The sequence below is a fragment of the Neobacillus sp. FW104-15D2 genome (genome assembly GCF_058790155.1).
This window is the reverse complement of sequence record NZ_JBYTCJ010000002.1, coordinates 288,358-339,347: the sequence shown is the minus strand read 5'-3', so window position 1 is coordinate 339,347 and position 50,990 is coordinate 288,358. Positions and strand designations below refer to the sequence as shown.

General features: G+C 39.7%; 52 protein-coding genes, 1 riboswitch and 1 other annotated feature (1 of these 54 running past the window's edge). Of the genes, 32 read left to right on the top strand and 20 right to left on the bottom strand.

Annotated features, from left to right (window positions below; translation table 11 throughout):
* On the top strand, positions 1-230 hold a 230-nt coding region (locus AC3WR0_RS03360), incomplete at its 5' end, for a hypothetical protein (RefSeq protein WP_492550972.1).
* Positions 231-526: 296 nt separating this feature from the next.
* Here the strand turns inward: AC3WR0_RS03360 and AC3WR0_RS03355 are convergent.
* Positions 527-1,465: a 1,4-dihydroxy-2-naphthoate polyprenyltransferase gene (locus tag AC3WR0_RS03355; protein WP_492550971.1), complete on the bottom strand. Its 939-nt coding sequence runs from the start codon at positions 1,463-1,465 to the stop codon at positions 527-529.
* A 410-nt stretch (positions 1,466-1,875) separates the two neighbouring features.
* On the opposite strand from AC3WR0_RS03355, the gene AC3WR0_RS03350 reads away from it, so the two are divergent.
* The 6 genes from AC3WR0_RS03350 (at position 1,876) to menC (ending at position 9,603) form a co-directional block, all read left to right on the top strand.
* Positions 1,876-3,282, top strand: coding sequence for an isochorismate synthase (locus AC3WR0_RS03350; RefSeq protein ID WP_492550970.1), 1,407 nt, complete (start codon positions 1,876-1,878; stop codon positions 3,280-3,282).
* Positions 3,279-5,033: a 2-succinyl-5-enolpyruvyl-6-hydroxy-3-cyclohexene-1-carboxylic-acid synthase gene (menD, locus tag AC3WR0_RS03345; RefSeq protein ID WP_492550969.1), complete on the top strand. Its 1,755-nt coding sequence runs from the start codon at positions 3,279-3,281 to the stop codon at positions 5,031-5,033. The genes AC3WR0_RS03350 and menD overlap by 4 nt, the downstream gene beginning before the upstream one ends.
* Positions 5,030-5,866: a 2-succinyl-6-hydroxy-2,4-cyclohexadiene-1-carboxylate synthase gene (gene menH, locus AC3WR0_RS03340; RefSeq protein WP_492550968.1), complete on the top strand. Its 837-nt coding sequence runs from the start codon at positions 5,030-5,032 to the stop codon at positions 5,864-5,866. The genes menD and menH overlap by 4 nt, the downstream gene beginning before the upstream one ends.
* Positions 5,856-6,674, top strand: coding sequence for a 1,4-dihydroxy-2-naphthoyl-CoA synthase (gene menB / locus AC3WR0_RS03335; RefSeq protein ID WP_492550967.1), 819 nt, complete (start codon positions 5,856-5,858; stop codon positions 6,672-6,674). The genes menH and menB overlap by 11 nt, the downstream gene beginning before the upstream one ends.
* Positions 6,675-7,000: 326 nt before the next feature.
* Positions 7,001-8,497: an o-succinylbenzoate--CoA ligase gene (locus AC3WR0_RS03330; protein WP_492550966.1), complete on the top strand. Its 1,497-nt coding sequence runs from the start codon at positions 7,001-7,003 to the stop codon at positions 8,495-8,497.
* Positions 8,497-9,603: an o-succinylbenzoate synthase gene (gene menC / locus AC3WR0_RS03325; protein WP_492550965.1), complete on the top strand. Its 1,107-nt coding sequence runs from the start codon at positions 8,497-8,499 to the stop codon at positions 9,601-9,603. The genes AC3WR0_RS03330 and menC overlap by 1 nt, the downstream gene beginning before the upstream one ends.
* Positions 9,604-9,785: 182 nt before the next feature.
* On the opposite strand, the gene AC3WR0_RS03320 is transcribed toward menC, so the two are convergent.
* The 4 genes from AC3WR0_RS03320 to AC3WR0_RS03305 all read right to left on the bottom strand — a co-directional run bounded on the left by AC3WR0_RS03320 (position 9,786) and on the right by AC3WR0_RS03305 (position 13,480).
* Positions 9,786-9,941: a DUF1540 domain-containing protein gene (locus tag AC3WR0_RS03320; protein WP_081680108.1), complete on the bottom strand. Its 156-nt coding sequence runs from the start codon at positions 9,939-9,941 to the stop codon at positions 9,786-9,788.
* 74 nt (positions 9,942-10,015) lie between these two features.
* Entirely contained in the window at positions 10,016-11,059 is a 1,044-nt protein-coding gene (locus tag AC3WR0_RS03315; RefSeq protein WP_492550964.1) for a cytochrome d ubiquinol oxidase subunit II, read from the bottom strand.
* A 12-nt stretch (positions 11,060-11,071) separates the two neighbouring features.
* Positions 11,072-12,433 (bottom strand): cytochrome ubiquinol oxidase subunit I, encoded by a 1,362-nt coding sequence (locus AC3WR0_RS03310; RefSeq protein WP_492550963.1) that lies wholly within the window; start codon positions 12,431-12,433, stop codon positions 11,072-11,074.
* A gap of 117 nt (positions 12,434-12,550) precedes the next feature.
* Positions 12,551-13,480 (bottom strand): metal ABC transporter solute-binding protein, Zn/Mn family, encoded by a 930-nt coding sequence (locus AC3WR0_RS03305; protein ID WP_492550962.1) that lies wholly within the window; start codon positions 13,478-13,480, stop codon positions 12,551-12,553.
* Between the two features lie 157 nt (positions 13,481-13,637).
* Between AC3WR0_RS03305 and AC3WR0_RS03300 the strand changes: the two genes are divergently transcribed.
* Complete coding sequence (locus tag AC3WR0_RS03300) at positions 13,638-14,210, top strand: beta-class carbonic anhydrase (protein WP_492550961.1); 573 nt, start codon at positions 13,638-13,640, stop codon at positions 14,208-14,210.
* An 8-nt stretch (positions 14,211-14,218) separates the two neighbouring features.
* On the opposite strand, the gene yidD is transcribed toward AC3WR0_RS03300, so the two are convergent.
* Complete coding sequence (gene yidD / locus AC3WR0_RS03295; protein ID WP_492550960.1) at positions 14,219-14,452, bottom strand: membrane protein insertion efficiency factor YidD; 234 nt, start codon at positions 14,450-14,452, stop codon at positions 14,219-14,221.
* A 154-nt stretch (positions 14,453-14,606) separates the two neighbouring features.
* Between yidD and AC3WR0_RS03290 the strand changes: the two genes are divergently transcribed.
* A complete protein-coding gene (locus AC3WR0_RS03290; RefSeq protein ID WP_492550959.1) occupies positions 14,607-15,080 on the top strand; it encodes an S-ribosylhomocysteine lyase in 474 nt (157 codons plus the stop codon).
* Between the two features lie 77 nt (positions 15,081-15,157).
* Here AC3WR0_RS03290 and ytzI read toward each other — a convergent pair whose 3' ends face one another.
* Positions 15,158-15,322: a YtzI protein gene (gene ytzI / locus AC3WR0_RS03285; RefSeq protein WP_081680107.1), complete on the bottom strand. Its 165-nt coding sequence runs from the start codon at positions 15,320-15,322 to the stop codon at positions 15,158-15,160.
* 97 nt (positions 15,323-15,419) lie between these two features.
* On the opposite strand from ytzI, the gene AC3WR0_RS03280 reads away from it, so the two are divergent.
* A complete protein-coding gene (locus AC3WR0_RS03280) occupies positions 15,420-15,860 on the top strand; it encodes a Dps family protein (protein WP_492550958.1) in 441 nt (146 codons plus the stop codon).
* 179 nt (positions 15,861-16,039) lie between these two features.
* Here AC3WR0_RS03280 and AC3WR0_RS03275 read toward each other — a convergent pair whose 3' ends face one another.
* Positions 16,040-16,297, bottom strand: a complete 258-nt coding sequence (locus AC3WR0_RS03275) for a DUF6154 family protein (RefSeq protein ID WP_027322124.1) — start codon at positions 16,295-16,297, stop codon at positions 16,040-16,042.
* Positions 16,298-16,493: 196 nt separating this feature from the next.
* Here AC3WR0_RS03275 and AC3WR0_RS03270 point away from each other — a divergent pair, with 196 nt between their 5' ends.
* Both AC3WR0_RS03270 and ytkD read left to right on the top strand, forming a co-directional pair.
* A complete protein-coding gene (locus tag AC3WR0_RS03270; protein WP_492550957.1) occupies positions 16,494-16,817 on the top strand; it encodes a hydrolase in 324 nt (107 codons plus the stop codon).
* A gap of 293 nt (positions 16,818-17,110) precedes the next feature.
* The gene (gene ytkD / locus AC3WR0_RS03265; protein WP_492550956.1) at positions 17,111-17,584 is read left to right on the top strand and encodes an RNA deprotection pyrophosphohydrolase; all 474 of its coding nucleotides are present in this window, start codon (positions 17,111-17,113) and stop codon (positions 17,582-17,584) included.
* 38 nt (positions 17,585-17,622) lie between these two features.
* Here the strand turns inward: ytkD and AC3WR0_RS03260 are convergent, their stop codons facing one another.
* Genes AC3WR0_RS03260 through AC3WR0_RS03250 form a run of 3 tightly spaced genes read right to left on the bottom strand, consistent with a single transcriptional unit; the run spans position 17,623 to position 20,217 of the window.
* A complete protein-coding gene (locus tag AC3WR0_RS03260; protein ID WP_492550955.1) occupies positions 17,623-18,429 on the bottom strand; it encodes an ABC transporter permease in 807 nt (268 codons plus the stop codon).
* Positions 18,422-19,186, bottom strand: a complete 765-nt coding sequence (locus AC3WR0_RS03255) for an ABC transporter ATP-binding protein (protein ID WP_492550954.1) — start codon at positions 19,184-19,186, stop codon at positions 18,422-18,424. Before AC3WR0_RS03255 ends, AC3WR0_RS03260 begins: the two co-directional genes overlap by 8 nt.
* Before the next feature lie 20 nt (positions 19,187-19,206).
* A complete protein-coding gene (locus AC3WR0_RS03250; protein ID WP_492550953.1) occupies positions 19,207-20,217 on the bottom strand; it encodes an ABC transporter substrate-binding protein in 1,011 nt (336 codons plus the stop codon).
* 132 nt (positions 20,218-20,349) lie between these two features.
* On the opposite strand from AC3WR0_RS03250, the gene AC3WR0_RS03245 reads away from it, so the two are divergent.
* Complete coding sequence (locus AC3WR0_RS03245; protein ID WP_492550952.1) at positions 20,350-21,141, top strand: alpha/beta hydrolase family protein; 792 nt, start codon at positions 20,350-20,352, stop codon at positions 21,139-21,141.
* A gap of 60 nt (positions 21,142-21,201) precedes the next feature.
* Positions 21,202-21,444 (top strand): DUF2584 domain-containing protein, encoded by a 243-nt coding sequence (locus AC3WR0_RS03240; RefSeq protein WP_492550951.1) that lies wholly within the window; start codon positions 21,202-21,204, stop codon positions 21,442-21,444.
* Positions 21,445-21,753: 309 nt separating this feature from the next.
* Here the strand turns inward: AC3WR0_RS03240 and pckA are convergent, their stop codons facing one another.
* Positions 21,754-23,337, bottom strand: coding sequence for a phosphoenolpyruvate carboxykinase (ATP) (gene pckA / locus AC3WR0_RS03235; protein WP_492550950.1), 1,584 nt, complete (start codon positions 23,335-23,337; stop codon positions 21,754-21,756).
* A gap of 272 nt (positions 23,338-23,609) precedes the next feature.
* Between pckA and AC3WR0_RS03230 the strand changes: the two genes are divergently transcribed.
* The 3 genes from AC3WR0_RS03230 (at position 23,610) to asnB (ending at position 27,920) form a co-directional block, all read left to right on the top strand.
* Positions 23,610-23,984, top strand: coding sequence for a thiol-disulfide oxidoreductase DCC family protein (locus AC3WR0_RS03230; protein ID WP_492550949.1), 375 nt, complete (start codon positions 23,610-23,612; stop codon positions 23,982-23,984).
* A gap of 80 nt (positions 23,985-24,064) precedes the next feature.
* Positions 24,065-24,201: riboswitch (SAM riboswitch) on the top strand.
* 208 nt (positions 24,202-24,409) lie between these two features.
* A complete protein-coding gene (gene metK / locus AC3WR0_RS03225) occupies positions 24,410-25,612 on the top strand; it encodes a methionine adenosyltransferase (RefSeq protein WP_492550948.1) in 1,203 nt (400 codons plus the stop codon).
* A gap of 412 nt (positions 25,613-26,024) precedes the next feature.
* Positions 26,025-27,920, top strand: a complete 1,896-nt coding sequence (gene asnB, locus AC3WR0_RS03220) for an asparagine synthase (glutamine-hydrolyzing) (protein ID WP_492550947.1) — start codon at positions 26,025-26,027, stop codon at positions 27,918-27,920.
* On the opposite strand, the gene AC3WR0_RS03215 is transcribed toward asnB, so the two are convergent.
* Positions 27,917-28,795, bottom strand: a complete 879-nt coding sequence (locus tag AC3WR0_RS03215; protein WP_492550946.1) for a C39 family peptidase — start codon at positions 28,793-28,795, stop codon at positions 27,917-27,919. The genes asnB and AC3WR0_RS03215 overlap by 4 nt on opposite strands.
* Positions 28,796-28,891: 96 nt before the next feature.
* Positions 28,892-29,401 (bottom strand): gamma carbonic anhydrase, encoded by a 510-nt coding sequence (locus tag AC3WR0_RS03210; RefSeq protein WP_492550945.1) that lies wholly within the window; start codon positions 29,399-29,401, stop codon positions 28,892-28,894.
* A 174-nt stretch (positions 29,402-29,575) separates the two neighbouring features.
* Between AC3WR0_RS03210 and AC3WR0_RS03205 the strand changes: the two genes are divergently transcribed.
* Both AC3WR0_RS03205 and AC3WR0_RS03200 read left to right on the top strand, forming a co-directional pair.
* A complete protein-coding gene (locus tag AC3WR0_RS03205) occupies positions 29,576-30,382 on the top strand; it encodes an alpha/beta hydrolase (RefSeq protein ID WP_492550944.1) in 807 nt (268 codons plus the stop codon).
* Between the two features lie 100 nt (positions 30,383-30,482).
* Positions 30,483-31,565, top strand: a complete 1,083-nt coding sequence (locus tag AC3WR0_RS03200) for a tetraprenyl-beta-curcumene synthase family protein (RefSeq protein ID WP_492550943.1) — start codon at positions 30,483-30,485, stop codon at positions 31,563-31,565.
* Between the two features lie 24 nt (positions 31,566-31,589).
* On the opposite strand, the gene mnmM is transcribed toward AC3WR0_RS03200, so the two are convergent.
* Both mnmM and mnmL read right to left on the bottom strand, forming a co-directional pair.
* Positions 31,590-32,165, bottom strand: a complete 576-nt coding sequence (gene mnmM, locus AC3WR0_RS03195; protein ID WP_492550942.1) for a tRNA 5-(aminomethyl)-2-thiouridylate-methyltransferase MnmM — start codon at positions 32,163-32,165, stop codon at positions 31,590-31,592.
* A 3-nt stretch (positions 32,166-32,168) separates the two neighbouring features.
* Positions 32,169-33,128, bottom strand: coding sequence for a tRNA modification radical SAM protein MnmL/YtqA (gene mnmL, locus AC3WR0_RS03190; protein WP_492550941.1), 960 nt, complete (start codon positions 33,126-33,128; stop codon positions 32,169-32,171).
* Positions 33,129-33,387: 259 nt separating this feature from the next.
* Between mnmL and AC3WR0_RS03185 the strand changes: the two genes are divergently transcribed.
* The 5 genes from AC3WR0_RS03185 (at position 33,388) to AC3WR0_RS03165 (ending at position 38,958) form a co-directional block, all read left to right on the top strand.
* Complete coding sequence (locus tag AC3WR0_RS03185; protein ID WP_027322104.1) at positions 33,388-33,645, top strand: YtzC family protein; 258 nt, start codon at positions 33,388-33,390, stop codon at positions 33,643-33,645.
* An 18-nt stretch (positions 33,646-33,663) separates the two neighbouring features.
* Complete coding sequence (locus tag AC3WR0_RS03180) at positions 33,664-33,843, top strand: hypothetical protein (protein WP_027322103.1); 180 nt, start codon at positions 33,664-33,666, stop codon at positions 33,841-33,843.
* A 473-nt stretch (positions 33,844-34,316) separates the two neighbouring features.
* Entirely contained in the window at positions 34,317-35,507 is a 1,191-nt protein-coding gene (locus tag AC3WR0_RS03175) for an MDR family MFS transporter (protein ID WP_492550940.1), read from the top strand.
* Positions 35,508-35,839: 332 nt separating this feature from the next.
* Positions 35,840-36,053: a binding site (T-box leader), on the top strand.
* 90 nt (positions 36,054-36,143) lie between these two features.
* Positions 36,144-38,564 (top strand): leucine--tRNA ligase, encoded by a 2,421-nt coding sequence (gene leuS / locus AC3WR0_RS03170; protein WP_492550939.1) that lies wholly within the window; start codon positions 36,144-36,146, stop codon positions 38,562-38,564.
* A gap of 94 nt (positions 38,565-38,658) precedes the next feature.
* The gene (locus AC3WR0_RS03165; RefSeq protein WP_492550938.1) at positions 38,659-38,958 is read left to right on the top strand and encodes a rhodanese-like domain-containing protein; all 300 of its coding nucleotides are present in this window, start codon (positions 38,659-38,661) and stop codon (positions 38,956-38,958) included.
* Between the two features lie 43 nt (positions 38,959-39,001).
* Here the strand turns inward: AC3WR0_RS03165 and AC3WR0_RS03160 are convergent, their stop codons facing one another.
* On the bottom strand, positions 39,002-39,979 hold the full coding sequence (locus AC3WR0_RS03160) for a cation diffusion facilitator family transporter (RefSeq protein ID WP_492550937.1): 978 nt from the start codon (positions 39,977-39,979) through the stop codon (positions 39,002-39,004).
* 181 nt (positions 39,980-40,160) lie between these two features.
* On the opposite strand from AC3WR0_RS03160, the gene AC3WR0_RS03155 reads away from it, so the two are divergent.
* On the top strand, positions 40,161-40,346 hold the full coding sequence (locus AC3WR0_RS03155; protein ID WP_027322098.1) for a sporulation protein Cse60: 186 nt from the start codon (positions 40,161-40,163) through the stop codon (positions 40,344-40,346).
* A gap of 32 nt (positions 40,347-40,378) precedes the next feature.
* On the opposite strand, the gene AC3WR0_RS03150 is transcribed toward AC3WR0_RS03155, so the two are convergent.
* Positions 40,379-41,647, bottom strand: a complete 1,269-nt coding sequence (locus AC3WR0_RS03150) for a BaiN/RdsA family NAD(P)/FAD-dependent oxidoreductase (RefSeq protein WP_492550936.1) — start codon at positions 41,645-41,647, stop codon at positions 40,379-40,381.
* 259 nt (positions 41,648-41,906) lie between these two features.
* Between AC3WR0_RS03150 and AC3WR0_RS03145 the strand changes: the two genes are divergently transcribed.
* Both AC3WR0_RS03145 and AC3WR0_RS03140 read left to right on the top strand, forming a co-directional pair.
* Complete coding sequence (locus AC3WR0_RS03145) at positions 41,907-43,523, top strand: putative polysaccharide biosynthesis protein (protein WP_492550935.1); 1,617 nt, start codon at positions 41,907-41,909, stop codon at positions 43,521-43,523.
* Between the two features lie 23 nt (positions 43,524-43,546).
* Positions 43,547-44,266, top strand: a complete 720-nt coding sequence (locus AC3WR0_RS03140; protein ID WP_492550934.1) for a pseudouridine synthase — start codon at positions 43,547-43,549, stop codon at positions 44,264-44,266.
* A gap of 381 nt (positions 44,267-44,647) precedes the next feature.
* Here AC3WR0_RS03140 and AC3WR0_RS03135 read toward each other — a convergent pair whose 3' ends face one another.
* On the bottom strand, positions 44,648-44,869 hold the full coding sequence (locus AC3WR0_RS03135; protein WP_081680106.1) for a DeoR family transcriptional regulator: 222 nt from the start codon (positions 44,867-44,869) through the stop codon (positions 44,648-44,650).
* Between the two features lie 528 nt (positions 44,870-45,397).
* On the opposite strand from AC3WR0_RS03135, the gene pepV reads away from it, so the two are divergent.
* Positions 45,398-46,819 carry a dipeptidase PepV gene (pepV, locus tag AC3WR0_RS03130; protein ID WP_492550933.1) on the top strand — a complete coding sequence of 474 codons (1,422 nt, stop codon included), beginning with the start codon at positions 45,398-45,400 and terminating at the stop codon, positions 46,817-46,819.
* Positions 46,820-46,892: 73 nt separating this feature from the next.
* Positions 46,893-47,759: a D-amino-acid transaminase gene (dat, locus tag AC3WR0_RS03125; RefSeq protein ID WP_492550932.1), complete on the top strand. Its 867-nt coding sequence runs from the start codon at positions 46,893-46,895 to the stop codon at positions 47,757-47,759.
* A gap of 81 nt (positions 47,760-47,840) precedes the next feature.
* Here the strand turns inward: dat and cysK are convergent, their stop codons facing one another.
* Positions 47,841-48,773, bottom strand: a complete 933-nt coding sequence (cysK, locus tag AC3WR0_RS03120; protein ID WP_492550931.1) for a cysteine synthase A — start codon at positions 48,771-48,773, stop codon at positions 47,841-47,843.
* A 205-nt stretch (positions 48,774-48,978) separates the two neighbouring features.
* Here cysK and thpR point away from each other — a divergent pair, with 205 nt between their 5' ends.
* From thpR to AC3WR0_RS03105, 3 genes are all read left to right on the top strand, one after another.
* Positions 48,979-49,548 carry an RNA 2',3'-cyclic phosphodiesterase gene (gene thpR, locus AC3WR0_RS03115; protein WP_492550930.1) on the top strand — a complete coding sequence of 190 codons (570 nt, stop codon included), beginning with the start codon at positions 48,979-48,981 and terminating at the stop codon, positions 49,546-49,548.
* A gap of 30 nt (positions 49,549-49,578) precedes the next feature.
* On the top strand, positions 49,579-50,550 hold the full coding sequence (locus AC3WR0_RS03110; RefSeq protein WP_492550929.1) for an NERD domain-containing protein: 972 nt from the start codon (positions 49,579-49,581) through the stop codon (positions 50,548-50,550).
* Positions 50,551-50,612: 62 nt separating this feature from the next.
* Positions 50,613-50,990 carry the 5' end (the start) of a diacylglycerol/lipid kinase family protein gene (locus AC3WR0_RS03105; RefSeq protein ID WP_492550928.1) on the top strand. The gene runs 603 nt beyond the window's last position, so the window shows 378 of its 981 coding nt (coding positions 1-378); it begins with the start codon at positions 50,613-50,615; its stop codon lies beyond the right edge, outside the window.

Below are 50,990 nucleotides of genomic sequence, written 5' to 3'. Positions count from 1 at the left end.
GTTCTGGACAAACCGAGAGTACTTTGTCTTATTTTTTTTGTCTACTTTTTTGCTTACACATACTTTTATACATCATCGGCGAAGCCTTGCATTCACCGGCTAAATTCGTGCATTCACCGGGCAAAATCGTGCATTTACCTGGAAAATTCGTGCATTCACCGGCTAAAGTCGTGCATATGTTTAGGAAAGTAGGGCATAAAACTTTTATAGAAGGGGTATTTTTCCTCTAAAAAGTGATTAAATGGCTGTGCTGATAGTCATTTGGTATCAAAGTGAGCAAAAATAATATCATTTTTAATAAAAAACAGAAATTGAGTAAGGTTTTTTCATAAAATTAGCCAAATTTTTTTACTAATTTATTTGAAAACCTGCAGGGGTATATTAAAAATAAGGCTCATTGTTGCCTTTCCTTAATTTGATTGAAGCAAAAGGCACGACACCTGGGGAAAGCGAGCGCCGGCAGTGAAAAATCAATGCCAAAAAAAAAGAGGTTGTCCCGTTTTTATGGGATAACCTCTAATACTTATTATGAAAAGAAGTGACCAATGAAAAGGCCAACTGTGAGTAAAAATCCGAAGATAGTATTTGTTTGAGCAGTAGCTTTCATTGCAGGCATCATTTGTAATGGCATTGTTTTACCGATAAACCCTTTTGTTGCCTTAATTGCTTTTGGGATACTAAGCAAAACGAGTGCTGCCCAGGGGGAAGCCGTTCCATTAAAAATAAGTGCCAATACCCAAAGATAAGAGAGGGTAAATGAAGCTCCCAAAAGATTAATGGCTCCTCTTCTTCCGAGAAGGATAGCAAGTGTTTTACGCCCATTTTCTTTGTCACCGTCAAGGTCACGAATGTTGTTGGATAATAAAATTAGATCAACCAGAACCATAACTGGTATTGAAACCAAGACACTAGTTTTGTCAACGAAACCTGTCTGAATAAAGAAAGAAATCAGTATAATCAGGAGCCCCATAAAAAATCCTGCAACAAGCTCTCCAAATGGTGTGTAGGCAATGGGAAGTGGACCGCCAGTATAAAAGTAGCCCGCAGCCATGCATACCAAGCCCACTAAAGCGAGCCACCAGCTGCTGTTTTGACAAATGTATATTCCTAATAAAAGGGCCAATCCGTAAAAACTAAAAGCGAGTCTAATAACAGTTTGTGGCTTTATTCCGTCACGAACAATTGCCCCGCCTATACCTACTGAATTCTCATTATCCAGTCCGCGCTTAAAATCAAAATACTCATTAAACATATTAGTAGCTGCCTGGATTAACAGACTTGCCACAAGCATCGCAATAAAAACTCCAAAATGAATTTTTCCATGTCTCCATGCAAGAGCAGTACCCAGCAATACGGGAACAAAAGCGGCAGTCAAGGTATGCGGGCGCATTAATTGCCACCAAACTTGAAATCCGCGGTTCGCTTCCACAACAGGTGATGAACTGTTCTGTAAATGTGACTGCATTAACGTTCTCTCCCTTTAATTATCTATATTTTCTTGCATTTATTGTGTATTTTTGTACTCCAAAACTAAGTTTATGGAAAGGATATCCCAGTGTCAAATACTTTTTTCCTATATACCATGGAAGGTAATTCCTTTTTGTTTGAAAAAGGCTTCATAGTGGAAAAATAAAAGAGGTAAATCTTAAAGTTTTTTAGCTCATTCGAATTTAAATCTTTAAATTCTGAATGCATAAGCAAAACTAGATCATCCGCCAAATAGACAAAGAATGCCAGGTTTTTTAATATATAATAAGGAATGAACTGGGGAATAGTGTAATCGGAGTTATTGACATAGTTACAATTGGAGTAGTATCTTAAAATAAGCTTAAAATGAATGGATAACAGCGTTTTGGCTGTTTTGGAGGGATTTTTTTGGTTACCATTCAAGAATCAGAACTTAAGGAAGGAATTTTGCTTGCCATTGACCGGGCGAAAAACGATGGAAGGCCTATTTTGGTAAGTGAGGTTCGACAAATAGCCCCAATCGATCCTTTACTATTTTATTATACAGGAAAAGAACGTTTTTATGGGGAACGGTTTTTTTGGAAAGACCCTTCGGATGAAATATACCTTGCAGGGAACGGAATAATAAACCAATTTCAGTCGGATCAGGCTACTGACCGCTTTTTTCATGTTGAAAAAGCGTGGAAGCGCTTTATTGAAAATGCGTTGATTGATAATCCTTATAAGGAAAATGGTGTTGGTCCGCTTATGTTTGGCGGATTTTCCTTCGATCCCAGCAAAGAAAAGTCCGGGCTGTGGTCCAAGTATGGAGATGCATTGTTCCATCTTTCTAAATACATGTTAAGTGTAATTAAAGGAAAAACTTATTTGACAACAAATGTTGTGTGTACACAGCATGATGATTTGTCCCTTTATCATAAAGTTATGCAAGAACGTGAGGAGCTGCTCAACTCTATACCTCTATCAATGAGTTCAGAGCTGCCCCATTTAAGCGACATGAAAGAAATTTCACCGGAGTCCTGGAAAGAAACGGTGGCTGAAATTTTGCCTGATTTAGAAAAAGGGTCATTAAAAAAAGTAGTACTTGCAAGGGAATTAAGATTGTTTTTTGAGGAACCGGCTGAACCGGAAGCAGCTTTATCCCATTTAAATAAAGCGCAGCATGAAAGCTTCATTTTCTCTTTTGAGTCTAATGGGGACAGCTTTATTGGAGCATCGCCAGAAAGATTAGTAAAAAAACAGGGAAAAAACATTTTTTCTACCTGTCTCGCCGGCTCAATTCGACGCGGGAAAACCGAGGAAGAGGACAGAGCCCTCGGTGACCAGTTATTAAGCGATCAAAAAAATCTTATTGAGCATCATTATGTTGTTGAAATGATCAGAGAAGCACTTGAGGAAACATGTAAAAGGGTAGAAATGCCGGATCAGCCTCAATTATTGAAAATCAGGGATATTCAGCATCTTTATACACCTGTTGTGGGTATATCGAAAGAAGATGCATCACTTATACAAATGGTTGAAAGGCTTCATCCTACTCCTGCACTTGGAGGTCTCCCAAAGTACGAAGCAGTGGAAAAGATCAGAAGTGTTGAGGAGCTTGACCGAGGATTTTATGCAGCGCCTCTTGGCTGGATGGATTATAAGGGAAATGGGGAATTTGCGGTAGCTATCCGTTCAGCCCTTTTGCAGGGAAAGGAAGCCTCCCTATTTGCTGGATGCGGAGTTGTATCTGATTCTGATCCTGAAAGTGAGTTTTTAGAAACAAGCTTAAAGTTTAGGCCTATGCTTAATGCGCTTGGAGGAAATCAATCATGAATCATCAGGAATCTTTAACCGCCTATACAGCAGCCTTTGTGGCTGAACTTGTTAATACAGGAGTAACCGATGTCGTCATAAGCCCTGGGTCACGTTCTACTCCCATGGCGCTTGTCATGGCAGAGCATCCTGGATTAAAAATTCATATTCATGTTGACGAGCGTTCAGCTGCCTTTTTAGCATTAGGAATTGCCAAAGCGACTGAAAGGGCTGTAGCAATATTATGTACATCCGGAACAGCAGCAGCCAATTACTTTCCAGCAGTGGCAGAGGCAAATCTTTCACGTGTCCCTTTAATTGTTATTACCGCAGACCGTCCGCATGAGCTGCGCGATGTGGGTGCACCACAGGCAATGGATCAAATTAATTTATACGGTAAGCATGTAAAGTGGTTTGCGGAGATGTCTCCTCCGGAAAAAACCAATGACATGCTTCGTTATGTCAGAACAACCTGTGCTCGTGCTGCAGCTACTGCCATTAAAGGTCCAGCGGGGCCGGTTCACCTTAATTTCCCTTTCCGTGAGCCGTTGATTCCAGACCTAAATCAAGAGACTCTTTTCCGTCTTGAAGAGAGGAAAGACCGTTATGTAAATATTCATCACAGTGAGTGGACTATTGACGATAGCCAATTTGAAGAAATAGCAAATCTCCTAAATAAGGAGGAAAAGGGGATCATTATATGTGGACAAATCTCAAGCCCGGAATTTGCCGGAGAAGTTACACGTCTTTCTGATACTCTGAACTTTCCTATTTTGGCTGATCCTTTATCCCAATTAAGGTCAGGAACGCATAACGATGAAAACATTATTGATACATATGATTCTTTTTTACGTACTGAAGATGCAAAAACAGCTCTAAAGCCTGATGTCATTCTTCGATTCGGTGCCATGCCGGTGTCAAAGGCACTTTCCATCTTCATAAAAGAAAATCATTCCGCTGTCCAATTTGTTGTTGATGGCGGAGGAGGATGGCGCGACCCAGCCGCACTGTCCACTGACATGATTTATTGTGAGGAAAGCCGCTTTTGCAAAAAAGTATCATCTCTTATTAATAAAAAACAAAACCATAGTTATCTGAATGACTGGAAAAAAGTAAATGAATTAACCAAGGCGTCCATCTCTATGGTAAAGGATTTTTCAGGTTCAAGTGAAAGCCGGCTTTTTTATCAGCTTGCCGATCTTCTTCCTGAAAAGGCATCTGTATTTGTAGGCAATAGTATGCCAATCCGTGATCTGGACAGTTATTTCCATAATAACCAAAGGCAAATTAAGGTGTTTGCCAACAGAGGAGCAAACGGTATTGATGGAACCATTTCAACAGCTCTTGGAGCAGCCCTATATTCAGGACCAATGTACCTTATATTAGGTGATTTGACCTTTTTCCATGATTTAAATGGTTTATTGGCTGCAAAGCTCTACGACATTGACTTAAATATTATTATTGTGAATAATAACGGCGGCGGCATTTTCTCCTTCCTGCCACAGGCCTCTTTGCCAAGAAACTATGAACTTCTCTTTGGCACTCCTATTGATCTTGATTTTGAGCATGTGGTACGGATGTATAACGGTAATTTTAGCAGAAGCGAAGATTGGGACCATTTCACTGCTGCGTTTCGTGAGCTATCTCCTCGGAAGGGGCTTAATGTGTTTGAAATAGTGACAAATAGGGACAAAAGCAGGGACGAACATCGAGAAATGTGGAATTCTGTTTCCCGGGAAATATCTAAATGGGTAAATGGAGAACAAAAATGAACCTTTTAGTTGAAGGTATTCATTATCATGTAGAACAATGCGGATCGGGATTTCCACTGCTGGCCCTGCATGGTTTTACGGGAAGCTGTTCAACGTGGACTCCTTTTTGCAATAATTGGGGCCAGCATTCTCGTCTGATTATGCCAGATATTATTGGTCATGGTGAAACGGAATCACCAGAAGACTACAAGCGGTATGATATCCATTCTGCCGCCAGGGATTTAAATTCCCTTTTAGATCAGTTGGGTATTGAAAGTGCCGATGTTCTTGGCTATTCAATGGGGGGACGCCTGGCATTGACTTTTGCTGTTCTCTATCCTGAAAAGGTAAGGAAATTAATCTTGGAAAGTGCATCTCCTGGTCTTGCTTCCTCGCAGGAAAGAGTAGAACGTTGTATGAAAGATGGCGAACTTGCCAACTTTATTATAGAAGAAGGCGTGCCTCCGTTTATCGAACGCTGGGGAAATATCCCCCTTTTTAAAACAATGAAGGGGATTCCAAAGGAGGCACAGGAGGCTGTCAGAGAACAGCGGCTTTTTAACAGCCCAACAGGACTTGCGAACAGCCTGCGGGGAATGGGGACAGGTTCCCAGCCTTCGTGGTGGGAAAGTTTAAAGGATATATCCTGCGAAGTCCTTTTACTGACCGGTTCTCTTGATAAGAAGTTTTGTATGATTGCTGAAAAAATGCAAAAAGAGCTGAAAAATGCACGCTGGGTTACTGTTTTAGAAAGCGGGCATGCAATTCATGTGGAGAAATCGGAAAAGTTTGGTACAATAGTTAGTGAGTTTTGTCGAATACATAATAAAGGAGGAGTTCATTTTGACAGTTGAATGGGTTGCAGAAAGAAAATATGAAGATATACTTTATGAGACTTATAATGGAATTGCAAAGGTCACCATTAATCGTCCGGAAGTTCACAATGCTTTCCGTCCAAAAACAGTTATGGAATTAATCGATGCTTTTGCCTATGCACGAGATGATGCGAGTGTAGGTGTGATTGTGCTGACAGGAGCTGGAGATAAAGCGTTCTGTTCAGGCGGTGACCAAAGAGTACGCGGTCACGGCGGCTATGTTGGTGAAGACGAGATTCCTCGTTTGAATGTTCTTGACCTTCAGCGTTTAATCCGGGTTATTCCTAAGCCGGTTATTGCTATGGTAAAGGGCTATGCAATTGGCGGGGGACATGTTCTCCATGTCGTTTGTGATTTGACCATTGCAGCAGATAATGCTCGCTTTGGACAGACAGGACCTAAAGTTGGAAGCTTTGATGCAGGATACGGCTCTGGTTATCTAGCAAGAATCGTAGGCCATAAAAAGGCTCGTGAAATTTGGTTCCTTTGCCGCCAGTATGATGCGCAGGAAGCTCTTGATATGGGTCTTGTTAACACCGTTGTTCCTCTTGATCAGGTTGAAGAGGAAACCATTAAATGGTGTGAAGAAATCCTTGAAAAGAGCCCAACAGCTATCCGATTCCTTAAAGCTGCATTTAATGCAGATACTGATGGATTGGCTGGTATCCAGCAGTTTGCCGGAGACGCAACACTGCTTTATTACACAACGGATGAGGCAAAAGAGGGAAGGGATGCGTTCAAGGAAAAACGCAAACCAGACTTTGGCCAATTCCCTCGTTTTCCTTAATGAAAAATGCAAGTGCGATAGGCAACAACAAACAGCTTGGTGGATTTTCCATCGAGCTGTTTTTGCCTATAAAATAAAAATCGGCGCATATACATAGGAATTCAGCGCATAAGATCCATAAATCGGCGCATAGAGATAGGAATTCCGTGCATAAGATCCATAAGTCGGCGCGTAGACATAGGAATTCTGCGCATAAGATCCATAAGTCGGCGCATTGAGATAGGAATTCTGCGCGCAAGATCCATAAATCGCGCGTAAACTACGGAATTTCGCCCGCAAGGTCCATAACAGTTAAATGATTAAATTATGTGATGGTGATAAATCAAATGAATCAAGAATTGATGCCAAACTTTTTGAAAAAAAGAGCGTTTCTTACACCTGACAGAATAGCTTTATATTTTGATGGACAGGCTCTGTCATTTAAAGATTTATATGACAAATCCTTTGAAACTGCAGGCAGGCTTACAGCTTTCGGAGTAAAGAAGAAGAGCTTTACTGGAATTCTGCTGACAAATCATATTGATACAGTATTTATTTTATTTGCCCTGCAATTAATCGGGGCCCGCGCGGTGATGCTTAATAACAGGCTTTCTGCGAGAGAATTGGAATGGCAGCTGAAAGATTCTAAAACTGACATTGTCATTGCCGATGCTTCTTTTTCTGTAACAGAAAGCCTTAAACGGAGCCAACTTGGTCAATGCAATATAGTCACTAAAGAAGAACTTTGGAGTAAATCAGCTGAAATCTTTAAGGCAGAGGAAGAGATTGATTTAGCCGACATTTGCACCATTATGTATACATCGGGAACAACAGGCAACCCAAAGGGCGTTATACAAACGTATGGAAACCACTGGTGGAGTGCAACAGGGTCTGCTTTGAATCTAGGAGTTATGGACTCCGATTGTTGGCTTTGTGCGGTTCCTATCTTCCATATAAGCGGTTTTTCTATTCTTATGCGGAGTGTTATATATGGAATGAGCATCGTCCTTCATGAAAGCTTTGATGTTTTAAAAACGCTAAGTGATATAGAACAGAAAAGGGTCACCATCATGTCGGTGGTCTCAACAATGCTTACGAGGATAACGGATTACCTCAATGGTGAACATCTTCCAGCACATTTTCGCTGTATGCTGCTTGGCGGAGGACCAGCTCCCCTTCCGCTGCTTGAGACTTGTGCCGACTTTGGTATCCCCGTTTTTCAGTCGTATGGAATGACGGAAACTTCTTCTCAGATTGTTACCCTCGCTCCTGAGTACAGTCTTGCCAAACTGGGATCAGCAGGAAAAACTCTATTTCCTTCACAAATAAATATTCTTACGACCGAAGGAAAAAATGCTCAGCCAGGAGAAGCAGGAGAAATTATTGTAAAAGGGCCAAATGTAACGCCAGGTTATTTGTATAGGGAAGATGCAACAAAAGAAAAGTTCAGGAATGGCTGGCTTCATACCGGGGATATAGGATATCTGGACGAAGAAGGATTTTTATTTGTCTTGGACCGCCGTGATGATTTAATTATTTCTGGGGGAGAAAATATTTATCCCGCGGAACTAGAGGGAATACTCTTGGGTCATTCTGGAGTGACGGAAGCCGGGGTTATCGGTATACCTGATGAGAAATGGGGCCAGGTACCAGCAGCTTACGTTGTCATAAGAGAAAGTGCTGATGTGACTGAAGAGGAGTTAATTGAGTTTTGTTCCATCCGAATGGCAAGATATAAAGTTCCAAAAGAAATTCATACAATTGAAGAACTTCCGCGCAACGCAGCTAAAAAACTTTTAAGAAGAAAATTAAGAGAGCTGTGGGAAGCCGGAAGGGAGAAATAATGAAGATTTCTTCAATTATTTTGTATGTTATTCAAATGCCGCTTAAAGCTCCTTTTACCACCCATTTAGGCACTGTATCGGAGAGAGAAGGCATCATTATTGAGGTCATTGATGAGGATGCCATCAGAGGCTTTGGTGAGGGCGTTGCCTTCTCTTCTCCCTGGTATACAGAGGAAACCGTTAAAACCTCACTTCATGTAATAGAGGATTTTCTAATTCCTCTTATTCTTAACAAAGAAATCAGCCATCCTAAAGAACTGTTAAGCATCCTGGAGCCCATCAGAGGAAATCATATGGCGAAGTCTGCCCTTGAAACAGCAGTTTGGGATTTGTATGCTAAAAGAAGTGAACAGCCGCTATCAAGGCTTCTTGGAGGCACTAGTGATAGCATACCCTCAGGTGTTGTGGTTGCAACGGCAAGTATCGCTGAGGCACTCTCTCAAATAGAGACTAATTTGGCAGAAGGCTATCGCAGATTCAAAGTGAAAATTCAGCCAGGCAGGGATGTTGAGCTGATCTCAGAAATACGGCGCCAATATCCTGATCTTCCGTTGATGGCGGACGCCAATTCAGCCTATAGTCTTTCGGATGTAGAGCGATTAAAGGCTTTGGATGAGTACAATCTAATGATGATCGAACAGCCGTTGGGTTTTGATGATATAATCGACCATGCCTGCTTGCAGAAGTCAATTCGCACGCCTATTTGTCTCGATGAAAGCATCCATTCTCTTGAAGATGCGAGGGTGGCGATAGAACTCGGCAGCTGTAAAATTATTAATATTAAAATGGGCCGCGTGGGCGGGCTGACTGAGGCTAAACGTATACACGATTATTGTCTGGAAAAAGAAATTGATGTATGGGCTGGAGGAATGATTGAATTTGGAATATCAAGAGCCCATAATATAGCTCTTGCCTCTCTGCCTGGATTTACGATTCCTGGCGATATATCTTCTTCTAGCAGATTCTGGGAGGAAGATATAATATTGCCGGAGGTTATTGTTGAAAACGGATATATTAAAGTTCCTCAAGAAGCGGGAATTGGATTTGATATAAATCAAAAAAGGCTTCAGGAAGTGACCGTTTTAAAAAAGATCTATAAAAATTAAACGGCCTCTGTCAGTCGAAGATCTATAGACGAACCATCACAGCCAGGGATCTATGAAGTTTTTCTCCAAGACATCTTAGAGAAGGGCTAAGGGGCAAGCCCTTATAAGTACTAATTCCGTAAATGATCTCCACTGGGCAACGTAAAAAATGCACACGAAATTTCACGTGTGCATTTTACTTTTTATATTTGTGGTTCGAAGGTTTTGCAGTCGGTTTCCTTTTGGTCATCTGCTGTACTTCCGGTATGGCTGACAACATAGATTTGGTCTGCGCTGCATTTGTTTCCATTTGCCCAGTAAGTACAGTTATTGACTTCACATAATACATCCTTGGCCATTTGTATCACCCCTTTAAAAGGATACATTAATAGCTTCGGAAAATTGGTCTTTAAATATCCCTGCCAGATACAGTCTATTCTGGAGATTGGTCTGCCCTTTTTCTGCGCAAGTAGCGTTTGTCATTCATAAACAGGCTCCAAAAATAGATAAATCCCGGAAAGAGAATAACAAAGCCAGCGATATACATGATAAAGACTGCATGAAATGAAGAAGGATCTGTAAATGCTGAGTGTACCGTCACGTAAGGATAAACGATATAAGGTAAATGAGCTCTTCCGTATACGTAACTTGCGGCTAAATATTGCAGAGTAACAGCGATAACTGCAAGTCTTGGTTTTCCTTTAACTTTTCCCGATGGGAGGAACAGACCTAGACCTCCTATAAGGAAAAAAAGCAAGGATAGTAAAAGAAACGGAAAATTATCCATCATTTTATTGTAAAGCCAGCTAGATTCAGTTCTCAGGGTGAGCATGATAAAGACAGCCATTAATAATGAAATAGGCCCTAAAATAATGGCATCTCTTCGGTAGACCTTATAAGCATCAAGCTCTTCTGAAGCCTTGGAATAATCTGCTAAAAGTAAAGAGGATAAAAATAATGTACTGCTAATTGCGAAGCCAAAAAAGGCATATTCATTTGGACTTGAAAAAAGCCCGGCTAAATCAAGGGTTTCTTTTCCTCCGATTACATAAACATAATTCCCATGAGTAATTGGCAAAACGCTAATTAATAATCCGGGAATTAGGATACCGGTTATGCCAGAAATATAAACTAGAATTTTTTCATATTCCTCCACAAAATGTGAAAAAACCAAAAAGGCACTTCGAATCGCTAATAAAATCAGAATCAGGCTTCCGGGAATTAAAAGAACAGTACCAAGCGTATATGCCCCTTTTGGAAACATACTATAAACCGCAACTACAAGGGCTACAATAAAGGTATTTGTAACCTCCCAAGTAGGTGATAAATATCTATTGGCAACCGTAGTTGCTTTTGTTTTGGCATGATTAATATAAATCATTGACCAAAACCCTGCTCCAAAATCCATTGTGGCCATCACCGCATATATGAAAACAAACCCCCATAGAATGGTGACGGCCAAATATACGTCAGACATTGCGACTCCTCCTTAGGAATTTGACCCAAATAAGGGAACTCCTTTTTGCTCTGCCCTGTTAAGGTCATCAGCAACTGTGTTTTTCTTGAAGTAATGAAACAGAACAAAAATAACGGAAAAGGCCAATATGGCATAAACAAGAACAAATAATACAAACAACGTGCCAATATTAGTGGAAGTTGTAACAGATTGGGCAGTCGTAAGCATATGGTAGATCGTCCATGGCTGCCGTCCTGTGCAAGCAAAAATCCAACCAAATTCAATGCCCATAACCGCCAAAGGCCCTGAAGCTACATAAACCCAAATAAGCCATTTTGGAAATCGGTCCTTTTTGAGGACTTTTCTCCAAAGCAATCCTCCAAAAGCTATTACAATCAGCAGGGAACCAACTCCAACCATTGCATTAAATAGTGTGTGCGCAAATAGAGGAGGCCAATCACTTTCCGGAAAATCATTTAAGCCTTTTACCTTCGTATCAAAACTGTTCCCCGCTAAAAAGCTTAATGCCCAAGGTACTTCCAAGCCCCATTTAACAGACTGAGTTCCCTTATCGGTCAGACCCCCAATAGTCAGTGGGGCATGAGTCTGCGTTTCAAATAATCCTTCTGCTGCTGCAAGCTTTTCCGGCTGGTAACGATGTAAATATTGTGCTGATTCGTGGCCATTTAATGCAGTAAGAAGTGAAAATACTCCTCCGATTACTAAACTAACCATTAGGGCCTTTTGATGAAATTTATAGACCCTTGAACCAAAATCATTTTTCAGCATTTTGAACGCGGAAACAGAAGCGATGATAAAGGCTCCAACGATATAAGCAGAGAGAGCAACATGCCCTGAGGTAACTAAAAAGCTCGGATTGAAAAATGCTTTCCATGGATGGACATCAACGATCCTGCCATTTACAATTCGAAAGCCATCCGGTGTTCCCTGGAAAGCATGGACATTTGTAATTAAAACAGCAGAAGCCAATGCTCCTATGGCAACTGATATAAGGCTGACAATTCTCATCCAGGGGCGAATGCGTTCAGCCGCATAGACATAGATGGACATGAACAGTGCTTCAATAAAAAAAGCGTATATCTCGATCTGGAATGGCAGCGCCATTACTTTTCCAATGACAGCCATAAATCCAGGCCATAATAACGACAATTGCATACCTGCAATGGTTCCAGTTGGTATTCCAACTCCCAGTTGAACAGCAAAAACCTTTGTCCAGCGCTTGGCCATTACGGCATATTCCTGGTCTTTTGTTTTTTGGTACAGCAGTTCAGCTGTCAAAATCATCAAAGGCAGTCCAACACCAATTGTCGCGAAAATAATATGAAATGCCATTGTTGTACCAAATAGCGATCTTGCCAGTAATAAATCACTCATTTACATGTTCCTTTCTTAAAATGTACTCTTTGCCAATAGTGTTAACATAAGGGAATGAGATTATGTAAAACTTCCCACGCAGCCGAACAAAAATAAAAGCCCCCAGAAAAGGGAGCCTTAATTGTTAAGTGCAATTTTTAATGTATCCAGATTTTTTTTCATAAGCGTAATATATGTCTCTTTATCTTTAATGTTTTTATTGGTGAGAATAGCAAGATTATGAATAGGCAGGGCTTTAATTCCTGTTTCTTTTTCAACAATTTCACCAAGCTTGGAATTAACATTTTGTTCAAATAGTATATATTTCAGGTGTTCTTTTTCAACTGCTGAAACAATTCCTTCGAGTTTTTTCTGAGATGGTTCATTTGCTGTTGAGAGTCCGGCTATACTGATCTGCTTAATTCCATACCTGGTTTCCCAGTAGCCAAAAGCTGCGTGGGTAACGATAAATTCTTTATGCACGGCATTGTCTGCTGTTTTTTTAAAATCCTGGTTCAGCTGGTCTAATTCGGCTGCAAGTTTATTATAGTTTTGGTTAAAATAATCCTTTTTCCCTGGCATCTTCTTTATCATGGCGTCCTTAATGGAAGCAGCCATTTCTTTTGAGTAAACCGGATCCAGCCAAACATGCGGGTTAACATCGCTATGCCCATCTTCTTCATCAGCATTTTCCTGGTTTTTTGGCAGTTTAAGGTTTGCGGCAGCAGCAAGCATAGTAACATTTTCGTTTTTTAAGGTTTCCTTTGCCTTTTCAACAAAGCCCTCAAGCCCTAGTCCTATATAGATGAATAAGTCTGCATCTGCTAAATTCATCATATTCTTTTGAGAAGGTTCAAAGGTATGCTCATCTGACCCAGGAGGATATATAGTGTCGACCTTAACATATTTTCCGCCAATTCTTTCTGAAAAGTATTGAAGGGGAAAAACGGTGGTGTAGACGGATAAGACATTTTTCTTTTTTTCTGAAGAACCGTTACTCCCTGAACATCCAGACAAGATAAGGCCAAAGGCCAGTACGAGGGAAAAAACGAGCGATAAGTTTTTCATATTAGTCTCCTCAATAATAAGGGTTTTAAAAAATAAGTAGGAATGATTACGATTTACTTTATGTATCTTACAAAAAAAATAACCCTGAAGCAAGTAAAAGATTTGTATTTCCTAGCTAAAGTTTTATATCCTAAGACATAGAAAGGAATGAGATAAGATGACTGAGAAAAAATTATTGAATGAGATTCTGGACTATAATCATGAATTCGTCGAAAAAAAGGAATACGAAAAGTATCAAACAACAAAGTTTCCAAAAAAGAAAATGGTCGTTTTGACCTGTATGGATACCCGTCTGCTAGAATTGTTGCCAAAAGCAATGAATTTTAGCAATGGCGATGTTAAAACAATTAAAAACGCGGGTGCGCTAGTTACCCATCCTTTTGGGAGTATTATGCGGAGTATCCTTGTCGCAGTTTATGAGCTTCAAGCTGATGAAGTAATGGTAATTGGCCATCGTGACTGCGGAATGAGTGGACTTAAAGCGGATCCTATGGTTGACAAAATGCTCCAAAGAGGAGTCAGTGAAGAGACTCTGCATACATTATCGTATTCGGGGATAGATGTTTCTCAATGGCTGCAGGGGTTTGATAAAGTGGAAGACAGCGTAAAACACAGTGTGGATATTATTAAAAATCATCCTCTAATGCCGAATGATGTAGTAGTTCATGGGCTGGTCATTGACCCTTCTACAGGGAAGCTTGATCTTGTTGTAGACGGCTACAACAAGTAAGCAAAGCATTATTTTATTTTTGACCACTTTTCCGGAACATAATCTATACCGCCGGGATGGAAAGGATGGCATTTTAAAATGCGCAGCAATGTCAGCCAGCCGCCTTTAATTGCCCCGAACCTTTTAACCGCTTCAAGACCATACTGTGAGCATGTAGGATAGAATCGGCAGGATGGGGGCTTTAAAGGTGATATGGCAACCTGGTAAAAACGTATTAATCCAATAAAAGCTTTCTTTAACATCTGTAAGAACTCCTTTTAAAACTGAGAAGGTTTATTTGAGTCCAACATACCACAAACAGACTTTAGAGTCTAAATTATTCAATTCAGATTTTATGGATGAAATAGACCACCGTTAGCGTTATAATAAAGAAAGATTTATAAAGGAGTGATACGCATGCCTTCAGTAGAAAGCTTTGAATTGGACCATAATGCCGTTAAGGCTCCGTATGTTCGCCATTGTGGTGTTCATAAAGTCGGCAGTGACGGTGTTGTTAATAAATTTGATATTCGTTTTTGCCAGCCTAACAAACAGGCGATGAAGCCTGACACCATCCATACACTTGAGCATTTGCTTGCTTTTAATATTCGGGAGCATTCAGAGAAATATGATCATTTTGATATCATTGATATTTCTCCAATGGGCTGCCAGACAGGCTATTATCTCGTTGTAAGCGGCGAGCCGACTGTCGAGGAAATCATTGACCTTCTTGAAGACACTATGAAAGCAGCTGTTGAAATCACAGAAATTCCTGCTGCAAATGAAAAACAATGCGGCCAGGCTAAGCTTCATGATTTAGAAGGTGCTAAACGCTTAATGCGTTTTTGGCTAGAACAAAGCAAAGAAGACCTGAAACAGGTATTTGCATAAGAAAAGTCTAAGCGTCCTTCAGGATCTAAATACATTAATAAAAAGATTCCTATCCACTTGGATAGGAATCTTTTTATTTATCTGCTTTCAGACTTTTTCTCTTCTTTTTCGGTGTTTAAGTGTGGATTGCCTTCAAGGGGATCCACTGTATGTTTAAAAGTATAGGCCTTCGAAGTGGTAAGAACGCTAAGCAGGAGTACGACAATGACAATAATAATCCCGACTACCATAATTGTTATCATATTTTTTCCCCCTTCCGTATCCATTCTAACATGGTCATGAATAAATGTGAGTTTTAATTTTTAAGGGATGGGTAAAATATTACCCGGAGGGATGTATATGCCAAATAAATTAGTTGATTCCGTAAATGTTCAAGTTGCCAACTTTACTGTGATGTATGAAAAACTTCATCATTATCACTGGTTTGTAAAGGGCCATCATTTTTTTGAGCTTCATAAAAAATTTGAAGAGCTTTATGATGAAGTGACACTTCACCTGGATGAAATGGCTGAAAGATTATTAATTAAAGGTGAAAAACCAGTGTCTACATTAAAAGAGTGTCTTAATACAGCTACCATTAAAGAGGCTGATGGTACAGAACAGAGTGAGCAGGAAATGGTACAGGCGGTTGTTAATGACTTTTCCCAATTAGTAGGGGAAATTAAAGAAACCATCTCCCTAGCAGAAGATGAAGGAGATCCAGTAACAGCTGACATGTTCACAGGAATTAATGAAAGCCTTGGTAAGCATGTTTGGATGCTTAAAGCCTTTTTAGGATAAAAAAAGCGTTACTTATACAAAAAGGGACCTATGCGGCGGCATAGGCCCTTTTTTTAAAAAGAAGATGAAAACTCGCTGTGCGCTGGAACTAGACAATTTAAAAGGTAAAACTTTATATTTTCTTAACAAAAAAAAGAAGCTGTTGAGCCACAGCTTCTTTGGTTCACTGGTATGTATGGTCAATGAATATTTCTTGGATAGTAGGTAGGGGTGCGGTGCTGACGGAAATCTTCCTGGGCAAATTTCCCCTTAAGGCTCTCGATTAAATATATCCCCATAAGATCGTATAATTCCTGTTTATCCATCTCCTGAATTAAACCAAGCAGGTCTTCGTGGGACATTTCCTCCAAAAAAGCAAATGCCAGCATATCGATATCTTCTTCATCTCCGGTCAATTTATTGCGGTACATCTCGTATAGTTCATCAACTAATTTCATCATGTTCACCTCCTCAATACAATTTTACTCTTAATTATTCAATACCCCTTCCATAGAATTTTATTCCTTTTGGAAGATTTTTGTTTATTCATTTTATGTAATGAGGCTGTTGTTAAGTTCCATAAAATGAAAACAAAAAGAATAAATTTTTAAATATTGTGGGAAACGATAAATAACAAGTTAAAGGGGGAAAGTCATGGATCAGCAAAAAAAGACCTATTTCATTGATGTAGGTACGGGAGAGATTTCCCAGAGTGAAACAAGTTCAACGTGGAACTATAAAATCAATGCCACCGATGAAGAAATTATCCAGCTTCGGGAATATTTTGATCAAAACTATTCTACTGACTGGCAAAACTTTTTTCGGTCCCATGTTCCGGTTGTACAATATCATTATGACCGTGAAAATGATGCTTATGACAGCACCTCACAAAAAATATTTCAGATGCTTTATGATTTGGGCGATGAAGAAGCAAAGACACATATAGAGTCGATGAACATTCTTCCTCCATCACTTTAAGGGGAAATCCTTATCCTGTACGGATAAGGGTTTTTTTGATAGATGAAAATTATATAATTTTTATATTAAAATTGTCCACCTCCTGTAGCAACATCGCACCAAGAAAAATATAGCTTTTTCGAGGATATGCCGTTTTGAGCTTGATTAGCAAAACTAGGGCATCCGCCAAAAGGACTTGGCGAATGCAAAGTTTTTCTAATGGAGAGAGAGTTAGGCTCACAACTTTTTAGACCAAAGTAGTACAATCATTTATAATAATTTACATTAAAATAAATGAATGGGAATTGAGGACTATGATCAAGGAGTTCTATGACTACTTCAATAATAATGTTTTTTTAACCTTTGAAGAAGGAATATTTAACAAGGATACAAAACATGTATTAGTAATACCCCAAATTGACAATGGATGGCTGCTAACCAGGCATAAGGAAAGAGGTTTGGAGTTTCCTGGCGGAAAAGTGGAGCCTGATGAAACACTAGAAGAAGCAGCGCACAGGGAAGTTTACGAAGAAACGGGAGCTTCTCTATCCAGTTTGGTGAAAATTGCTGAATACATGGTTATGAACCAAGCAGAATCATTTGTAAAAGCTGTTTATTGGGCCAAAGTCGAAAATATTGAACAAAAACCTGGTTATATGGAAACGGATGGACCCAAGATTATAAAAGGAGATTTAAAGAAGCTTCGGTTTCAATCAGAATATAGTTTTATTATGAAAGATCAGGTTGTGGGGGAATGCCTGCAATATATTGAAAAAAATTTGAAGTAAAAAGCATAAAAACACTGGAATTGTAGTGATTTACGCTTTTATTCTTTTAAAAGTTTTTTCTCGATGTAAGCAACAATTTGATACATAATGGTAGCAAAAACCGCAATGACCAGCAAGGATAAAAAAACGAGTGTGAAATTAAATACCTGGAATCCATTTATGATCATATAGCCAAGCCCTTTAGAGGAAACAAGGAATTCGCCTACTATAACCCCAACCCAGGATAATCCCACATTCACTTTTAATGTTGAAATAATAGTGGGAAAACTGGCAGGAAGGATTGCTTCCTTGAAGCACTGAGATCGGCTGGCACCAAAGGTCTGAAGAACTTTAACATAATTAGGATCTACTTCCCTAAAGGAAGTGTAAACGACGATGGCAGTTATAATAACCGAAATAATAGCGCCCATTGCAATAATAGAGGTAAATCCTGGACCAAGGGCCACAATGAGAATAGGTCCGAGAGCCACCTTGGGCATGGCATTTAAAATAACCAGATAGGGATCGAGTACCTTTGATAAAATAGGCGACCACCAGAGAATGGCTGCCAAAATAGTTCCTAGTAGTGTACCGAGAATAAAACCAAGTACGGTTTCTGTTAGGGTAACTCCGAGGTTGCTTAATAAAGTGCCGTCCTGGATTTTATCAATTAATAGAATTCCTATTTTAGAAGGAGAGCTGAAAATAAGCGGGTCAACCCATTGTTTAGAACTGGTTACTTCCCAGCCACCAAAGAAAAAAAGGAAAATTAGGAACTGCGAAAACCTAACCCAGCGTTTTTCGATTATTTGAGAATGAATAAACTTTTCATGGAGGAGTTTAATGTTGATTTTTTCCTTACTCAAGGGACTCAAGCTCCTTCCATATTGTTTGAAATATTTTTTGGTAAGTCTCATGGTTTCTTGTATTAAATGGTGTAAGCTTTCTTAGCTCCTCAGGAATGTCAAAAATTCTGTGAAGCCTTCCTGGACTTGATGAAAATAGATATACCCGATCACTCATTGAAATGGCTTCTCCAATATCATGTGTAACCAGTATTGCGGTTTTTCCAAATGACTTTAATGTGCTGGAGACTAAATCTTCGAGTCTAAGCTTAGTCTGATAATCCAGAGCAGAAAAAGGTTCATCTAGCATAAGAAGCTTAGGCTCAGTTGCGAGAGTCCTTACAAGGGCAACCCGCTGCCGCATTCCTCCGGACAGCTGCTTGGGAAGCTGGTTTCGAACCTCTGGAAGCCCCATTTGGGAAAGAAGGCTGAGGGCAGCAGCTTTACTGCTGGAATTTAACTTTTTAGATAGTTTTAATCCCAATAAAATATTTTCTTCAATGGTTCTCCAAGGAAATAAATAATCCTGTTGAAGCATATAGCCGATTTGTCTGTCTGAAGGAGTGACTGGCTGGCCCTCAAGCAGAACACTGCCGCTTGTTGGTTCAATAAGACCGGCTATTATAGACAAGAGTGTCGTTTTTCCGCAGCCGCTTGGACCAAGGAAGGAAATAAATTCTCCTTCCTCTACATCAAGCGAAATGTCGGAGAGGGCCGTAGTAGCATTGGATTTGGAAAAATAGGTGTGATGAATTTGGTCGATCTCTAAGAAGCTCATTAAACGGCCTCCTCGATAATTTATTTTTTTACTTTTTCCGCGATTGCCGTGTTCACAAGTGTTTTATGGCTAATTTCCTTAGGAAGCTCTCCTGCTTCTTTCATAATATTTTGCAGGTTATTCCATTCTTCATTGTCGAGGATTGGATCGGTTGCATAGGTTCCCTGGCTCTTGTACCGGTCTACAACAGTAGTAATGATGGAAATGTCAGTATCCGTGAAATAAGGCTGGATGGCTTTGGCGATTTCTTCTGCACTATGTGATTTCACCCACTGCTGAGCTTTGTAAACTGCACGAGTAAACTTTTCGACATTTGCTTTATTTTTTTTCATATAGCTTTGTTTGGCCATAAAAGTGGTATATGGAACATGACCGGATTCTGTTCCGAAGGAGGCTACAATATGTCCTTTGCCTTCCTTTTCAAAAATACTTGCAGTTGGTTCAAATAATTGAACATAGTCACCTGTACCTGATGCAAAGGCATTTGCTACATTCGCAAAGTCGATATTTTGAATAAGGTTTAGATCTGCTTTTGGATCAATACCATGCTGTTTTAGCACAAACTCACCAACCATTTGCGGCATGCCGCCTTTCCGCTGGCCAAGGAAAGTGGTTCCCTTTAATTGATCCCAGGAAAAATTGTCAACTTTCTTTCTGGAAACTAGGAAGGTGCCATCTGTTTGTGTCAGCTGTGCAAAGTTAATCACAGGATCCTTAGAACCTTGGGCATATACATAAATTGAGGTCTCAGAACCTACCAGGGCTATATCAGTCCCGCCGGAGAGCAAGGCGGTCATCGTTTTGTCACCGCCCCATGTGGTGGTTAACTTTACATCAAGGCCCTCATTCTTGAAAAAACCTTTCTCAAGAGCAACGTACTCTGGTGCATAAAATATGGAACGAGTAACTTCTGCAACTCTTACCTTTTCAAGCTTCATTACTTCTTTCTTACTATCGCTGCATGCTGCCAAAGTGAAAATAAGAATACTAATCATTAAAAGGGAAAAACTGAATTTTAGCCATTTCTTCATGCTTTGTACCTCCTTTATACAGATAAATCTGGGCTCCATTTTTTGCCTAGAATATCGTATGAAATAGATAAAAATGTGTGAATGCCTATGCACATTAAGTTTTATAAAAAACACCACCAGGGAGGCGGTTATTTGGATAAGAAGAATGGGTCCATAATAGAAAGCTATCGTTTTCCTTCTCCTAACCCTCAAATTAATCTTAGGATTATTACATACTATTCCAACGGCCTTAAGGTAAAAGGAATGCTCGCTGAACCAAAAGGGGGAAGCAGGGAGGGCTTTCTTTATCTAAGAGGAGGAATTAAAGGTGTAGGAAAGGTAAGGCCATCCCGTATTGCTCAATTCGCTTCTGAAGGATTTACCGTTTTTGCTCCCTTTTATCGAGGAAACCAGGGCGGAGAAGGCAACGAGGACTTTGCAGGTGATGACAGGGAAGATGCCTTCTCTTCTTTCATATTGCTGAAAGATTGGCCAGGAATAGAAAGCATTCATATCTTTGGATTTTCCCGGGGAGGCGTTATGGCCTTGATGACAGGGATTGCGTTTCCAGAGGCATCTTCCGTTGTAACCTGGGGAGGGGTCAGTGATATGGAACTCACCTATTTTGAAAGGGAAGATTTACGAAGAATGATGAAGAGGGTCATCGGCGGGACGCCAGTAAAATATCCTGAACGTTATAAAAACCGCACACCCCTTTATGAACTGGACAGGCTTGAACCTCCGGTTTTGATTATCCACGGTGCAAAAGACTTGAATGTTTCGGCCGAACATTCTTACAGGCTGGAAAAGAGGCTTAAGGAATTAGAAAAAAGGGTTGAAAGCTGGTACTTTGAGGAGTTTACGCATTACTTTCCGCCTGCTGTGAATAGAAAAGTTGTTCGTGACCTTACATTGTGGATGAAATCGCAAGCACAAAAATGCTAAAATAAAATTAACCTACACTTACCGGCAAACGAGTAATTATAAAGCGGGGAGCGATTATAAATGGGAATGCCTTTTGAAATGAATACGATGATTGTAACAAAGGGAAGGGAGAAAAGACTCGAAGAAAACCTATTCTCTCTTGAAAAAGAAGGCTATAGGCTTTACCCAATTAATATTCCGATTGAAGTTAAAAAGACGATTGAAAGTGATACAAGCGGTACGGGGATTATCCAAAGGGTTGAATGGCAGGGAAATACCACAGTTGTTACCTATCAATTGGTATCATTAAACTCAACGAATTAAGCAGGAGCTATTTTTCCTGCTTTTTTCTTTGTTTTAAGCTAAAAGTAATTTAACGTTTTCAAAGTTATTTTAATAATCCAGATACATGGCTAATTCTCCCTTCCAATTCTCTCTAAGATAAGTCAACAACGAATCGTATAGCTCTTGTAATGAATGTATAAAGGTGACCTGCTGTTTGAAAAGGAGCGGCAGATGGAGAATTTCCGCCTTAAAGCAGTCCGATCTTCTCATTTTTCATTAATTGAAGTAAGGGACATAAACAAAAACACCCCATCCGATTTTTTTCCGAATGGGGTGTTTTCGTTTTGATTATATTGCCGGACCGCCTTTTTCAGCGATTTCCTCCGCAACGTTGGAGAACTTTTTAAAGTTTTCACGGAATTTTTCAGCCAATTCCTTTGCTTTTAATTCATAAGAGTTCTTATCAGACCATGTTTTTTGAGGCTGCAGGACCTCATCTGGCACACCTGCAACATGTAATGGAACATGGAGACCGAAGATATCATCCTTCACTGTTTCAACATTATTAAGCTCACCTTCAAGGGCGGCTTGAACCATTGCTCTGGTGTAAGATAGCTTCATCCTGCTGCCAGTTCCATATTCTCCGCCAGTCCAGCCAGTATTGACCAAAAATACATTAGAATTATGCTCCAGAATTTTCTCGCCCAGCATTTCAGCATACTTGGTTGCAGGCAGCGGTAGGAATGGAGCACCGAAGCAGGTTGAAAAGGTTGCCTGCGGTGAAGTAATTCCGCGCTCAGTTCCAGCAAGCTTAGAAGTATAGCCACTCAGGAAATGGTACATCGCTTGTTCCTTTGTTAATTTTGCAATTGGAGGAAGCACTCCAAATGCATCTGCCGTTAAAAATACTATAGTATTAGGATGGCCTGCTATGCTTGGATCAACAATGTTATCAATTGCTTGAATAGGATAGGCTGCACGTGTATTTTCTGTATGAGTTCCGTCATCATAATCCGCTGCCCGGGATTCGCTGTTTACAACTACATTTTCAAGAACAGCACCAAAACGGATGGCATCAAAAATTTGAGGCTCTTTTTCACGTGTAAGATTGATACATTTTGCATAGCATCCGCCTTCAATATTGAACACTCCGTTAGGGGACCAGCCATGCTCATCATCCCCGATCAGGCGGCGGTTGGGATCTGCAGAAAGGGTGGTTTTTCCTGTACCCGAAAGCCCGAAGAACAGGGCTACATCACCTTCAATGCCAACGTTGGAGGAACAGTGCATAGAAAGAATATTGTTTTCTGGCAAAAGATAATTCATAACCGAAAATATGGACTTTTTCATTTCGCCCGCATATTCTGTTCCGCCAATCAAAACCGTTTTCTTTTCAAAAGAAATAATAATGAAGGTTTCAGAGCTCGTGCCGTCTACGGCAGGGTCAGCCTTGAAGTTAGGGGCTGAAATAACAGTAAACTCTGGGTGGTGTTCAAGCAAATCCTCTTCATTTGGACGGATAAATAACTGATGAACAAACAGATTATGCCAAGCATACTCATTTATAACCTGAATAGGGAGCTGAGATTTCTTATCTGCACCAGCAAAGCCTTTGAATACGAATACCTCATCCTTTTCTTTTAAAAAAGTAAGAACTTTATTATATAATTTAGAAAAGGTTTCCTCCGAAATAGCCTGGTTCGATTCCCAGTCAATTTTATCTTTTACTGAGGCTTCCTCTACAATATATTTATCTTTCGGAGAACGTCCGGTGTACTTACCGGTAGAAACACAGACAGCGCCTGTGGAAGTCAGCAGTCCTTCATTTCTGTTTAATACTTTTTCAACAAGTTGTGGTACAGATAACTGGATTTGAATATGATTTTCGGCCAGCAATTGAGCTAATTGATAGGGAATGTGAACAGAATTCATACAATGAATACCTTCCTTTACCGGTTTTATGGACTAAATGAATTTTAAAAGGGTAAATACATCTTGGTCCTATTTTTATAATTTTTAAATATCTCCCAAATAGTATAACACATTTACTCAATTAATCTATACTAATATCAAAACATTAAGCAAATTTATATGAATTATGATTATTTTACTATATTCTTTCCCGGCAAAGAAATATCCAAATAAACGAAAAGTTTGTTAAAATATTCACAAGTTGGACTGCAAAAAAAGGAGGGGCCTTTTTTATGAAAATGATTCCTTTATATGATGCAAAATGTTCCTTATGCCAGGAAACTAAAAAATGGTTCGAAAAGCTTGACTGGCTCAATAAAGTACAATGGACATCCCTGCAGGAATATGAAAAGCAAGGCGGAGAAAAACAATTCAAAGGTGCTGACCTCAGAAAGGAAATGCATTTACTGCTGCCATCAGGAAGGGTTTTAAAGGGGTTTTATGCATTCAGAAAATTACTTATCCATTTTCCGCTTACTTTTTTACCTGGTATCATTCTTTACGTCCCCTTTATGGATAAAGTAGGTGCCCCGGCTTATCGGTGGACGGCCAAAAATCGCTATAAATTCTTTGGGAAAAAGTGTAAGGATGGCAGCTGTTCAATCTGATTTTTAGGCTTAGAAAAATCAAGAGAAAAATATTGACACTCTGCGACATCAACGTTATGATTGTTCATTGAACGGATACTCTCTTATCCCGAGCTGGTGGAGGGACAGGCCCTATGAAACCCAGCAACCTGCTATACAAGATGAAAGCCTTCATTTGGCTTTTTTACATAGCGAAGGTGCTAATCTGACGCAAGGCTTTGACCTTGAACGATAAGAGTGAAAGGCGCGGAACATTCTGCTTTTAAACCTTTCCTCAAACTAGGAAGGTTTTTTATTTTGCCTTTTATCAAAACAGATTCTCATAAAAATCCTTTGTTTATTTCATACTACTAAGGGAATGAGTACCGTATCACTGTCAGAGGTTCAAGAAGTATTCCTGTAACCTTAATAAACCTCGATATATCCCATTTATAGGAGGAATTCAGTTGTCAGCAAAACGTCGTTTGTTCACTTCTGAATCAGTAACTGAAGGTCATCCAGATAAAATCTGTGACCAAATTTCTGATTCTATTTTAGATGCTATTTTAGCAAAGGATGCAAACGCAAGGGTAGCTGCGGAAACTTCCGTAACTACAGGTCTTGTGCTTGTGGCAGGAGAAATTACTACTTCCACTTATGTAGACATTCCTAAAATTGTGCGCGAAACCATTAAGAACATAGGTTATAATCGTGCCAAATACGGCTTTGACTCCGAAACATGTGCAGTGTTAACTTCCATTGATGAGCAGTCTGCCGACATCGCAATGGGTGTTGACCAGGCGCTGGAAGCTCGTGAAGGCAAAATGTCCGACGAAGAAATCGAAGCAATCGGCGCTGGTGACCAGGGCTTAATGTTCGGTTTTGCATGTAACGAAACAAAAGAATTAATGCCGCTGCCAATTTCATTGGCACACAAATTGGCACGACGCCTGACAGAAGTGCGTAAAGAAGAAATCCTTCCTTACCTTCGTCCTGATGGCAAAACACAGGTGACTGTAGAGTATGATGAAAACGATAAGCCTGTCAGAATTGACACAATCGTTATTTCTACGCAGCACCACCCTGAAATCGCGCTTGAACAAATCCAGCGCAATCTAAAGGAACATGTTATTAATCCTGTTGTTCCGAGTGAACTGATTGACGAAAACACAAAATACTTTATTAACCCAACTGGCCGTTTCGTAATCGGCGGACCACAGGGTGATGCAGGTCTTACAGGCCGTAAGATTATCGTTGATACTTACGGTGGTTATGCTCGTCATGGAGGCGGTGCATTTTCTGGTAAGGATCCTACAAAAGTTGACCGTTCAGCAGCTTATGCAGCCCGTTATGTTGCGAAAAACATCGTAGCAGCTGGTCTTGCTGACAAGGTAGAAGTGCAGCTTGCATATGCTATTGGTGTTGCAAGACCTGTTTCCATCTCAGTTGATACCTTCGGAACCGGTACTGTAAGTGAAGAGGTATTAGTTGAACTGGTTGAGAAAAACTTTGACCTTCGTCCAGCAGGAATTATCAACATGCTAGACCTACGCCGCCCAATCTATAAGCAGACAGCTGCTTATGGGCATTTTGGACGCAGCGACGTTGATCTTCCATGGGAGCGCACTGACAAGGCAGATGCTTTAAAACAGCAATCTGAGGGAAGATAATTTAAGCTATTGAAAAAACAGGGAGTTACATTAAAATGTAACTCCCGTTTTTATTTAACTAATCATCAGAACTTATATTCATAAATTCTGAAGCATGGACAAGAATGCTTCGTCAGCTTGCGTCGCCCAGGTAAAAAGCTTTGCTTTTGAGAGGTGCGGTTTTGAGTACGTTAAGAAAAATAGGGTTTCCCCAAAAAAGACTTCCCGAATGCCAAGTTTTTCTAAACTGACATATAGTAGAAAGGGATTTAATGTTTCTTTATAATGTGAAAAAGTATTATCACGGTGAAGAAAATTTTTCCTTTTATGTTCAGAGTGCAATTTTTCTTTTATTAATGGTAGTATTAGATAGTGCAATTTCTAGAAGCATAGAAATTGAATTAGTTTAGAAATGGAGTAGGTGACGTACATAATGTGTGGCTTCATTGGTTGTGTACACGACAAAGCCCAAGTTTATCGTGACGAACAGAAACAGCAATTTAAAAATATGAATGATATAATTACGCACCGGGGACCGGATGATGATGGATTTTACTATGATGAACATATCCAGTTCGGCTTTAGGCGTTTAAGTATTATCGACATCGAAAGCGGACATCAGCCGCTAACATATGAAAACGAACGCTATTGGATTATTTTTAATGGTGAGGTTTACAACTATGTAGAACTTCGTGAAGAACTTCTCAAGGAAGGACTAACCTTTGCCACCAATTCTGATACAGAAGTTATTATTGCCCTGTATAGCCATTTGAAAGAAAAAGCGGTTGAAAAACTACGCGGGATGTTCTCGTTTGTCATCTGGGATAAACAAGAACAAAGCTTATATGGCGCAAGAGATCCGTTTGGTATAAAACCATTCTTTTACTTTGAAGATGGCGAACGTTCATTTTTCGCTTCAGAGAAAAAGAGCATTTTGCTTGCTCTTGAAAACGATGTTTTGAATTATGACTCTCTTCAGCATTACTTAACGTATCAATTTGTACCAGAGCCTGAAACAATGTCTGCAGGCATTCACAAATTGGAGCCGGGGCATTATTTTACTAAGAAAATTGGCTCGCCAATGGACATCAAACGCTATTGGAAAGCTCAGTTTAGCCCAGTGCAAAAATCAGAGCCTGATTTTATAAAAGAAATCAAAGATGTTTTATTCGATTCTGTAAAAATGCATATGCGAAGCGATGTTCCTGTTGGTTCTTTCCTTTCCGGAGGTATTGACTCATCTATCATTGCTTCAATCGCTAAAGAATTCCATCCATCTATCAAAACCTTCTCTGTTGGTTTTGAACACAATGGTTTCAGTGAAATTGATGTAGCGAAAGAAACAGCGGATAAACTTGGTGTTGAAAACATCAGTTATGTTATTACTCCGCAGGAATATATGAATGAAATTCCTAAAATCATGTGGCATATGGACGATCCACTTGCAGACCCTGCATGTGTGCCACTTTATTTTGTTGCACGGGAAGCTCGCAAACATGTTACGGTTGTTTTGTCTGGTGAGGGCGCAGATGAGTTGTTTGGCGGCTATAATATTTACCGTGAACCGCAATCTCTTGAGGTATTTAATAAAATTCCACGTGTTGGAAAAGGACTTCTTAAAGGAATTGCCCGAATGATGCCTGAAGGCACTAAAGGCAAAAGCTTTATTGAACGCGGCGTAACTCCGATGGAGGAAAGATATATCGGAAACGCTAAAATGTTTACAGAAGAAGAAAAACGCGAGTTATTGAGTGTTTATCGCAGTGGTCTTGATTATACAGATATCACCAAACCACTATATCAGGAAAGCCGTGGATATGATCCGGTTGATCGGATGCAGTATATTGATATCCATACATGGATGCGCGGGGATATTCTGTTAAAGGCTGATAAAATGACTATGGCTCATTCACTTGAGCTTCGTGTTCCATTTTTGGATAAGGTCATTTTTGAAACAGCCTCCAAAATTCCAACCAGCCTTAAAACGGCAAATGGCACTACAAAATATATATTACGTAAAGCAGCAGAAGGAATCGTTCCAGACCACGTGCTTAGCCGCAAAAAGCTCGGTTTCCCTGTTCCAATCCGCCATTGGCTGAAAAATGAAATGAACGAATGGGCAAAAAAAATAATCCGCGAAAGCAACACGGATCATTTGTTCAATAAAGCTTATGTCTTAAGACTGCTGGAAGACCATTGCCAGGGTAAAGCTGATAACAGCCGTAAAATCTGGACAGTACTGATGTTCATGGTTTGGCATCAGGTTTATGTAGAAAAGGTTTATTCTTTTGAAAATGATTTCTCAGCTGAAAAATCTTATCAGCATTAATATTTACTAATTGGAAGGTAGGTTATAGCCTGCCTCCCCATTTGCACCCAGGATTCTTCGAAATCCGAAATGGGTGCTTTTTTATTTTTAACACCTGTCAGCGGGTCATTAAAATAGACGTATTCACGGTCGTACCCAGTTAAAAGAACTGCATGCTCTTTATATGTTATTTTTACAGGACCAGTAGGGGTATTCCATGTTTGAAACAGACTTTCGTTAAGCTTCTGATAAGAAGTATTAACTACTACCCAAACAGGGCGATTATCAGACAGATGAATTTTTAATTCGTCAAAATCTGCTCCTGATAAATCTTGTACCCTGCCAGGTAGATATTTTTCTGCGAGCTCGCTTATCGGCTTGTGATATACACCGAGACCAGGTTTTCTTAAATCAAACATATTTCCAACAAATCCATCATTAGGGTTTCCAAAAAAAACTTTGCCGGAAGAGATACTATAAGCTGTTGAATCCTTTTTAATTTCTTTAGCAAGAGTTAGTTTGGTTACTTGTACTCCCGCATCGTTTAGCATCATAGCCAGGCTTGTCACCTCACACCCGCGGGGCAGTTCAGGCAATTGAGAAATAAAGGGTGCATCAAGGATAATATTTTCCTTTATCTTAATGACCGGTATGTCCGTGTTATTCTGAAAAACTTTCTGCGTTTTATCTTCTTGATAACTAAAAATACTTTTAATAGTGTTCATTGCCTTTGCAGCATGGGCTGGCTGGAAGTTATCCCAAATAAAGGATGGGACAAGAACCAGAATAATAAATAAGAATAATAAAGCGGATTTTAGAAAAACACCTGATTTTCTTTTCATCTTAATAACCAATAGCAGAACTATAAAAGCAGCAAGAAAATATAACACATCCATATCAATCACCTAATTCTTTCGTTCTGATATTTATATCGGCAGATATTGGAGTGTATTAAGCTTTAATCGTTCATACTAGGTATTAAGAGGATTTATTTATTTAAGCGATTTATAAAAAGCTCCTTTTTCGGCGTATTCTCTTACGATTCGTTCCATATCTTTTATATCTTCTTTATTTAATTCCCGGATTACTTTAGCCGGCCTTCCAAACGCAAGTGTGTTAGGAGGGATTTTTTTTCCTTGAGGGACAAGGCTCCCAGCTCCAATAAAAGCTCCTTCGCCGATTTCAGCTTGATCAAGTATAATGGAGCCCATCCCGATAAGGGCTTTTCTTCTAATGACGCAGCTATGAAGGATCACCTGGTGCCCGATTGTAACTTCATCTTCGATAATTAAGGGGTTATTTGGACTCTGATGAAGAACTGAATTATCCTGGATGCTCACTCTCCTGCCTATTTTTGTAGGAGCAACATCTCCCCGTATTACTGTATTAAACCAGACACTTGATTCATCGCCTATGATGACATCTCCTGTTATCGTGGCATAATCAGCAACAAATGCAGAATCAGATATTTGCGGATATTTATCTTTGTAGGGATATATCATTTGAGCATTCTCCTTTTCATTTATATAATTAAATTTTATCGGAATAACTTGCAGACGAAAAGCTTTTGGCACAGAACTTTGCGTGGAGTATGGTATAGTACAGTTATCGTGGAACAAGAATTTTAACAGGGAGATCGCCCTGATCGAATAAATATCTTTAGGAGTGAAAAAAACATGTGGAAATGGGAAGCTGAAGGAGAAGCAAAAGCTGTCATTGTCATGGTGCATGGAGCAATGGAGCATCACCGGAGATATGGCTGGCTGATCGAAAAATGGCGCCTCTCAGGCTTTCATGTCGTAATGGGGGACCTTCCTGGCCAGGGAATGACAACCAGAGCCCGCAGGGGCCATATCGATTCCTTTGATGAATATATCGTTGAAGTAAAAGATTGGGTTCAGGCAGCTTACCAATATAATCTGCCTGTTTTTTTGCTGGGTCATAGTATGGGAGGCCTGATTACCATTCGCATTCTTCAGGAGGAACAGCTGAACCTCGCAGGGGTTATTCTTTCCTCCCCGTGTCTTGGATTGGTTAATGAACCTTCTAAACTCCTTAAGGCATTATCATTAGGGTTAAATGCTACCCTGCCATCTTTAAGGCTTAGTTCCGGACTGACAGTTGACATGGCAACAAGAAACATGGATGTTCGGGAAGCGGATGTTAATGACACTTTATATATAACCAAAGTTTCCGTACGGTGGTACCGGGAACTTTCGGCTGCAATGAAGGAAGCTTTTGTAAGTATTGAAAAAACCCAGGATGTACCTATGCTTCTTATGCAGGGCGGGGATGATAAAATCGTTAAAAAAGATAATGTGAAGGACTGGTTTAACCAGGTTCAGCTCTCTGAAAAGCGTTTCAAGGAATGGCCCAAATGCTATCATGAGATTTTTAACGAACCTGAGCGTGAAGAAGTATTTGAATATGCCAATGACTTTGTTAAAAGTCAGCTAAAGGCAATAGGGTATATTCTTGAGTGAAATTCCCCTAAATTATCTGCTGCCATTTTAAAATAATTGTCTAGCTGCAGCGCCAGAGATGGGCGTTTGCACTTTTCTTAGTAAGGAGATTGTCTTTTCTATGAAGCCTATTAGCTTAATGTCAAGGGTGTACCGAAAAATTCTGCCGGCAGCACATCAGGAGCTTGGATACTGGAAAAGCAGGGCGGAACAGATTCCAAACCCGGAATTGCGAAAACAAGCCCTTGCAAGCATAGATACAAAAACGTTCCATTGTGAGGGCGGGTCGATTTTATCTTTAATGGCTAATGAAGATTATAAAAAAGCAATCAAATTTATTGTTGCTTACCAGACGATTAGTGATTATCTGGATAATCTATGTGACAGGAGTACCTCTCTTGACCCAGTGGATTTTGCCTGCTTACATGACTCCATGAAGGATGCGTTAAAGCCAGAATGTGAATTTAAAAATTATTATCGTTATAGGGAAGATCAGAACGACGGAAATTATTTGGCTGAATTGTCTGAAACCTGCCGTTCTGTTATAAGGGAGCTTCCTCATTATGACTTAATAAAGGATTACCTTATTGAACTATGTGAGTATTACTGCGATCTACAGATCAATAAGCATGTTATCAAAGAAGAACGGGTCCCACGGCTGGTTAATTGGTTTAACCGATTTAAAATAAATCTCCCTGAAATGGAATGGTATGAATTTTCAGCATGTTCCGGGTCAACGCTGGGGATTTTTTGTCTAATTTCTTACGCGATGCGTGAGGATTTTAGTAAAGAAGATGCTGACAATATCCGTAAGGGCTATTTTCCTTATATCCAGGGCCTCCACATTCTTCTTGATTATTTTATTGATCAGGAAGAGGATCTTATTGGGGGAGACCTCAATTTTTGTTTTTATTACGACAATCAAAAACAGCTTTTTCAGCGGCTTAAGCATTTTGTAAGCGAAGCTGACCGCTATACAGAAAAGCTTCCTCATAAGAACTTCCATAAGCTCATAAACAGGGGGCTGCTTGGGGTTTACCTGTCTGATGAAAAGGTCAGAAAACAAAAAAATGTCAGATCAATAGCTAGAGAAATAATAAAGGCAGGGGGAGGGGCAAGTTATTTCTTTTATATAAATGGTCTTGCTTACCGATCCTTACAAAAATGGGTGCCTTCTGGGCTGACGCGGATTATTTTTAAATAAAGCAAAAGGGCCCGATCAATTGGATCAGGCCCTTTTTTCAACTGCTACAATAAACGGCGGATTATTCGCCTGATTGATAAACTGGTACTTCAGTACATGAACGGCTGACTGATCAAGACCCTCAAGGTAATGTAGAAGTTCATCCCGCTCAACAGCACCTTCAGGGTATCCATGGTAAACAACAAGGATGATAATTCCTTCTGGTGCCATGATATCCAACAGCTGACTGATTGCTGAGATTGTTGTATCTGGTTTTGTCACAACCGATTTATTGCCTCCAGGCAAATAGCCTAGATTAAAAATGGCAGCTTTTATTTTGATATGGTGATGGGAGGGCACCAATTCACTTATATGTTCGTGTCCTTTTTGAAAAAGAACTACCCTATTAATAAGGTTGTTTTCCTTTAATCTTGATTGGCTGGAGAGAATAGCAGCTTCTTGAATATCAAAGCCATAGACTATTCCTGCCTCTCCTACAAGTTCTGCCATAAAAACCGTATCATGACCGTTGCCAAGTGTAGCGTCTATAGCGATATCGCCGTCCGTAAGGGCCTTTGACATCAATGTTCTTGCAAAGGGCAATATCCCATCAAGCTTCATGGTTTATTTTACTCCCTCAGCTTTATAAAATTTCCCCTGCCAGCTGTCACGGCGCTTCATTTCAGCATCTATGGCATTAAGGACTTCCCACTTATTGACACTCCACATTGGTCCAACCATTAAATCAATTGGGCCATCTCCTGTAATTCTGTGTACAATCATTTCTGGAGGCAGAATTTCAAGCTGGTCGCAGACCAGGCTGACATAGTTACCAAATGAAAGGAACTCAAGCATACCTTTTTCGTATTGCTTAACCATAGGTGTTCCTTTTAGCAAATGCAGGAGGTGAATTTTTATTCCTTGAACATCAAGCTTTGCCACCTCCCGGGCAGTTTCCATCATCATTTCGTTGGATTCTAAGGGAAGCCCATTGATAATGTGAGAGCAAACACGGATGCCATGCTTGCGAAGCTTTTCTACACCCTCTACATAACATTGAAAATCGTGTGCTCTATTTATCAGTAGTGCCGTTCTTTCATGAACTGTTTGAAGACCTAACTCGACCCATAGATAAGTTCTTTTGTTAAGCTCTGCAAGATACTCAACAACATCATCCGGCAGACAATCTGGACGCGTTGCAATGGATAATCCAACAACGTCTTCCTGTCTAAGTACCGTTTCATACTTTTCACGGAGTACATCTACCGGAGCATGTGTATTTGTGAAGGCCTGAAAATAGGCCATATATTTACCGTCTTTCCATTTTGTATGCATCTTTTCCTTGATTTCACGGAATTGTTTTTCCAATTCGTCTGCCCGGTTACCTGCATAATCCCCTGAACCTGCCGCACTGCAAAAAGTACATCCGCCGTGGGCAACAGTCCCGTCACGATTTGGACAATCAAACCCACCATCAAGGGCTACTTTAAATACCTTATGGCCAAATTGATTGCGCAAATGGTAATTCCATGTGTGATATCTTTTATCATCAGCTGCATATGGAAAAGGGTTAGTCTGAAGCATTCAGATTCCTCCTTTTTATATTGAAAATGTCTGTTATGATTTCGTTGCATCAGCAAGCTAATAACATAAGAAGAATTTTATCACGAAGTAGCATTCATATCCAATTGTAATTCTTTCCCTTCCATAAACAGCCTTATTTCTCCCAGCATTTATCAGCCTTTTATCGTGATAGGAAAACAAATTTTAAACAAAATAAGAAATGAAGCAGTTTGCTTCAAATAGCAGCAGTTAGAATACCTGCAATGAAAGGGGATTTAAGATGGCAACCCGACAATCAATGGAAGATTTCCTGCAAAAATGTGAGGATGCTATTCGATATGCCCAGGACCAGTACAGGGAGAGCAGTCTGCAGGAACAATACAATAACGTTGGCTATACAGATGCCCTGCAGCAGCTTGAAGAGAGATATAACGAATTGTGCGACCTTGCCCACAGTGCTAATGCACAGCAGCGGGACCAGCTGCACAGGATGAGACTCCAGCTTCAGCAGGTCCAAAATAACATGATACTGCAGTAATGATAGGGGGAAAACAGTTTGAAAAAGCGCTCTAAACAAAATAACCCTGAACAAAAAACAAGGAACGGAATTAATAATCAAGATATCGAATTGGGAAGAGATTATGACCCAGTAAAAGAGTCTAAGAAAAAGTATGAAAAAACAGGCGGACAGCCTGTTAAATCCAAATTTCATCAGGAACAAGACCAATCTTCCTGAAAATTAAATGACTAGAATAACCTAGTAAAAGGAGACCCGTTTTCGGGCTCCTTTTTTTGAGCATTAAAAAAAGCCAATCAATTATTTTCTAGTATCCTCTTCTGTTGACGTTTCTTTGAGGCAGGACAACTTTGTCCAGGATAATCGGTCTCAAGGACATTTCTACGATATAGGATTGACAATTTATCAGCCGCAAAAGTCAAAAGGAAGTGTTCTTTTATCCACAAATTAATTTTCGTTTAGGAGTATTATGCATAGAGGAAACAAATGGAAGGGAAATGGCGGAGCGGATAGTGGAAAAAAGATTGCATGCCATAACAAAAAAGAATAAAATTACCTTTGGTATTTTTAAATATCGTCTCTAAAAAGGACTGCTTAAATTCACTTACTTAATCAGCTAAACCTTTGAGAAATGACATGGAACAACAGCACCTTTTTCAGGTGTTTTAATAATTTTGTAAAGGAGTTTTTTTATGCCGCGTGCATTATGGCTCTTGATTATTGGGATGGCAGTCAACGTTACTGGCTCTTCTTTTTTATGGCCATTAAACACCATCTATATTCACGATCATTTAGGAAAGTCTTTATCAATGGCCGGAGTGGTTCTTATGTTAAATTCGGCTGCGAGTGTAGTTGGTAATTTATTTGGCGGAAATCTTTTTGATAAAATTGGAGGATATAAATCCATCCTGCTTGGAATTGGTATAACTCTGGCGGCGCTGGTGGGATTGACCTTCTGGCATGGATGGCCGGAATATATTGTCTTTTTAACTATAGTCGGCTTTGGAACTGGTATCGTTTTCCCGTCGATGTATGCCATGGCGGGGTCCGTCTGGAAAGAAGGCGGGCGAAAAGCTTTTAATGCAATTTATGTAGCACAAAATCTCGGAGTAGCAGTCGGAGCTGCACTCGGAGGAATTGTTGCAGAGTATTCCTTTCAGCTCATCTTTTTAGCAAATACACTCATGTATGTTATTTTCCTGTTAATAGCTATTTTTGGCTACCGGGGTATCGATATGGTTACAGCAAAACACACATCTATTATTCAGGAAAATGGTTTGGTTAAAAACCACAGAAAATTGCATGCTTTGATTATTTTATGTATTGGTTATTTACTATGCTGGGTCGCATATGTACAGTGGCAGACAACTATAGCATCGTATACCCAGAAAATTCATATATCCCTAACGCAATATAGTTTGTTATGGACTGTTAACGGCGCCTTAATTGTACTTGGTCAGCCATTATTAAATTTGTTCTTGAAAAAGTTTGGGAAATCGCTGAAAAAACAAATGATCATTGGTATGGTAATTTTTATAGTTTCTTTCCTTGTAGCTGCAAAATCAAGTGATTTTACTGGTTTTATGACAGGAATGATTATACTTACCATCGGGGAAATGTTTATTTGGCCGGCTGTCCCTACAGTAGCAAACGATCTTGCTCCTAAAGGACGAGAGGGATTTTATCAGGGTATTGTGAATAGTACGGCTACAGGGGGCAGAATGATTGGGCCGCTGGCTGGAGGTATGCTGGCTGATTACCTTGGAATGTCCGTACTCTTTTTAGCAATGATTATCCTGTTTCTAGTATCGATCATTACTACTGCCATGTATGATAAAAAGTTAAAGATCGTTGATAAGGTCAGCCTTAATATTCCTTCCTGACCCATTTTTTTAGCTAATGATTTATATCCATTTAAACGCACGACGGACAGGATAAGGAAGGCTTCGTCAGCAATATCATCGCACGAAGGAAAAGCACTAGCTTTTCCGAGGAAGTCCTAGTCAGGCGAAAGGCACAGGACAAGGAAAGCTACGTCAGCTTTGCCTCGCACGAAGAAAAAGCATAGCTTTTTCGAGGATGTGCCGTTTTGAGCGTGATAAGCTAAACTAGGGCCATTCGCCAAAAGGACTTGGCGAATGCTAAGTTTTTCTAATGTAAACTTGCATATGGATGGGAAATTATATAAAATATCACTAGATAATAAATGAATATGTTATAAACATTGATTAGGAGCAGTAGTGATTCATCCTGAAAAAGAGAGCTGGCGGTTGGTGCAAGCCGGACGGGAACATCATGAACTCGCCTATGAGTTGCAAGTATGAATAATCAGTAATATTTGCCGTTTTCCGCGTTAAGGATGAATGAAGTGAGTGTTAAACACTAATGTGGGTGGTACCGCGGGAAGATATAATCCTCTCGTCCCTGTTTGGGATGAGGGGATTTTTTATTTTGCTTTAGTTTATTAAAGGGTAAATGGATCTTCGTCCCGTTAGTAATTACTATAAGGAGGACCAGAAATGAATTTTAAGCATCAAAAAATCGAGAAAAAGTGGCAAAAATACTGGGAAGAAAATAAAACTTTCAAAACTACTGAGGATAGCGCAAAAGAAAAATTTTACGCTTTGGATATGTTTCCATATCCATCAGGAGCAGGGCTTCATGTAGGCCATCCGGAAGGCTACACTGCAACTGATATTCTTTCCCGATTCAAAAGAATGCAGGGTTATAACGTTCTTCATCCAATGGGATGGGATGCGTTCGGACTTCCTGCCGAACAATATGCATTGGATACAGGAAATGATCCGGCTCAATTTACAAAGAAAAATATCGATACCTTCCGACGCCAGATTAAATCCCTAGGATTTTCATATGACTGGGATAGAGAAATTTCGACAACTGACCCTGAGTATTATAAGTGGACTCAATGGATTTTCCTAAAGCTTTATGAAAAAGGTTTGGCTTATGTGGATGAAGTGGCAGTTAACTGGTGCCCGGCCCTTGGAACAGTTTTGGCAAATGAAGAAGTCATAGATGGCAAGAGTGAGCGTGGAGGCCACCCGGTAGAACGCAGGCCAATGAAGCAGTGGGTTTTAAGGATTACTGAATATGCCGACCGTCTGCTTGAGGATTTGAATGAACTAGATTGGCCGGAAAGCCTAAAGGATATGCAGCGTAACTGGATTGGCCGTTCTGAGGGTGCTGAAGTAACATTCGCTATAGATGGCCACAATGAAAGCTTTACTGTTTTTACAACAAGACCGGATACACTCTTTGGTGCAACATATGCAGTGCTTGCACCTGAGCATTCTTTAGTGGATAAAATAACAACTGCCTCCCAACGTGAGGCAGTGAATGAATATCTTCAAAAAGTTAAAATGAAAAGTGATTTAGAACGTACTGACCTTGCAAAAGAAAAGACTGGTGTGTTTACCGGCGCCTATGCAATCAATCCGGCAAACGATGAAAAGATGCCTATCTGGATTGCTGATTATGTACTAGTCAGTTATGGAACTGGTGCGATTATGGCGGTACCTGGCCACGATGAACGAGATTATGAATTTGCAAGAAAATTCGATTTACCTATCGTTGAAGTAGTAGCGGGAGGAAATATTGAAGAGGAAGCATATACAGGAGACGGCGAACATATAAACTCCAAGTTCTTAAATGGAACGAATAAAGAAGATGGCATCAAAAAGATGATTTCATGGCTGGAAGAAAAGGGTATTGGTAAAAAGAAAGTTACCTACCGCCTTCGTGACTGGCTGTTCAGCCGTCAGCGCTACTGGGGAGAGCCAATTCCAATTATTCATTGGGAGGATGGTACCTCTTCGGCTGTTCAGGAGAGTGAATTGCCGCTTCTTCTTCCTAAAACAACGGAAATTCGCCCTTCAGGAACTGGTGAGTCACCATTGGCCAATATTTCAGATTGGGTAAATGTAACCGATCCGGTTACTGGCAAAAAAGGACGCCGTGAAACAAATACAATGCCACAATGGGGCGGCAGCTGCTGGTATTATTTAAGATACGTTGATCCGCACAATGATGAGGTCCTTGCTGATCCGGAAAAATTAAAGAGATGGCTTCCTGTTGATGTTTATATCGGCGGTGCTGAGCATGCAGTATTGCATCTTCTTTATGCACGATTCTGGCATAAGTTCCTTTATGATATTGGCGTTGTTTCTACAAAAGAGCCTTTCCAAAAGCTTTTCAATCAGGGAATGATTCTTGGGGAAAATAACGAGAAAATGAGTAAATCAAAAGGGAATGTAGTAAATCCTGATGATATTGTTGAAAGCCATGGAGCCGATACTCTGCGCCTATACGAAATGTTCATGGGACCGCTTGAGGCATCCATTGCCTGGTCCACTAATGGTCTTGACGGATCACGAAGGTTCCTTGACCGGGTATGGCGTTTATTCATTGAAGAAAATGGGGAATTAAATCCTAAGATTCAAAACGAAAAATCTTCAAATTCAAATCTGGAGAAGGTTTACCATCAGACTGTCAAAAAAGTGACTGAGGATTATGAAGGACTTCGTTTTAACACTGCTATTTCTCAAATGATGGTATTTATTAATGAAGCTTATAAAGCAACAACCATTCCAAAGGAATATATGGAAGGCTTTATTAAAATGCTATCGCCGTTGTGCCCGCACGTGGCTGAAGAACTATGGGAAAAACTTGGCCATTCCGGAACTATTACCTACGAAGCATGGCCTGCTTACGATGAGGCAAAATTAGTTGATAAAGAAATTGAGATCGTCCTTCAGGTAAACGGAAAGGTTAAAGCCAAAGTGATGGTACCTGCTGATGCTAATAAAGAAGCTCTTGAAAAAACTGCAATGGAAGATGAAAGAGTGAAAGAACAGCTTGAAGGCAAGACCATTCGCAAAGTTATTACTGTTCCGGGTAAACTTGTTAACATTGTTGCAAATTAAAATATAACAAGATTTTTGATGTTTAGGTAATAAATTAGGAAAAAACGACCTCTAATGTTAACGGAGGATGTTTTCAGAAAGGATGGCACAAATTATGATTGAAATAATAACTCCAGAAGAATTGCAGCAAAAGCTTAAAACAGGGGAAAAAGTTGAGCTAGTTGACGTTCGTGAAGACGAGGAAGTAGCCCAGGGAATGATTCCAGGCGCTAAGCATATCAGGATGGGAGATATTCCAGAAAATCTGGATTATTTCTCAAAAGATAAGGAATACGTCTTTATATGCCGCTCAAGCAGAAGAAGTGAAAACGTATGCCATTATCTTCAAGATCAGGGCTTTAAAGTCCGTAACATGGTTGGCGGCATGCTTGAATGGAAAGGCGAAACAAAATAAGTATATAAAAATGGAGGCGGGACCAATGGTTCGCCTCCATTCTTTATTTAGATCCCGTATCTGCAGTCTCTTCCTGCCAATTTGGCACCCCATCATCCTCATCAAATTCAATGATGACATCCGAAACTCCTTTTTCGGCAAAAATTCTCTTTTCCAGCCTATCTTTTATATCATCCGCTGCAGCGATGGTTAGTTTTGGATCAATTTCGATTTCAACCTCAACATGTACTTCTTCCCCTTCTTTAATAACAGAAATATCCTGAATATCTTTTACATCCGGATCTTCCATAATGATGTTGCCGATTTTTTCTTCCATTTCTTCATCAGCTACACCTAGAACACCTGCTGCATTATCTAAAAAGACTTTGCCTACCACTAAAAACATTAAAGCGCCGATAATGATAGAGACGATTCCCTCTGCCTGGTGGAAGGGAGTAAAGTGGGCTATGACAACAGCAAGGATTGCCAGTAATCCGCCTCCTGTAGCAACAGAATCCTCTAGGACAACGAGCTTAGTAGCAGGTTTTGCTTTCTCAAGGTGAGCAAGGCTCTGAGAAATTATAGCCATCCCCTTTGCTTCTACATGGCTTTCATGCAGGACTTCTTTCATGGCCTTAAATAAAACAAAGGATTCGAGCATTGTAGCACATACCAGCACAACTACGTTCAATATAAAACCGGAAGATTCTGTTGGATGAATAAGGTGAGCATAACCCTCTTTTATGGTTTCAAATGACATAATACCAACAATTAGGACTGCTCCCAGCAATACAAGGTTTACCAATCTTCCAAAGCCGTTTGGAAACCGGTCGGTTGGCCCTTTTTTACTCAAAGCTGAACCAATAAACACAAATAGTTGGTTGGCAGTGTCTCCAAGGCTGTGCATAGTTTCAGCAAACATTGCCACATTTCCTGTTGTAAAATAAGCAAATCCTTTAATAATTGCAACGACTGCATTTACGATGGAAGCCAAAAACGCAGATTTATTTCCTCTTTTTAATAGTTGAAAGAAATTACTCATTTTTTCCCTTCTTTCTTTTAAAATTACAGGGATAAAATTGAACCTTTAAATAAGGGTATATTATTTCATCTCCCTTTTTCTCTTATACCCAATTATCCGGAACTTATTTTTAAACATGCATTTTCTTATAAAAAATTTAAAATATGGATAGAATGATAGAAAAAAGGAAAGGGAGAGGAATTTGATACAGGTTAAGCTTTTTGATAAGGAACATGAAAAGGATTTGGAGCGGGATATGAACTATTTTTTAAAAGGAATAGATGAAAAGAAACTGGTTGATATCAAATACAATGTTGCTGCTATCCCAGAGGAAGAAGAGGAAGAACAAATTTATTGTTTCTCTGCCATGATTATTTACAGGGCCTGAACCCACTTATCAGGCCCTGTTGTTTTTAGTCTTTAAGAATTACGTGCTGATTTTGCTGCATTCATTCCAGCCAGCCTTCCGGTAACTAGAGCGGCTGTAATGTTATATCCTCCTGTATAGCCGTGAATATCCAAAATTTCACCGCAGAAAAATAATCCATCCATTAACCTGGAAGCCATTGTTTGAGGTTCAATTTCTTTAATGGATACTCCGCCACCGGTAACAAATGCTTTTTCAAGCGGAAGTGTACCATTGACCATGAAGGTGAACTGCTTACAGTCTTTTGAGAAGGAACGAAATTTATCATTACTGATGGTATTTCCCTGTGCTGAAAGGTCTATTCCATTACGCTCAAGAAGGAACAATAAATATCGCTCCGGAAGCAATCCTTTTAAGCTGTTTTTAATACTTTTTTTAGGATCCTCTTTAACCGTTTTGACAATCTCCTGAAAAATTGATTCCTCAGTCCTGTCTGGCAGGGCATCAAGGCTCATGGCTGTTTCTTTGAGGTTCCACTTTTTTAGAGCTTTTACAACAAACTGGCTGCATCTTAAAACTGCCGGCCCACTGACGCCAAAATGCGTAAAGATCATATCCATGCGATGAGTAATTAATGGTTTACCTTTTGGATTTAGTACACTTAATCCTATATCCCGAAGAGAAAGTCCCTGGAGAACCTTGTTTTTTATAAAAGGCTCATTTGATGTGACAGGAACCTCCGTTGGGAAAAGATCTGTTATAGTATGACCAGCCTTTTCTGCCCAGGCATAACCATCACCTGTAGAACCAGTATGTGGAACAGATTTACCTCCAACAGCAATCACTATAGACTTTGCGATAATCTTTTCACCATTTTTCAGAAGAACTCCAGAGGTCCGTCCGTTTTCATAAAAAACATTCTTAACAGGAGAGTTTGTCCAAACTTTAATCTTTAGCTGTTCAATTCTCCTGATCAATACATCTACGACAGATTGTGCCTTATCGGAGGCAGGAAACATTCTTCCATGGTCCTCTTCTTTTAAGGCGATTCCCAGGTTCTCAAAAAATCTTATAATATCTTCATTACTAAAAATCGAAAAAGCACTATATAAAAACTTACCGTTTCCAGGCAGGTGCTTTACAATCTCATCAACCGGAAGACGGTTTGTTACATTGCAGCGGCCGCCACCTGAAATTGCAAGTTTTCTCCCCAGTTTGTCCCCTTTATCAATGAGCAGAACTTTTGCTCCGCCTTCTCCCGCTGCAATCGACGCCATTAAACCGGAAGGGCCTCCTCCGATTACCACTACATCAAATTCCATTTCCGTCACCAACTTCATTATTTATTTGTGCAATATATGGAAGTTTTAATAATTAAACTTTAATTACACCCAGCTTCATCACTGGGCGACTGCGCTTTTCCTATTATAAACATTTCCAGGCAGAGTTAAAAGGAAACTGAAAAGGTGAATTTTTTAGAGTTGTTAGTAGCGGAGAGGGGAAAAGAAGAGTAAACTACAAATAGTGTGCAAAAAAAGTCGAAACTCGTAATTATATCTATTATTGGCAGGAAGGGATTATATGTCATCAAAGCTTTTAAGAGGAACGTTTATATTAACAGTTGGCACAATTCTTTCAAAGGTACTGGGTTTAATTTATGTGCTGCCGTTCTATAAAATTGTTGGTTCGGACGGAACAGCACTTTACCAATATTCGTATGTTCCCTATACCATTTTTATAAGTATTGCCACAGCAGGCGTCCCGCTGGCTGTTTCAAAGTTTATCTCTAAATATAATGCCCTGGAAGAGTATGCGGTTGGCCGGAAGCTTTTTAAATCTGGTCTGGTTGTTATGCTTACCACGGGAATCATTGCCTTTTTAATCTTGTATATAGCCTCACCTCTAATAGCCAAAATAAGTTTATCCGAAAATGCAGATGCCGAAAGCCTAAAAGAAGTAGTAACAGTAACGAGAGCTGTAAGTTTTGCTCTTATTGTTGTTCCGTTTATGAGTCTTATACGCGGCTTTTTTCAGGGACATCAGTCCATGGGGCCTTCAGCTGTCTCCCAGGTTGTGGAACAGATTGTCCGTGTCTTGTTTACCCTTCTTGGTGCTTATATTGTTCTAAAGGTTTTACACGGCAGTCTCGTAACAGCTGTCAGCGTAGCGACCTTTGCGGCATTTATAGGGGCAATCGGAAGTCTTGCTGTTTTGTTTTGGTACTGGTATAAACGGAAGCCGTATTTGGATGAATTGCTGGTTCATGATAAAGGAACTATTAATATTTCATTGGGCCAAATTTATAAAGAGATAGTGGTTTATGCGGCACCCTTTGTTTTTGTAGGGATTGCCAATCCGCTTTTTCAGGCCATTGACCAAATGACCTTCAGTAGGGCATTTGACCAGATTGGTCTTGCTAAACAAGCAAAGGATGCATTCTCAATTCTTAACTTTGAATCCCATAAGCTTGTTATTATTCCGGTTTCTCTGGCAACCGCCTTTTCGCTGACACTAGTACCAAGCATTACAAAATCGTTTATTGAAAATGACCGCCAAAGCTTAGTATCTCAATTGAACCAGGCTTTTCAGGTTTTGCTGTATCTGACTGTTCCTGCTGCTGTCGGCCTTTCCTTATTGGCTGACCCAGTATACACCGTCTTTTATGAATATCTTCCAGCAGGAAGTGAAGTTTTGCGTGCCTATGCTCCTGTAGCCATTTTATTTGCCCTTTATTCGGTAACAGCAGCGATTTTGCAGGGAATAAATGAACAGCGGTTTACGATTCTCAGTTTGCTTGTAGGGTTATTGTTAAAGCTGAGCCTGAACATTCCGCTTATTAAGTTAATGCAAACACAAGGGGCTATACTTTCCACCTCTATAGGATATCTTGCAGCAATTTTAATCAATCTTTATGTAATAAAAACGTATTCAAGATATCCTTTCCGCCTTGTGATCAGGAGAACGGTTTTGATTTTGAGTATTTCTGCATTGATGTGGGCTGGAACATTTATGGTATATAAAGTTCTATTGCTTTTCTTGTCGCCTGCATCCACCATGCAATCCATTTTAATTATCATTGTTTGCGCAATTGTTGGAGCAGCGATTTACTTGTACCTCAGCTTTAAATCAAAGCTGATAAATCTATTGTTTGGTGACAGGGTAGAACGTATTAAGAAAAAGCTGCGCCTTCCTGTTTAACTATTTCGAGTGAGGGGATATAAATGAGGCTGGATAAATTGCTCTCAAACCTTGGCTTCGGCAGCCGTAAAGAAGTAAAACAACTTTTAAAGTCAGGGTCCGTCAAAGTAAATGATACTGTTGTAAAGGATGCTAAAATGCATGTTGATCCTGTCAATGAAATCGTTACTTTGAATGGAGAACGAATAGAGTACAGAGAGTTTGTTTATTTGATGATGAACAAGCCTCCGGGTGTTCTCTCAGCTACAGAAGATACGAGGGATGAAACAGTAATAGATTTGCTCCAGATCGAAGATCAGGTTTATAATCCTTTTCCCGTAGGACGACTTGATAAAGATACGGAGGGACTTTTGTTAATCACGAATGATGGACAGCTTTCCCATCGCCTGCTTTCTCCAAAAAAACATGTTCCTAAAACCTATTTTGCGGTCATTGAAGGAGAAGTAACAGAGCGTGATATTGATGCTTTTAAAAAAGGCGTGACCTTGGAGGATGGCTATTTAACAAAGCCAGGTGAATTGAAAATTTTAAAATCAGGAATTACATCGGACATCGAATTGACGATTACTGAGGGGAAATTTCATCAGGTAAAACGAATGTTTGAAGCAGTTGGCAAAAGAGTTGTCTATCTGAAAAGACTCTCAATGGGATCGCTTTTGCTCGATGAAACCCTCGAATTGGGCGAGTACAGAGAATTAACGGATGAAGAAGTACAAATGCTTAAAGACTACCAGGGTAAATAAGAAAAATCGCCCATTTTGCTTGATTTCAACTGTAAGATACTCAAAGAATTTTGTGTATCTTACAGTCTTTTTTTTGCAATACATTTAGTTGAAAAGTATATGTAGATTAGCGCTTCGGGTGGACGCTTGCTGCGGGCGGTCGAGCCGCTTCGCTCGCTGCGCTCAGTCCAGGGTCTCGACTGTCCCGCTGTTCCCGCAGGAGTCACCATTCGCTGCCATTATGTACATAACGACAATAAATTTTTTATAGGATAGTCAAATGTTACAACATTCAAATTAAAAAAATGAAAAAATGTCTCGAGAAAGCATCTCTCGAGACATTTTTTCTAGAATCTGAAATTTCCATTTTAGGCAATTTTTTCTTTTTCAATCAAATATATTTTACGATGTCATTTTCACTTTTTTCTGGGTTGTTGTCCATTTTCCCCTGCTGGGACTAATGACAAGGTCATTATAAGCTAGGACATTTAAGTCTCTTTGTATGGTTCGAGGAGTGATACCAAATTCCTCTACAAGCTGCTGTGTGGAAACAGTTCCATTCTTACAAATAAACATGTAGATGCATTTGATACGGTTTAACATCCGGTTAGTCGAAGGTTTCAAAAAACCACTCCCTATCCTTTTTTCAAACCCATGGCAATTCCTGCGGTTGACAGCTGTGCTGAAGTACTGGCCTCTTATGAAGTTATTATGTAATTTCTTTTCCGCAAACAACTCCTTTTTGGGATGGTTGTTAGTGCATACTCAGATGTCATACATCTAACCTTATTCTAACTCTCTTCCTTTGATATTGCTACAATTAAGTTTGAATTAACACAATATTTACAATATGGAAAACTAAAAAACCTTTAATTTTTGCTTTCCCCCTCTCCTGTTGTATATTATATTTTATCAATAGATGTGTGAATATTATGATTACTTTTTTGCTTTTTTAGAAGAATAATTGATTTTTATTCAATCGGCCCGAGGGATAGGGGAAATAAATATGGAGAACATATTTTTACAAAGCCAATTAGCTAAAATAATTTCGTTTTTTCTTGAAAAATTGTAAGCTTAGTTCAAGCTTGGCAGACTATGTGGGGAAGAGAATACATAATGAAAAGGGTATGGGACTTTTAAGGAGGATCCATTATGACAAATATTAATTGGATGAATGAAGTAGAAAAAAGAAAAGAAGAGCTTATTAAGGACACACAGGAACTCTTGCATATCAGGAGTCTTTTGGACGAGGAAAATCAACTGCCCGATGCTCCCCTCGGAAAGGGAGTGAAAGAGGCTCTGGATTTTATGCTTAGCTTGGGTGAAAAGGATGGCTTTATTTCCAAGAATGTTGGGAATTTGGCGGGCCATCTTGAATTTGGAAAGGGTAAGGAACTGCTGGGCATTCTTTGCCATGTTGATGTGGTTCCCGAAGGTGACGGCTGGACTAGCGGCCCTTTTGATGCAGAAATACGCGACGGAAAAATTTTTGCAAGGGGAGCACTAGATGATAAAGGTCCAACTATGGCTGCATATTATGCAATGAAAATAGTAAAAGAACTTGGACTTCCTTTGAAAAAACGTGTACGCATGATTGTTGGCACAGATGAAGAAAGTAATTGGCGCTGTGTGGATCACTACTTTGAAAATGAAGAAATGCCTACACTTGGTTTTGCACCAGATGCGGATTTCCCTATTATAAATGCAGAGAAGGGGATATCGGATTTTGACCTTGTTCAGGATAAACAAAATGTACCTGCGGAAGAGGCTAGAATTGAGGTTCTTCAATTTGCATCAGGGCGGAGATATAATATGGTTCCTGATTTTGCCACAGCCTCATTAATCGTTCATCAGGAACAAAATGAAATAATACAGCGATTTGAGGATTTTATGAAACAGGCAGGATTAGAAAAGCAATGCCATGTTGATAATGGGGTATTAGTTTTGGAAGTGAAAGGGGTTTCAGCACACGGCATGGAACCAAACAATGGGAAAAATGCAGGACTATACCTAGGCGAATTTCTTTCCCAACTAAACACGGATACCAATGCAGCTCATTATTTTAAATTTCTATCGAAGTATTTTGTGAGTGATTCAAGAGGAGTTAATCTGGGAGTAGCCTATAGTGACGAGGTTTCCGGTGACCTTACTATTAATGCTGGGAAGTTAACTTATTCAAGGGAAAACGGAGGGAAAATAGGGTTAAACCTTCGTTATCCTGTAACCAGCAAGATGGAGGACACAAAAGCTGTATTGGAAGATTTAGTAGTAAAAGAGAATTTTCATATAGATAATTTTTCTGATTCCAAGCCTCACTATGTTGATGAAAGTGATTTTTTAATCCAGACTTTAAAAAAGGTTTATGAAGAGCAAACCGGTGATAAAGCAGAACTGATTGCCATTGGTGGTGGAACCTATGCCCGTTCTTTAAAATCAGGAGTTGCTTTTGGCCCATTGTTCCCAGGTCGTCCAGATATAGCACACCAAAAAGATGAGTATATTTATATTGAGGATTTACTTAGGGCTACGGCGATTTATGCTCAGGCCATTTTTGAATTAGCTTCTAATGAATAATTGATCTGTTTTAAAAAAAATACGGCTGCTGTTCGTCGCGACGATTTGCACGTAAACAAGGGGAGAATACCAGATGGAAACTGTAATACTTAATGGGGAATTAATTGAAAGAAAAGATGCAAGTATCGATGTGGAAGACCGTGGGTATCAATTCGGGGATGGTATTTATGAAGTTATTAGAGTGTATAACGGAAAAATGTTTACAGCTGCGGAACATCTAGAAAGGTTCCAAAGAAGTGCTGAAAATATTGGGATGAATGTTTCTTATTCTATTGGAGAATTAGCAGCTCTCCTTCAGCAGCTAATTGAAAAAAATAGTCTTGAATTAGGAATTGTTTACATGCAGATGTCACGAGGAATTTCTCCTCGGAACCATGCCTTTCCGGCTGCGGAGACAAAACCTACATTAGTGGCCTATACGAGAGAAATGGCCCGCCCCGAAAAAAATATGCAAACCGGAGTTAAGGCTATGCTAACGGAAGATATTCGCTGGCTTCGATGCGATATAAAAAGTCTTAATTTGCTTGGGAATTTACTGGCCAAACAAAAAGCAGTGGAATCTGGCTGTTTTGAGGCTATTCAGCATAGGGGGGAGACTGTTACAGAGGGAAGCTCCTCGAATATCCTAATTGTTAAAGATGGAAAAGTACTTACCCATCCTGCAAATAACCTCATTTTAAATGGGATTACCCGAATGCAGCTGGAGCAAATATGTGTAAATAATAATATTCCTTTTGAAGAACGTACTTTTACAATGAATGAGATGCTGCTTGCAGATGAGGTAATCATGACAAGTACAACCTCAGAAGTAATGCCGGTTTGCGAAATTGACGGCAAGGTGGTAAACGAAGGTGTTCCTGGCTCTGTAACACAAAGGCTCCAGGAGCTGTTTACTGCTGAAATAGAAAAACAATGCGGGGAGATTGTATATTCTTCTTAAACTACAAATGCAAAAGAGTGCAAAAAATTTAAGAACAAAAAGAAGCGTGTTTCTTCCGAAGCACGCTTCTTTACTTAAATATTATTCGTATCTGAATAGATCGCTTGATAGGTACCTCTCACCTGTATCACAGGCAATACATACCACTGTCTGATCCGGTGAGAGGCGCTTTGCCACTTCTAGAGCTGCAAAGCAGGCACCGCCTGAAGATGGTCCCACAAGAATTCCTTCTTCTCTCGCAAGGCGGCGAACCGTTTCATAGGCGTCTTCATCACTAATTGGATGGATTTCATCATAAACATTCTGATTTAGAATGTCGGGAATAAATCCTGGGCTAGTGCCAACTAGTTTATGTCTTCCAGGCTTACCGCCGGATAACACTGGAGATCCTTTAGGTTCTACAACATGTACGGTGATATCCTTATAATGCTCCTTAAGAACTTCCCCAGTACCAGTTATAGTGCCGCCAGTTCCAGCAGTCGCAACAAATGCTCCCAATGGTTGATTAATCTCTTTCATTGCCTCTATGATTTCAAGAGCAGTAGACTTTCTGTGTGCTTCAGGATTTGCTTCGTTTTCAAATTGCATCGGCATAAAACTATTTTCAATTTGTTGAACTAGTTCTTGTGCCTTCTTAATTGAACCTGGCATTTTCTCATCTCCAGGTGTTAAAACAACTTCAGCACCATATGCCTTTAATAAATTAATTCGTTCCAATGTCATAGTATCAGGCATAACCAGGATTGCCTTGTAGCCTCTGGCCGCTGCGTTCATAGCCAGTCCAATTCCTGTATTGCCACTGGTAGGCTCGATGATTGTTGCGCCCTTTTTCAAAAGGCCTGCTTTTTCTGCCTCTATGATCATATTAAAGGCTGCTCTGTCTTTAACACTTCTGCTTGGATTAAAGTATTCAAGCTTTAAATAAACCGCTGCACTATTTTCGGGTACAAGACGGTTTAATTTTAGGAGGGGGGTTTCGCCAATTAAATCAGCAATATTGTTTACTACCTTCATGGAGTTTAACTTCCTTTCTTATATTATCCGCTATTATCCGTAATCTATATTGTATACTTTCAAAGGCTTCCCTATTATCATAAAGAAATATTCTTTCCTTTATCAAATGAAAAGTTTTAATAAGGAAAAAATAAACCAGTGAGGATCATTAAAAATAGTGAATTTTGTTGAAAATAGTCTAAAATGAATGAAAAGGACTGAATTTATGGATAAACATGCACATTTCTTTTATGCCCTTAAATTACCGGAAGAAGTAAAACAGGTTATGAATGATCATTTTCTGTCTTTTAAGGACACTCTGCCTTTTGGAAGCTGGGTGCATCATGAGGATTTGCATATTACCCTTGCTTTTCTTGGGTCAGCACCTGAAGATATTTTGTCATCATCTAGAAGATTTGTGGGGGAAGCCATAAACGGTTTCTCTTCATTTTCATTGGAAATCGACCAGCTTGGTTTTTTTGGAAAAGAAGACTCACCAAGGGTTTTGTGGGCGCATACAGGGGAAAAAGAAGAATTGAAATTATTAAGAAATAAAGTATATAACGCATGTACGGTTGCAGGTTTCAAGCTGGAAACACGGCCATTTCGGCCTCATATTACATTGGCCAGAAGATGGAAGGGTACGGAACCATTTGTAATGAACAAAGCCTCCGATCTATGGCAAAGGATTCAGGATGGACCGATCAAGTTTCACGCTGAAGAGGTTGTCTTATATCAAACTCATTTGGAAAGGTCTCCTAAATATGAGGTAATTTCATCCTATCGGCTTAAATAGAGAAACATGGGAAAAGGGGGGAGACGGCAAATGGGACAGTTAATAAAACTTCAGGATTATATTTCTCGTTACGAAACCGATATTTATTCGTATCCGTCCCGGTTTACAAGGTTAAAAAGACAGCAATGGGAAAAGACACGCGAAAATTGGGAAACGGATGGTATGGATGCTGCAAATCTTTCTTTTTCCTCTTTATTACCTGACGATGAAGAGGAAAAAGAAAAGCGCCCTTTTTTTGCTAAAATGAAAGATCTATTAAGGAAAAATAAGAAGGATGAAGAGGTTTGGATGGAAGAAACAAAAGATATTAAAAGTGAAGAGGAAGAAAATCCTCTTGAATTTACAGTTGATTTCCATGTTAAACCCAAAACGATTGAAGATTTAAAGAAGCAGTATCTCGACCAACTATTTCGGTTCCAATTGAAATGGGCCAGCTCAACTTTGTTTGAAAGGTCCAATCTGCATCCCAAATTCTTTTTCGATGAAAGGCTAAAATTCTTTCTTCAGCGTTTTCCAGATACTTATTTATGTATGTATAAACCTATTTTTCTCTTAAAAAAGGCTCCAGTGGAAACGGAGGCAATCCTGCTGACACCTTCAGAAGCCTGGTGTATTACCTTCTTGGAGGAAGAAGATTTATCAGTTTATATAGGTTCGCCTGACCGTTTTTGGGAGAAAAAGAGAAATACAAAAGAAAGTAAAATATTGAATCCTCTTTTGGCGCTAAATCGTACTGAAAAGATTATAAGGAAAATATTTCATATGAACGAAATTGAACTTCCTATACATAAACTATTATTAAGCCGGAACGGGTATATTGATTATCCGTCATCTCCTTTCGATGTAAAACTGGTGGATTCCAGAAATTTTGAAGAATGGTTTCAATCCATGCGGTCGAATAAATCTCCTCTTAAACACATGCAGTTAAAGGGTGCGCAAGCTTTGCTCCAATACTGCCAGACTTCAAGCCTCAGAAGAATGGAGTGGGAAGAGACGGAGTAGTCCAGCTGAAATCGAAGCAGGCAAATAAAAAGTAGAAATCTATACTCTTTCTAAGGTGATGTATGAAGAAAATCTATTTTATTGTTAATCCTGCAGCAGGAAACGGACAATGCTTAAAGACCTGGAAACTGCTTGAAGGAATATTAAGTAAAAAAAATATTAGTTATCTGGCCATTTTTACCGAATACCCTGGCCATGCGAAAGAGCTAGCCTGGCAGATAGCTTCAAAGAGCCATTCAGAAGAAATGATTTTGGTTGCTGTTGGCGGTGATGGAACAGTCCATGAGATGATAAATGGTCTTATCCATTTTCCGGATTTCAATTTTGGATTTATCCCTGGTGGATCAGGGAATGATTTTTCCAGAGGTTTCCTTATTCCTTCGAATCCTGCTGAAGCAGCTGAAATGATTATTAGGCTTTCCAGTGAGCCTGGGGTACTG

Coding starts and splice junctions, on each gene's coding strand:
- AC3WR0_RS03355 (WP_492550971.1), bottom strand. CDS start 1,465: ATGCAGTCACATTTACAGAACAGTTCATCACCTGTTGTGGAAGCGAAC.
- menD (WP_492550969.1), top strand. CDS start 3,279: ATGAATCATCAGGAATCTTTAACCGCCTATACAGCAGCCTTTGTGGCT.
- menH (WP_492550968.1), top strand. CDS start 5,030: ATGAACCTTTTAGTTGAAGGTATTCATTATCATGTAGAACAATGCGGA.
- AC3WR0_RS03330 (WP_492550966.1), top strand. CDS start 7,001: ATGAATCAAGAATTGATGCCAAACTTTTTGAAAAAAAGAGCGTTTCTT.
- menC (WP_492550965.1), top strand. CDS start 8,497: ATGAAGATTTCTTCAATTATTTTGTATGTTATTCAAATGCCGCTTAAA.
- AC3WR0_RS03320 (WP_081680108.1), bottom strand. CDS start 9,941: ATGGCCAAGGATGTATTATGTGAAGTCAATAACTGTACTTACTGGGCA.
- AC3WR0_RS03315 (WP_492550964.1), bottom strand. CDS start 11,059: ATGTCTGACGTATATTTGGCCGTCACCATTCTATGGGGGTTTGTTTTC.
- AC3WR0_RS03310 (WP_492550963.1), bottom strand. CDS start 12,433: ATGAGTGATTTATTACTGGCAAGATCGCTATTTGGTACAACAATGGCA.
- AC3WR0_RS03305 (WP_492550962.1), bottom strand. CDS start 13,480: ATGAAAAACTTATCGCTCGTTTTTTCCCTCGTACTGGCCTTTGGCCTT.
- AC3WR0_RS03300 (WP_492550961.1), top strand. CDS start 13,638: ATGACTGAGAAAAAATTATTGAATGAGATTCTGGACTATAATCATGAA.
- yidD (WP_492550960.1), bottom strand. CDS start 14,452: ATGTTAAAGAAAGCTTTTATTGGATTAATACGTTTTTACCAGGTTGCC.
- AC3WR0_RS03290 (WP_492550959.1), top strand. CDS start 14,607: ATGCCTTCAGTAGAAAGCTTTGAATTGGACCATAATGCCGTTAAGGCT.
- ytzI (WP_081680107.1), bottom strand. CDS start 15,322: ATGATAACAATTATGGTAGTCGGGATTATTATTGTCATTGTCGTACTC.
- AC3WR0_RS03280 (WP_492550958.1), top strand. CDS start 15,420: ATGCCAAATAAATTAGTTGATTCCGTAAATGTTCAAGTTGCCAACTTT.
- AC3WR0_RS03275 (WP_027322124.1), bottom strand. CDS start 16,297: ATGAAATTAGTTGATGAACTATACGAGATGTACCGCAATAAATTGACC.
- AC3WR0_RS03270 (WP_492550957.1), top strand. CDS start 16,494: ATGGATCAGCAAAAAAAGACCTATTTCATTGATGTAGGTACGGGAGAG.
- ytkD (WP_492550956.1), top strand. CDS start 17,111: ATGATCAAGGAGTTCTATGACTACTTCAATAATAATGTTTTTTTAACC.
- AC3WR0_RS03255 (WP_492550954.1), bottom strand. CDS start 19,186: ATGAGCTTCTTAGAGATCGACCAAATTCATCACACCTATTTTTCCAAA.
- AC3WR0_RS03250 (WP_492550953.1), bottom strand. CDS start 20,217: ATGAAGAAATGGCTAAAATTCAGTTTTTCCCTTTTAATGATTAGTATT.
- AC3WR0_RS03240 (WP_492550951.1), top strand. CDS start 21,202: ATGGGAATGCCTTTTGAAATGAATACGATGATTGTAACAAAGGGAAGG.
- pckA (WP_492550950.1), bottom strand. CDS start 23,337: ATGAATTCTGTTCACATTCCCTATCAATTAGCTCAATTGCTGGCCGAA.
- AC3WR0_RS03230 (WP_492550949.1), top strand. CDS start 23,610: ATGAAAATGATTCCTTTATATGATGCAAAATGTTCCTTATGCCAGGAA.
- asnB (WP_492550947.1), top strand. CDS start 26,025: ATGTGTGGCTTCATTGGTTGTGTACACGACAAAGCCCAAGTTTATCGT.
- AC3WR0_RS03215 (WP_492550946.1), bottom strand. CDS start 28,795: ATGGATGTGTTATATTTTCTTGCTGCTTTTATAGTTCTGCTATTGGTT.
- AC3WR0_RS03210 (WP_492550945.1), bottom strand. CDS start 29,401: ATGATATATCCCTACAAAGATAAATATCCGCAAATATCTGATTCTGCA.
- AC3WR0_RS03205 (WP_492550944.1), top strand. CDS start 29,576: ATGTGGAAATGGGAAGCTGAAGGAGAAGCAAAAGCTGTCATTGTCATG.
- AC3WR0_RS03200 (WP_492550943.1), top strand. CDS start 30,483: ATGAAGCCTATTAGCTTAATGTCAAGGGTGTACCGAAAAATTCTGCCG.
- mnmM (WP_492550942.1), bottom strand. CDS start 32,165: ATGAAGCTTGATGGGATATTGCCCTTTGCAAGAACATTGATGTCAAAG.
- mnmL (WP_492550941.1), bottom strand. CDS start 33,128: ATGCTTCAGACTAACCCTTTTCCATATGCAGCTGATGATAAAAGATAT.
- AC3WR0_RS03185 (WP_027322104.1), top strand. CDS start 33,388: ATGGCAACCCGACAATCAATGGAAGATTTCCTGCAAAAATGTGAGGAT.
- AC3WR0_RS03175 (WP_492550940.1), top strand. CDS start 34,317: ATGCCGCGTGCATTATGGCTCTTGATTATTGGGATGGCAGTCAACGTT.
- leuS (WP_492550939.1), top strand. CDS start 36,144: ATGAATTTTAAGCATCAAAAAATCGAGAAAAAGTGGCAAAAATACTGG.
- AC3WR0_RS03165 (WP_492550938.1), top strand. CDS start 38,659: ATGATTGAAATAATAACTCCAGAAGAATTGCAGCAAAAGCTTAAAACA.
- AC3WR0_RS03160 (WP_492550937.1), bottom strand. CDS start 39,979: ATGAGTAATTTCTTTCAACTATTAAAAAGAGGAAATAAATCTGCGTTT.
- AC3WR0_RS03150 (WP_492550936.1), bottom strand. CDS start 41,647: ATGGAATTTGATGTAGTGGTAATCGGAGGAGGCCCTTCCGGTTTAATG.
- AC3WR0_RS03145 (WP_492550935.1), top strand. CDS start 41,907: ATGTCATCAAAGCTTTTAAGAGGAACGTTTATATTAACAGTTGGCACA.
- AC3WR0_RS03140 (WP_492550934.1), top strand. CDS start 43,547: ATGAGGCTGGATAAATTGCTCTCAAACCTTGGCTTCGGCAGCCGTAAA.
- pepV (WP_492550933.1), top strand. CDS start 45,398: ATGACAAATATTAATTGGATGAATGAAGTAGAAAAAAGAAAAGAAGAG.
- dat (WP_492550932.1), top strand. CDS start 46,893: ATGGAAACTGTAATACTTAATGGGGAATTAATTGAAAGAAAAGATGCA.
- cysK (WP_492550931.1), bottom strand. CDS start 48,773: ATGAAGGTAGTAAACAATATTGCTGATTTAATTGGCGAAACCCCCCTC.
- thpR (WP_492550930.1), top strand. CDS start 48,979: ATGGATAAACATGCACATTTCTTTTATGCCCTTAAATTACCGGAAGAA.
- AC3WR0_RS03110 (WP_492550929.1), top strand. CDS start 49,579: ATGGGACAGTTAATAAAACTTCAGGATTATATTTCTCGTTACGAAACC.